This window comes from Mesorhizobium waimense (assembly GCF_003601975.1).
Classification (GTDB): Bacteria; Pseudomonadota; Alphaproteobacteria; order Rhizobiales; family Rhizobiaceae; genus Mesorhizobium; species Mesorhizobium waimense.
The window spans coordinates 115,344-170,912 of record NZ_QZWZ01000002.1 but is presented as its reverse complement, the minus strand read 5'-3'; the positions used below and the strand labels follow the sequence as shown (position 1 = coordinate 170,912).

56 protein-coding genes (2 of these 56 running past the window's edge) are annotated in these 55,569 nt (G+C 63.2%); 21 read left to right on the top strand and 35 right to left on the bottom strand.

Annotation, left to right across the window (positions count from 1 at the left end; genetic code table 11):
- The 3 genes in view from D3227_RS03375 to D3227_RS03365 are tightly spaced (at most 31 nt apart) and all read left to right on the top strand, a layout consistent with a single transcriptional unit that may run on beyond the window.
- Positions 1-3,407, top strand: the 3' portion of a protein-coding gene (locus D3227_RS03375) for a hydantoinase B/oxoprolinase family protein (protein WP_120012517.1). It extends 205 nt beyond the left edge of the window; the window shows 3,407 of its 3,612 coding nt (coding positions 206-3,612); its start codon lies beyond the left edge, outside the window; it ends in the stop codon at positions 3,405-3,407.
- A 31-nt stretch (positions 3,408-3,438) separates the two neighbouring features.
- Positions 3,439-4,737 carry a BtaA family protein gene (locus tag D3227_RS03370; RefSeq protein ID WP_120012515.1) on the top strand — a complete coding sequence of 433 codons (1,299 nt, stop codon included), beginning with the start codon at positions 3,439-3,441 and terminating at the stop codon, positions 4,735-4,737.
- Positions 4,734-5,402 (top strand): class I SAM-dependent methyltransferase, encoded by a 669-nt coding sequence (locus D3227_RS03365; RefSeq protein ID WP_120012514.1) that lies wholly within the window; start codon positions 4,734-4,736, stop codon positions 5,400-5,402. The genes D3227_RS03370 and D3227_RS03365 overlap by 4 nt, the downstream gene beginning before the upstream one ends.
- Here the strand turns inward: D3227_RS03365 and D3227_RS03360 are convergent.
- Positions 5,399-6,778: a serine hydrolase domain-containing protein gene (locus D3227_RS03360; protein ID WP_120012512.1), complete on the bottom strand. Its 1,380-nt coding sequence runs from the start codon at positions 6,776-6,778 to the stop codon at positions 5,399-5,401. The two genes, D3227_RS03365 and D3227_RS03360, sit on opposite strands and share 4 nt — an antisense overlap.
- A 315-nt stretch (positions 6,779-7,093) precedes the next feature.
- On the opposite strand from D3227_RS03360, the gene D3227_RS03355 reads away from it, so the two are divergent.
- Both D3227_RS03355 and D3227_RS03350 read left to right on the top strand, forming a co-directional pair.
- A complete protein-coding gene (locus D3227_RS03355; RefSeq protein WP_120012510.1) occupies positions 7,094-7,894 on the top strand; it encodes a glycoside hydrolase family 25 protein in 801 nt (266 codons plus the stop codon).
- A gap of 130 nt (positions 7,895-8,024) precedes the next feature.
- The gene (locus D3227_RS03350) at positions 8,025-9,203 is read left to right on the top strand and encodes a lytic murein transglycosylase (protein WP_120012508.1); all 1,179 of its coding nucleotides are present in this window, start codon (positions 8,025-8,027) and stop codon (positions 9,201-9,203) included.
- Positions 9,204-9,243: 40 nt separating this feature from the next.
- Here D3227_RS03350 and D3227_RS03345 read toward each other — a convergent pair whose 3' ends face one another.
- Positions 9,244-10,464 carry a type III PLP-dependent enzyme domain-containing protein gene (locus D3227_RS03345; RefSeq protein WP_120012506.1) on the bottom strand — a complete coding sequence of 407 codons (1,221 nt, stop codon included), beginning with the start codon at positions 10,462-10,464 and terminating at the stop codon, positions 9,244-9,246.
- 216 nt (positions 10,465-10,680) lie between these two features.
- Here D3227_RS03345 and D3227_RS03340 point away from each other — a divergent pair, with 216 nt between their 5' ends.
- Positions 10,681-11,598, top strand: a complete 918-nt coding sequence (locus tag D3227_RS03340) for a DMT family transporter (protein WP_120013032.1) — start codon at positions 10,681-10,683, stop codon at positions 11,596-11,598.
- Between the two features lie 497 nt (positions 11,599-12,095).
- Here the strand turns inward: D3227_RS03340 and metF are convergent, their stop codons facing one another.
- On the bottom strand, positions 12,096-13,013 hold the full coding sequence (gene metF / locus D3227_RS03335) for a methylenetetrahydrofolate reductase [NAD(P)H] (protein WP_120012504.1): 918 nt from the start codon (positions 13,011-13,013) through the stop codon (positions 12,096-12,098).
- Positions 13,013-14,035 carry an ArsR/SmtB family transcription factor gene (locus D3227_RS03330; RefSeq protein WP_120012502.1) on the bottom strand — a complete coding sequence of 341 codons (1,023 nt, stop codon included), beginning with the start codon at positions 14,033-14,035 and terminating at the stop codon, positions 13,013-13,015. Before D3227_RS03330 ends, metF begins: the two co-directional genes overlap by 1 nt.
- Positions 14,036-14,181: 146 nt before the next feature.
- On the opposite strand from D3227_RS03330, the gene tsaA reads away from it, so the two are divergent.
- Together tsaA and D3227_RS03320 are read left to right on the top strand one after the other, a co-directional pair.
- Entirely contained in the window at positions 14,182-14,688 is a 507-nt protein-coding gene (tsaA, locus tag D3227_RS03325; protein ID WP_167480600.1) for a tRNA (N6-threonylcarbamoyladenosine(37)-N6)-methyltransferase TrmO, read from the top strand.
- Complete coding sequence (locus tag D3227_RS03320; RefSeq protein ID WP_120012498.1) at positions 14,685-14,999, top strand: DUF2293 domain-containing protein; 315 nt, start codon at positions 14,685-14,687, stop codon at positions 14,997-14,999. The genes tsaA and D3227_RS03320 overlap by 4 nt, the downstream gene beginning before the upstream one ends.
- Before the next feature lie 12 nt (positions 15,000-15,011).
- Here the strand turns inward: D3227_RS03320 and D3227_RS03315 are convergent, their stop codons facing one another.
- Positions 15,012-15,524, bottom strand: a complete 513-nt coding sequence (locus tag D3227_RS03315; protein ID WP_120012496.1) for a hypothetical protein — start codon at positions 15,522-15,524, stop codon at positions 15,012-15,014.
- A 151-nt stretch (positions 15,525-15,675) separates the two neighbouring features.
- Here D3227_RS03315 and D3227_RS03310 point away from each other — a divergent pair, with 151 nt between their 5' ends.
- A complete protein-coding gene (locus tag D3227_RS03310) occupies positions 15,676-16,656 on the top strand; it encodes a D-amino acid aminotransferase (RefSeq protein WP_120012494.1) in 981 nt (326 codons plus the stop codon).
- Positions 16,657-16,728: 72 nt separating this feature from the next.
- On the opposite strand, the gene D3227_RS03305 is transcribed toward D3227_RS03310, so the two are convergent.
- The gene (locus tag D3227_RS03305) at positions 16,729-17,346 is read right to left on the bottom strand and encodes an MOSC domain-containing protein (protein ID WP_120012492.1); all 618 of its coding nucleotides are present in this window, start codon (positions 17,344-17,346) and stop codon (positions 16,729-16,731) included.
- A gap of 211 nt (positions 17,347-17,557) precedes the next feature.
- Between D3227_RS03305 and D3227_RS03300 the strand changes: the two genes are divergently transcribed.
- On the top strand, positions 17,558-18,124 hold the full coding sequence (locus tag D3227_RS03300; RefSeq protein ID WP_120012490.1) for a methyltransferase family protein: 567 nt from the start codon (positions 17,558-17,560) through the stop codon (positions 18,122-18,124).
- 1 nt (position 18,125) lies between these two features.
- Here D3227_RS03300 and D3227_RS03295 read toward each other — a convergent pair whose 3' ends face one another.
- The 4 genes from D3227_RS03295 to D3227_RS03280 all read right to left on the bottom strand — a co-directional run bounded on the left by D3227_RS03295 (position 18,126) and on the right by D3227_RS03280 (position 23,011).
- Entirely contained in the window at positions 18,126-19,247 is a 1,122-nt protein-coding gene (locus D3227_RS03295) for a beta-ketoacyl-ACP synthase III (RefSeq protein WP_120012488.1), read from the bottom strand.
- 142 nt (positions 19,248-19,389) lie between these two features.
- Positions 19,390-20,157 (bottom strand): trans-aconitate 2-methyltransferase, encoded by a 768-nt coding sequence (gene tam / locus D3227_RS03290; protein ID WP_120012486.1) that lies wholly within the window; start codon positions 20,155-20,157, stop codon positions 19,390-19,392.
- Positions 20,158-20,204: 47 nt separating this feature from the next.
- Positions 20,205-21,854, bottom strand: a complete 1,650-nt coding sequence (ettA, locus tag D3227_RS03285; RefSeq protein WP_120012484.1) for an energy-dependent translational throttle protein EttA — start codon at positions 21,852-21,854, stop codon at positions 20,205-20,207.
- A gap of 146 nt (positions 21,855-22,000) precedes the next feature.
- Complete coding sequence (locus tag D3227_RS03280; protein WP_120012482.1) at positions 22,001-23,011, bottom strand: ribonuclease T2 family protein; 1,011 nt, start codon at positions 23,009-23,011, stop codon at positions 22,001-22,003.
- Between the two features lie 187 nt (positions 23,012-23,198).
- On the opposite strand from D3227_RS03280, the gene D3227_RS03275 reads away from it, so the two are divergent.
- From D3227_RS03275 to D3227_RS03265, 3 genes are all read left to right on the top strand, one after another.
- Positions 23,199-24,131, top strand: coding sequence for an alpha/beta fold hydrolase (locus tag D3227_RS03275; RefSeq protein WP_120012480.1), 933 nt, complete (start codon positions 23,199-23,201; stop codon positions 24,129-24,131).
- 80 nt (positions 24,132-24,211) lie between these two features.
- Positions 24,212-25,387, top strand: coding sequence for a CaiB/BaiF CoA transferase family protein (locus D3227_RS03270; protein ID WP_120012478.1), 1,176 nt, complete (start codon positions 24,212-24,214; stop codon positions 25,385-25,387).
- Positions 25,384-27,033, top strand: coding sequence for a thiamine pyrophosphate-binding protein (locus D3227_RS03265; RefSeq protein WP_120012476.1), 1,650 nt, complete (start codon positions 25,384-25,386; stop codon positions 27,031-27,033). The genes D3227_RS03270 and D3227_RS03265 overlap by 4 nt, the downstream gene beginning before the upstream one ends.
- Positions 27,034-27,068: 35 nt before the next feature.
- Here the strand turns inward: D3227_RS03265 and D3227_RS03260 are convergent, their stop codons facing one another.
- Positions 27,069-27,506, bottom strand: coding sequence for a CHRD domain-containing protein (locus D3227_RS03260; RefSeq protein ID WP_120012474.1), 438 nt, complete (start codon positions 27,504-27,506; stop codon positions 27,069-27,071).
- A gap of 166 nt (positions 27,507-27,672) precedes the next feature.
- Entirely contained in the window at positions 27,673-28,956 is a 1,284-nt protein-coding gene (locus tag D3227_RS03255; protein ID WP_120012472.1) for a cystathionine gamma-synthase family protein, read from the bottom strand.
- A gap of 122 nt (positions 28,957-29,078) precedes the next feature.
- On the opposite strand from D3227_RS03255, the gene D3227_RS03250 reads away from it, so the two are divergent.
- Positions 29,079-29,537 carry an Lrp/AsnC family transcriptional regulator gene (locus D3227_RS03250; protein ID WP_120013031.1) on the top strand — a complete coding sequence of 153 codons (459 nt, stop codon included), beginning with the start codon at positions 29,079-29,081 and terminating at the stop codon, positions 29,535-29,537.
- A gap of 51 nt (positions 29,538-29,588) precedes the next feature.
- On the opposite strand, the gene D3227_RS03245 is transcribed toward D3227_RS03250, so the two are convergent.
- From D3227_RS03245 to D3227_RS03230, 4 genes are read right to left on the bottom strand one after another with little or no spacing between them, the layout of a single operon-like run.
- Positions 29,589-30,560 (bottom strand): ABC transporter substrate-binding protein, encoded by a 972-nt coding sequence (locus D3227_RS03245; RefSeq protein WP_120012470.1) that lies wholly within the window; start codon positions 30,558-30,560, stop codon positions 29,589-29,591.
- 41 nt (positions 30,561-30,601) lie between these two features.
- Entirely contained in the window at positions 30,602-31,756 is a 1,155-nt protein-coding gene (locus tag D3227_RS03240) for an ABC transporter permease (RefSeq protein WP_120012468.1), read from the bottom strand.
- Positions 31,753-32,631, bottom strand: coding sequence for an ABC transporter permease (locus D3227_RS03235; protein WP_120012466.1), 879 nt, complete (start codon positions 32,629-32,631; stop codon positions 31,753-31,755). The genes D3227_RS03240 and D3227_RS03235 overlap by 4 nt, the downstream gene beginning before the upstream one ends.
- A gap of 29 nt (positions 32,632-32,660) precedes the next feature.
- Entirely contained in the window at positions 32,661-33,452 is a 792-nt protein-coding gene (locus D3227_RS03230; RefSeq protein ID WP_120012464.1) for an ABC transporter ATP-binding protein, read from the bottom strand.
- A gap of 116 nt (positions 33,453-33,568) precedes the next feature.
- On the opposite strand from D3227_RS03230, the gene D3227_RS03225 reads away from it, so the two are divergent.
- Entirely contained in the window at positions 33,569-33,973 is a 405-nt protein-coding gene (locus tag D3227_RS03225; RefSeq protein ID WP_120012462.1) for a cupin domain-containing protein, read from the top strand.
- A 23-nt stretch (positions 33,974-33,996) separates the two neighbouring features.
- On the opposite strand, the gene D3227_RS03220 is transcribed toward D3227_RS03225, so the two are convergent.
- From D3227_RS03220 to aptA, 6 genes are all read right to left on the bottom strand, one after another.
- Positions 33,997-34,374, bottom strand: coding sequence for a hypothetical protein (locus tag D3227_RS03220; RefSeq protein ID WP_120012460.1), 378 nt, complete (start codon positions 34,372-34,374; stop codon positions 33,997-33,999).
- Between the two features lie 20 nt (positions 34,375-34,394).
- Complete coding sequence (locus D3227_RS03215) at positions 34,395-34,754, bottom strand: hypothetical protein (protein WP_245451631.1); 360 nt, start codon at positions 34,752-34,754, stop codon at positions 34,395-34,397.
- Positions 34,755-34,768: 14 nt separating this feature from the next.
- On the bottom strand, positions 34,769-36,220 hold the full coding sequence (gene hydA / locus D3227_RS03210) for a dihydropyrimidinase (protein WP_120012458.1): 1,452 nt from the start codon (positions 36,218-36,220) through the stop codon (positions 34,769-34,771).
- A 13-nt stretch (positions 36,221-36,233) separates the two neighbouring features.
- Positions 36,234-36,704: a contact-dependent growth inhibition system immunity protein gene (locus D3227_RS03205; protein WP_120012457.1), complete on the bottom strand. Its 471-nt coding sequence runs from the start codon at positions 36,702-36,704 to the stop codon at positions 36,234-36,236.
- On the bottom strand, positions 36,701-37,951 hold the full coding sequence (locus D3227_RS03200; protein WP_120012455.1) for a Zn-dependent hydrolase: 1,251 nt from the start codon (positions 37,949-37,951) through the stop codon (positions 36,701-36,703). Before D3227_RS03200 ends, D3227_RS03205 begins: the two co-directional genes overlap by 4 nt.
- A gap of 71 nt (positions 37,952-38,022) precedes the next feature.
- Complete coding sequence (gene aptA / locus D3227_RS03195) at positions 38,023-39,351, bottom strand: omega-aminotransferase AptA (RefSeq protein ID WP_120012453.1); 1,329 nt, start codon at positions 39,349-39,351, stop codon at positions 38,023-38,025.
- A 254-nt stretch (positions 39,352-39,605) separates the two neighbouring features.
- Here aptA and D3227_RS03190 point away from each other — a divergent pair, with 254 nt between their 5' ends.
- On the top strand, positions 39,606-40,235 hold the full coding sequence (locus tag D3227_RS03190) for a TetR family transcriptional regulator C-terminal domain-containing protein (protein WP_006204157.1): 630 nt from the start codon (positions 39,606-39,608) through the stop codon (positions 40,233-40,235).
- Between the two features lie 13 nt (positions 40,236-40,248).
- On the opposite strand, the gene D3227_RS03185 is transcribed toward D3227_RS03190, so the two are convergent.
- On the bottom strand, positions 40,249-41,121 hold the full coding sequence (locus D3227_RS03185; RefSeq protein WP_120012451.1) for a helix-turn-helix transcriptional regulator: 873 nt from the start codon (positions 41,119-41,121) through the stop codon (positions 40,249-40,251).
- Between the two features lie 101 nt (positions 41,122-41,222).
- Here D3227_RS03185 and D3227_RS03180 point away from each other — a divergent pair, with 101 nt between their 5' ends.
- Complete coding sequence (locus D3227_RS03180; protein WP_120012449.1) at positions 41,223-42,068, top strand: SDR family oxidoreductase; 846 nt, start codon at positions 41,223-41,225, stop codon at positions 42,066-42,068.
- Positions 42,065-42,787 (top strand): SDR family oxidoreductase, encoded by a 723-nt coding sequence (locus D3227_RS03175; protein WP_120012447.1) that lies wholly within the window; start codon positions 42,065-42,067, stop codon positions 42,785-42,787. Before D3227_RS03180 ends, D3227_RS03175 begins: the two co-directional genes overlap by 4 nt.
- A 36-nt stretch (positions 42,788-42,823) precedes the next feature.
- Here the strand turns inward: D3227_RS03175 and D3227_RS03170 are convergent, their stop codons facing one another.
- The 7 genes from D3227_RS03170 to D3227_RS03140 all read right to left on the bottom strand — a co-directional run bounded on the left by D3227_RS03170 (position 42,824) and on the right by D3227_RS03140 (position 48,495).
- Positions 42,824-43,318: a DUF3592 domain-containing protein gene (locus tag D3227_RS03170; RefSeq protein WP_120012445.1), complete on the bottom strand. Its 495-nt coding sequence runs from the start codon at positions 43,316-43,318 to the stop codon at positions 42,824-42,826.
- A gap of 95 nt (positions 43,319-43,413) precedes the next feature.
- Positions 43,414-43,791, bottom strand: coding sequence for a DoxX family protein (locus tag D3227_RS03165; protein ID WP_120012443.1), 378 nt, complete (start codon positions 43,789-43,791; stop codon positions 43,414-43,416).
- A gap of 66 nt (positions 43,792-43,857) precedes the next feature.
- Positions 43,858-44,316, bottom strand: coding sequence for a carboxymuconolactone decarboxylase family protein (locus tag D3227_RS03160; RefSeq protein ID WP_120012441.1), 459 nt, complete (start codon positions 44,314-44,316; stop codon positions 43,858-43,860).
- Between the two features lie 4 nt (positions 44,317-44,320).
- A complete protein-coding gene (locus D3227_RS03155) occupies positions 44,321-44,842 on the bottom strand; it encodes an RrF2 family transcriptional regulator (RefSeq protein ID WP_120012439.1) in 522 nt (173 codons plus the stop codon).
- Between the two features lie 129 nt (positions 44,843-44,971).
- Positions 44,972-46,285, bottom strand: coding sequence for an NAD-dependent dihydropyrimidine dehydrogenase subunit PreA (preA, locus tag D3227_RS03150; RefSeq protein ID WP_120013030.1), 1,314 nt, complete (start codon positions 46,283-46,285; stop codon positions 44,972-44,974).
- A 2-nt stretch (positions 46,286-46,287) separates the two neighbouring features.
- Positions 46,288-47,652, bottom strand: a complete 1,365-nt coding sequence (locus D3227_RS03145) for an NAD(P)-dependent oxidoreductase (protein WP_120012437.1) — start codon at positions 47,650-47,652, stop codon at positions 46,288-46,290.
- A gap of 114 nt (positions 47,653-47,766) precedes the next feature.
- Positions 47,767-48,495, bottom strand: coding sequence for a gamma-glutamylcyclotransferase (locus D3227_RS03140; protein ID WP_120012435.1), 729 nt, complete (start codon positions 48,493-48,495; stop codon positions 47,767-47,769).
- Positions 48,496-48,671: 176 nt separating this feature from the next.
- Here D3227_RS03140 and D3227_RS03135 point away from each other — a divergent pair, with 176 nt between their 5' ends.
- Positions 48,672-49,448 (top strand): VOC family protein, encoded by a 777-nt coding sequence (locus D3227_RS03135; protein ID WP_120012433.1) that lies wholly within the window; start codon positions 48,672-48,674, stop codon positions 49,446-49,448.
- A gap of 116 nt (positions 49,449-49,564) precedes the next feature.
- On the opposite strand, the gene D3227_RS44015 is transcribed toward D3227_RS03135, so the two are convergent.
- Together D3227_RS44015 and D3227_RS03130 are read right to left on the bottom strand one after the other, a co-directional pair.
- On the bottom strand, positions 49,565-49,702 hold the full coding sequence (locus D3227_RS44015) for a hypothetical protein (protein WP_342633989.1): 138 nt from the start codon (positions 49,700-49,702) through the stop codon (positions 49,565-49,567).
- Positions 49,684-50,046, bottom strand: a complete 363-nt coding sequence (locus D3227_RS03130; RefSeq protein WP_342633988.1) for a hypothetical protein — start codon at positions 50,044-50,046, stop codon at positions 49,684-49,686. The genes D3227_RS44015 and D3227_RS03130 overlap by 19 nt, the downstream gene beginning before the upstream one ends.
- A gap of 206 nt (positions 50,047-50,252) precedes the next feature.
- On the opposite strand from D3227_RS03130, the gene D3227_RS03125 reads away from it, so the two are divergent.
- Complete coding sequence (locus D3227_RS03125) at positions 50,253-50,645, top strand: DoxX family protein (protein ID WP_120012431.1); 393 nt, start codon at positions 50,253-50,255, stop codon at positions 50,643-50,645.
- A 27-nt stretch (positions 50,646-50,672) separates the two neighbouring features.
- On the opposite strand, the gene D3227_RS03120 is transcribed toward D3227_RS03125, so the two are convergent.
- Both D3227_RS03120 and D3227_RS03115 read right to left on the bottom strand, forming a co-directional pair.
- Positions 50,673-53,114 (bottom strand): GcvT family protein, encoded by a 2,442-nt coding sequence (locus tag D3227_RS03120; protein WP_120012429.1) that lies wholly within the window; start codon positions 53,112-53,114, stop codon positions 50,673-50,675.
- A gap of 65 nt (positions 53,115-53,179) precedes the next feature.
- Complete coding sequence (locus tag D3227_RS03115) at positions 53,180-54,718, bottom strand: trimethylamine methyltransferase family protein (protein WP_120012427.1); 1,539 nt, start codon at positions 54,716-54,718, stop codon at positions 53,180-53,182.
- Positions 54,719-54,933: 215 nt separating this feature from the next.
- Between D3227_RS03115 and D3227_RS03110 the strand changes: the two genes are divergently transcribed.
- The gene (locus D3227_RS03110; protein ID WP_120012425.1) at positions 54,934-55,524 is read left to right on the top strand and encodes a transglycosylase SLT domain-containing protein; all 591 of its coding nucleotides are present in this window, start codon (positions 54,934-54,936) and stop codon (positions 55,522-55,524) included.
- Positions 55,525-55,550: 26 nt separating this feature from the next.
- Here D3227_RS03110 and D3227_RS03105 read toward each other — a convergent pair whose 3' ends face one another.
- Positions 55,551-55,569, bottom strand: the end of a protein-coding gene (locus tag D3227_RS03105; protein ID WP_120012423.1) for a dipeptide ABC transporter ATP-binding protein. It continues 2,186 nt past the right edge of the window; only the last 19 of its 2,205 coding nucleotides appear in the window; the start codon falls outside the window, past its right edge; the stop codon is at positions 55,551-55,553.

The following is a 55,569-nucleotide window of genomic DNA, read 5'->3' as shown; positions in this document are numbered from 1 at the left end:
AGATGGGCACCACCGTCGCCACCAATGCGCTTCTGGAGCGCAAGGGCGACCGTGTTCTGCTGCTCATCACCAAGGGCTTTCGCGACGCGCTGAGGATCGCCTACCAGGCGCGGCCGGACATCTTCGCCAAGGAGATCATCCTGCCCGAACAGCTCTACGAGCGGGTCATCGAGATCGACGAGCGCGTGCGTGCCGATGGCCGCGTCGAACGCCTGCTCGATATTGCTGCTTGCCGCCCGGCCGTCGAGCAGGCGAAGGCCGATGGCATCGACGCGGTGGCCATCGTCTTCATGCATGCCTGGAAGTACCCCGACCACGAGAAGGCGGTGGCAAAAGTCTGCCGCAAGCTCGGCTTCGGCCAGGTCTCGGTCAGCCATGAGGTGTCGCCGCTGATCAAGCTGGTCGGCCGCGGCGACACCACCGTCGTCGACGCCTATCTGTCGCCGATCCTGTCGAGGTATGTGCAAAGGGTGGCCGGGGAGCTTGGCGACGGCCCTCGCCTTATGTTCATGATGTCCTCTGGCGGCCTTACCGCCGCCGATATGTTCCAAGGCAAGGACGCGCTTCTCTCCGGTCCGGCCGGCGGTGTGGTCGGCATGGTCGAAACGGCGAAGCTCGCCGGCTTTGAAAAAGTCATCGGCTTCGACATGGGTGGCACCTCGACTGACGTCGCCCATTATGACGGCGAATACGAGCGTGCTTTCGACACCGAGGTAGCCGGCGTGCGCATCCGCGCCCCGATGATGCGCATCCACACCGTCGCCGCCGGCGGCGGCTCGATCCTGCACTATGAGACCGGCCGTTTCCGCGCCGGACCGGATTCGGCCGGCGCCAATCCCGGTCCTGCCGCCTACCGGCGTGGCGGCCCGCTCGCCGTCACCGACGCCAATGTCATGCTGGGCAAGCTGCAGCCCGACTTCTTCCCCGCCATTTTTGGCCCGGGCCAGAACGAGCCGCTCGATGTCAAGACCGTGCGTGAAAAATTCATGGCGCTCGCCACCGAAATCGGAGATGGCCGCCCGCCGGAAGCCGTCGCCGAAGGCTTCGTCACCATCGCCGTCGAGAACATGGCCAACGCCATCAAGAAGATCTCGGTGCAGCGCGGCTACGATGTCACCGAATATCTGCTGAACTGCTTCGGCGGTGCCGGCGGCCAGCACGCCTGCCTCGTCGCCGACGCGCTCGGTATGGAGGCAGTGCTCATGCATCCCTTCTCCGGACTGCTCTCGGCCTACGGCATCGGCCTGTCGTCGGTCTTCGCCTCGCGCCAGCAGGCGCTGCTGCAGCCCCTGGCGGAAGGATCCCTGCCGGCGATCGACGACCTCATCGCGACATTGCGAAAAGCCGTCATCGAAGAGCTCGCCGCGCAAGGCATTGGTGAAGACGCCGTCGCCTCGAAGCCGGTACTGCAGATCCGGTATGACGGCACCGACACGGCATTGCCGGTAAACTTCGAACATGGCTCGATTTCGCGAGCCAGAAGCGATTTCGAGGCGGCCCACAAGGGTCAGTTCGGCTTCGTCTATGACGACAAGCCGATGATCGTCGAATCTGTTGGCGTCGAGGGCACCGATACTGGCGGTGGCCGCCGCGATGAAGGTGAATCACCAACCGAAGATCTTGTCGTAGGTTCTTCCGAGACCCGCAAAATCTTTGCCGAAGGCGAATGGCGCGACACCGGCGTCTTCCGGCGTGAGGCGCTCAAACCGGGCAACAGGGTTTTCGGCCCGGCCTTGGTCATCGAGCCTAACCAGACCATTGTCATCGAGCCCGGCTGGCAGGCCGAAATCACCGCCAGGAACCATGTGCTGCTGCGCCGCATCGAGAAGAAGCGCCGCCAGGCGGCGCTCGGCACCGCCGCCGATCCGGTGATGCTGGAGGTCTTCAACAACCTGTTCATGTCGATCGCCGAGCAGATGGGCGTGACGCTGCAGAACACTGCCTATTCCGTCAACATCAAGGAACGGCTGGATTTCTCCTGCGCCGTCTTCGACCGCCATGGTGCGCTGGTCGCCAACGCCCCGCATATGCCGGTGCATCTGGGCTCGATGGACCGCTCGGTCGAAACCATCATCAGGCTGAACTCGGGCGACATCCACCCCGGCGACGTCTTCGCCCTCAACGCGCCCTACAATGGCGGCACGCATCTGCCTGACATCACGGTGGTTACACCGGTGTTTGATGACGCAAAGGAGAAGATCCTTTTCTGGGCGGCCTCGCGCGGCCACCACGCCGACGTCGGCGGCACCGCGCCAGGGTCGATGACGCCGCTCGCCACCACGGTCGACGAGGAAGGCGTGCTGTTCGACAATTTCCGCATCGTCGATCGTGGAAAATTCCGCGAGCCCGAGCTGGAAACGCTGCTCACCGACCACCCCTACCCGGCCCGCAATCCGCACCAGAACATCGCCGACCTCAAGGCGCAGATCGCCGCCAACGAGAAGGGCGTGGCCGAACTGCGCAAGATGGTTGCGCATTTCGGCCTCGATGTCGTCGAGGCCTATATGGGCCATGTCCAGGACAATGCCGCCGAGAGTGTGCGCCGCGTGCTGGAGCGCCTGCCCGACAGTTCCGAATACGAATATCCGACCGACACCGGCCAGATGATCAAGGTGAAGATCACGGTCGACCGGCAAAAGCGCGAGGCGACCGTCGATTTCACCGGCACCTCGCCGGTAATGAAGAACAATTTCAACGCGCCTGAACCGGTCGCCCGTGCCGCCGTTCTCTATGCCTTCCGCGTCATGGTCGAGGACATGATCCCGATGAATGCCGGGTGTCTGCGTCCCATCAACATAATTATCCCGGACGGCTGCATGCTCAAACCGTCCTATCCTGCCGCCGTCGTCGCCGGCAATGTCGAGACCTCGCAGCATGTCACCAACGCGCTGTTCGGCGCCATGGGGGCGATGGCCAATGCGCAAGGCACGATGAACAACCTCACCTTCGGCAACAAGCAGTATCAGTACTACGAGACGATCTGCTCCGGCTCGCCGGCCGGCCAGATGAATACCGGCCGCGGTTTTGCCGGCACTTCAGGCGTCCACACACATATGACCAATTCTCGTCTCACCGACCCGGAGGTGCTGGAACTGCGCTTTCCCGTCCTGCTTGAGGATTTCCATATCCGCGAGGGTTCCGGCGGCAAGGGCAAATGGGGTGCCGGCGACGGCACCAAGCGCACGATCCGCTTCCTCGAGAAGATGGAATGCGCAATCCTGTCCTCGCACCGCAACCGCCCGCCACAGGGCTTGGACGGTGGCGGCGACGGCGAGGCCGGCTCGACCAAGGTCCGCCGCAACAGCGGTTCGGTCGAGGTGCTGAAGGCCTGCGACCAGACCGTGCTCGACGCCGGCGAGGCCGTCATCCTGACAACGCCGACCCCGGGCGGGTTCGGCAAGGCCTGATTTGGCGTCAACAGCCTGTCACGGGGCTGTCATGACGCTGCGCTACCCGCTTGCGCCAACGCAAACGGGGAATCACCTTGCCATGACGGACGTTTCCGGAGATCTGGTTTTTCGCCGCGGCAAGGAAGTTGGAAAAGCCGTCTACCAGAACCGGCCGCTGTCGAAGGCCGGTCTTTCCGAGCGGCTTTTCGCCTTCCTCTTCTCCGGCCTCGTCTACCCGCAAATCTGGGAAGATCCCGATGTCGACATGGAGGCCATGCAGCTTGGCCACGGCCATCGTGTCGTCACCATCGCGTCGGGCGGATGCAACATCCTGGCCTACCTCACGCGCTCGCCGGAGCGGATCGATGCCGTCGACCTCAACGCCGCCCACATTGCGTTGAACCGCATGAAGCTCGAGGCGGTGCGGCATTTGCCGTCGCAAGGCGACCTGTTCCGCTTCTTCGGCGCTGCCGACACCAGTCACAATTCGGAAGCCTACGACCGTTTCATCGCGCCGCATCTCGATCCGGTCAGCCGACATTACTGGGAGCACCGCAACTGGCGCGGACGCCGTCGCATTGCCGTCTTCGACCGCAATTTCTACCAGACCGGCCTGCTCGGCCTGTTCATTGCCATGGGCCACCGCGTCGGCAAATTCTTCGGCGTCGACCCGGCCGGCATTATGCAGGCCAGGAACATCGGAGAGCAGCGCCGCTTCTTCAACGAGGAACTGGCGCCGGTCTTCGAAAAGCCCCTGCTGAAATGGGCGACGTCGCGAAAAGCCTCGCTGTTCGGCCTGGGCATTCCGCCGGCGCAATACGATTCGCTGATCACCTCCGGTGACGGCACCATGGCGAGCGTCCTGAAAGCCCGGCTCGAGAAGCTCGCCTGCGATTTTCCGCTGAACACCAACTATTTCGCCTGGCAGGCCTTTGCCCGCCGCTATCCCGAGCCCGGCGTGGCCGCCCTGCCCGCCTATCTCGAAAAGCGCAACTACAAGACCATCCGCGACAATGTCGACCGGGTCGCCATCCATCATGCCAATCTGATCGAGTTCCTTGCCGGCAAGGATGCCGGCACGGTCGACCGCTTTGTGCTGCTTGACGCGCAGGACTGGATGACCGACGACCAGCTCAATGCGCTGTGGGCCGAGATCACCCGCACGGCATCGGCCGGCGCCCGCGTCATATTCCGCACCGCCGCCGAGCCCAGCCTGCTGCCCGGCCGCGTCTCCAATTCGCTGCTCGATCAGTGGAACTATGAGGACGAGCCTTCGCACGAGTTCTCGGCCCGTGACCGATCGGCCATCTATGGCGGCTTCCACCTCTATGTGAAGCGGCCCGCATGAGCGCGAGCGAGCTGCCGGCCAGGCATGCCGAACTGATGGACGGCGTCTATCGCTGGCAGCGCCATATCTACGACCTGACCCGCAAATATTACCTGCTCGGCCGCGACCAGATGATCGCCGGCCTGGACGTGCCGGCGAAAGGTACGGTGCTCGAACTCGGCTGCGGCACCGGCCGCAACATTGTGCTTGCCGCCCGCCGCTATCGCGACGCCCGCTTCTTCGGCCTCGATATTTCGGCCGAGATGCTGGAAACGGCCACAGCCGCCATTGCGCGCGAAGGCCTGTCCGACCGCGTCGCACTGGCGCGTGGCGACGCTACCGATTTCGACGCCAGGGCGCTGTTCGGCATCGAGAGTTTCGACCGCATCTTCGTGTCCTATTCGCTGTCGATGATCCCCGGTTGGGAGAAGACAGTTTCGGCCGCACTCGCCGCCCTTGCGCCTGGCGGTTCGCTGCATGTCGTCGATTTCGGTCAGCAGGAAGGCCTGCCAGGCTGGTTCCGGACCTTGCTGCGCGGCTGGCTGAGAAAATTCCATGTCGCGCCGCGTGAATCCCTGCGCGACGTCCTGGAATCGGAATCTCGGCGAAGCGGCGCAACCTTCCGTTTTCGCACGCTTTATCGCGGTTATGCATGGCTCGCCGTGATCCGGCAGTCAAAAGGCTAATGCAGCGCCTTCACCAGCGCCCCCAGCATCGTCTGCGGTCGATAGCCTAGCGTGGCCGGCGTCAGCCCGAGCCGAACCACCACCAACTGCTCTGACGGAACGATGGCAACGGTCTGCCCGTCATGTCCCTCCATCCAGTAGGTATCCTTGGGCAGGCCCGCCGCGACGCCGGCGCCGGGGTTTTCCTCGTCGCCCGGTGCCTCGATCCACACCTGGCCCTTGCCATAGACTTTCGAAGCCGGCGCCGGCTCGCGCATCCAGTCGACGAAGCCGGCCGGCAGGATGTCCTTGCCGTTCCAGACCCCACCTTGCAGCAGGAACTGACCGAAACGCGCCCAGTCATGCGCCGTCGCGTAGAGATAGGACGAGCCGACGAACGTGCCCTGCTCGTCGGTTTCGAGCACTGCGCTGTGCATGCCGAGCGGCTCGAACAGCGCCGTCCGCGGCCAGGTCAGCGCCTTGTCCTTGTCGCCGATGGCGTCCTGCCAAAGCCGCGACAGCATCACCGCCGTGCCGCTCGAATAGGAGAAAACCTTGCCCACCTCGCCGGTCAGCGGCTTGGATTCGGCAAAGCCCGCCATATCAGGCTCGAGATAGAGCATGCGCGTGACGTCGGCGACGTCGCCATAGTCTTCGTTGAACTCCAGCCCGCTCGACATCGCCATCAAGTCGGCAAGGCTGATAGTGGCGCGGCCGTCGGCTTTCCATGGCCCGAAAAGGCCCTGGCTGGTCACCGCCATCTTGCCGTCCTTGACCAGCGTGCCGACGATCGCAGCGTTGACCGTCTTGGTCATCGACCAGCCGAGCAGCGGTGTCTTATGCGAAAAGCCTTCGCCATAACGCTCGGCGACGATGCGGCCGTTCTTCACCACCACCACCGCCCGCATGCCGGTGCCGGCCATGGCCGCGTCGTCGAGGATCTTGGCGATCTCCGGTGCCTGCGAGGCGTCGACCCGTTCGCCTTCCGGCCACAGCGCATCCTGCCTGGTGTCGGCGGGTTCGGCGTAGGTCACCGTCTTCCTCGCCTTGCCGGTGTTGCCATCCGGAACCGAAGCGCAGCCCAGCCCGTCACGCGCGACGGCGACACTTCTGCCGAGCATACCGAGCAAGCCTGCCGAAACCATCCCGCGTTCCTTGTCGACCTGCACCTTCATCAGCCTGAGCAGCGGATGGCCCGGCGCCTGCACGTCGACAGCGAGCACTTCATTGGCGTCGCGCCCGGCAATGAAGACGTTCGAGCAGACGATCTTGGCCGAATAGCCCGAACCGACTCGGATCAATTCCGGCGGCGCGATATAGAGCCAGGCAAACAGGGCAGCTATCGCCAGCACGATCAGGCCGAGCAGCCATTTGACGATCTTCACGACGATCCGCATCTTTTCCCCCCGGTGTTTTTCGCGCTCGATTTATGTCATCGATTTGCATTGCTTCGGCAAAATCTCTGTTCTTGTCGAGCGCCGTCAACCTGATATCAACCATGTTCGGCGATCACCTGATGCATGTCGCCCAAAAGTGCTCGGCGGTTTTGGGATAACGACATGCATGAAACGAGAGTCTAAAATGCGTCGCACCGACGCGTTTTAGGAAGGCGGGCGATCCTGTGGGGTGATCGTCCGGCGGGGCCAGATCGAAGGGGCACCAGCAGAAACGACCCATCAGTGGCCGGCTGAACCCGGCTCAGGAGTAGAGAGATGCGCCGTCTCCCGGCTCTCATCATGCTGACGCTGTTGGGCGCCTGCTCGACCGTGGACGATCTCTCGCCGCTGTCGCCATCCTCGTCCAACAACCCGACAATCGCGGTGCGTGCACCGCGTTTCGAGGATTCCAAGCCGCATGAATGGGACAGCGGCGCGCCGTGGAACTATGCCGTCCACGGCACCGATGTCTCCAAATACCAGACATCGGTCGACTGGCCGGCCGCCAAGGCCAGCGGCATCTCCTTCGCCTTCATCAAGGCGACCGAGGGCGGCGACCGCTTCGACGAGTATTTCAACGAGCACTGGGCACGCACCAGGGCCGTGGGCATACCCCGCGCGGCCTACCATTTCTTCTATTTCTGCACGCCCGCCGCCACCCAGGCGCGCTGGTTCATCGCCAACGTGCCCGTCGACCGTTCGGCCATGCCGCCGGTGCTGGACATGGAATGGAACCCGAAATCGCCGACCTGCAGACTGCGCCCGAACGCCGCGACGGTGCGCTCGGAGATGAGCACTTTCCTTGAAATCGTCGAGCGGCACTACGGCAAGAAGCCGATCATCTACACCTCGGTCGACTTCTTCGACGACAACGGTCTGTCGACCTTCCGCGGCTATCCCTATTGGCTGCGCTCGGTCGCCGGCCATCCGCGTCAGAAGTACGGCAGCCATCCGTTCACCTTCTGGCAGTACACCGGCACCGGTATCGTTCCCGGCATGACCGGCAAATCCGATATCAACGTCTTCAACGGCTCCGAAGCCGCCTGGAACAAGTGGCTGCGGCAGAACACCCGTTGACACCGGGGCCCGCGCCTGCTTTTCGACACAGCCGGCGGCGAACATTTGCAATCGCCGACAATCCAGAGCGCCGCGCGTTCGAAATCGACGCGCAAAGGATGCTCTAGCACTTGGTTTCGGAAGGAAGCTGATGCGATTGCGTTCCAAGGCCCTCGCGGCGCTCATCCTGTTCGCCACGGCGTTGCCGGCGGCAGCCCAGGAATGCGGCGGCGATTTCGAGGCATGGAAGCAGGGCGTGGCGACCGAAGCCAAGGCGGCTGGCGTCGGCACTCACGGCCTCGATGCGCTGGAAGCTGCCAGCATCGACGACAAGGTGCTGGCGCGCGATCGCGCCCAGGGTGTGTTTTCCCAGACCTTCATCCAGTTCTCGAACCGCATGATCTCGGCCTATCGGCTGAAGCAAGGCGCCGCCAACCTCAAGAAATACGCCGACGTGTTTGCCCGCGCCGACCAGCAGTTCGGCGTCCAGGCGCCTGTCATCGCCGCCTTCTGGGCGCTGGAGACCGATTTCGGTGCCGTGCAGGGCGACTTCCACACGTTGAGCGCGCTGGTCACGCTCGCGCACGACTGCCGCAGGCCGCAATTGTTCCGGCCCCAACTGGTGCCGCTGCTGACGCTGATCGACCGCGGGGTCGTGCCGGCCGACGTCACCGGCGCCTGGGCCGGCGAGATCGGCCAGACGCAGATCCTGCCCTCCGACTATCTCACGCGTGGCGTCGACGGCGACGGTGACGGCGTGGTCGATTTGCGCGGCAGCGTGCCGGACGTGATCATGACCACGGCCAACAAGATCCTGTCGCGCGGCTGGAAACGCGACCAGCCCTGGATTGAGGAAGTGCGCGTGCCTAACGACATGCCGTGGGACCAGACCGGCCGCACCAACAAGCTGCCGCTATCGCAATGGGCCGCCTGGGGCGTCACCAACCCGAACGGCACGCCACTCATCGACAACGGCCTGAAGGCTGGTCTGGCGCTGCCGATGGGCCGCAAGGGGCCGGCCTTCCTCGCCTACGACAATTTCGACGTCTATCTCGAATGGAACCAGTCCTTCACCTATGCGCTGACCGCGGCAAGCCTCGCAGCGCGGCTCGCCGGCGCGCCGCAATTCGACCCGCGCACCCCTGAATCCGGGCTCAGCGGCGACCAGATGAAGGCGCTGCAGACCAAGCTCGAAGCCAGAGGCTACGACGTCGGCACGGTCGACGGCATCCTCGGCACGAACACCCGCGAAGCCATCCGCAAGGAACAGATGCGGCTTGGGTTGCCGGTGGACGGCTGGCCGACGCCGGATCTGCTGGCGCGGCTTTAGCTCCCTCTTCCTTCTCCCCCCCTGGGTGAGAAGGAAGAACTCAATCCGCCATCGTCTCCAAACTCGCAAATCCCTCCGGCGCATCGCCTTCGTCGAACGGCGTCGTCACCTCGACGAAGGTGTCGGGGTAGAAGCCGTTGAAGCGGGTCCTCAGCGACAGCGAATAGGCGCCGATATGGCCGATTTCGATCCAGTCGCCGGTGTCGACGGTTTCCGGCAGCCAGAACGGCCGCGACAGGATGTCGACGGAATCGCAGGTTGCACCGCACACTTTGAACGGCACGATTTTCTTTTCCTCGCCATTGCGCGAGCGGATCGCCGGGTCGGGAATGAAGCGCGCCGGCAGCGTGATCTTGCCGGTCCATGAATCCGACAGCGACGCCCAGATGCCGTCATTAATGTAGAGCCGCTTGCCCTTGCGCAGCAGCACGCGCACGATCAGCGACAGGCACCGCGCCACGATCACCCGGCCGGGCTCCGCCACCAGCGGGATCTGGTCGAACTGATATTCCTTCAGGTCGCCCGAAAGCCGCGACATGATCTGGCCGAGCGACGGCATCTCGATCTGCTTGCGGTTGGGGTCGTGGCCGTACTCGGCCGGAAAACCACCGCCGACATCGAGCCCGGCAATGTCGAAGGAGACGCGGTTGCGCACCCAGTCGGCCGAGGCCAGCGCCCGCTCATAGGTATCGGGATCCTCGATCTGGCTGCCGACATGGAAGCAGAGGCCGACCTTGTAGCCGGTGCGGTTCAGCCGTTCGGCGAGTTCCACCGCGTAGGCCGGCCCGGCGCCGAACTTCTTCGACAGTTCGTAGGCCGCCGACCCCTTCGTCTGCATGCGCACGAACACGGTGATTGCGCCGGGGTCGATGTCGAGCGCCCGCACCACCCGTGTCAGCTTGGTGATCTCGTCCTCATGATCGAGCGAGATGACGCGGATGCCGTATTTCTCCAGCGCCAGCTTGATGTCCGACTGCGCCTTGATCGGATGCATGTAGAGCATCTCGGCGTCGGGTGAGACGGCGCGCACGGCGGCGAATTCGCCGGGCGAAGCGACATCGAAGGCGATGACGCCGGCCTCGACCAGCGCCTTCAATACGATCTGCTCGCCATTGGTCTTGACCGCATAGGCAGTCTTGCCGGGGAACATGCCCATGAACTGTCTGGCGTCGGCCTTCAAAACCTCCGGCCGGAAGCAATAGACCGGATCGTCCGGACGAAGCGCCAGCGCCGCCTCGCGGGCATTTTCGAATCGCTGCATGGACGAATCCCCTGAACCTTGGCTGCGCACAATTAATCCAAGCTAACGGCTAAAGAAAACAATTCTGTGTCTCGCGCCTCTGGCGGCACGGCGCTACGGCAATTCCAAGCAATGCTACGCCATCGATCGGGTTTCGGGTGGCCCTTGCCGCGGGAGCGGATATGGCTTGATCACATGCCCACAGGTTTGGCATTCGGCGTCTGGGAGGACATTCACATGGCGACAGCCGCAACCGTCACGGCGCGCGGACCGATGGTGCTCAAGGACTGGGGGCAGCTTCTGTTGCTCGGCGCCATCTGGGGCGGCTCGTTCTTCTTCGCCCGCATCGCCGTGTCGGAATTGGCCCCGCTGGTGCTGGTGCTGTTTCGCGTCGCCATCGCGGCGGCAGCACTCCAGCTTTATCTCGGCTGGCGCGGCCCCTCCTTCCGCCTCGCCTTCCCGCATGCCGGCCTGTTCTTCCTGCTGGCGCTTGCCAACAATGTCGTTCCCTTCTCGCTGATCTTCGCCGGCCAGACCGAGCTTGGCGCCGGCCTAGCCTCGGTGCTCAACTCAACGACGCCGTTCTGGACACTGATCCTCGCCAACGCGCTGACATCAGACGAAAAGCTATCCTGGAACAAGCTTGCCGGCATAGCGCTCGGCATCGCCGGCACGGCGGTGATGATCGGTCCGGGCCTGCTTGCCGGGCTGGGCGGTCCGGTCTGGGCGAAGTTCGCGCTGATCGGCGCCTCGTTGTCCTATGCCGTCGCGCTGATGATCGCCCGCCGCTTCAAGGGCGTGCCCTCGCCGATCGTCGCCACGGGACAATTGACGGCCTCGACCGTCATCATGATCCCGGTCGTGCTCATCGCCTATGGTCCCGCCGGCCTGTTCTCGGCTTCGCCGCCGGTCTGGGCGGCGGTGCTGGCGCTGGCACTGCTTTCCACCGCCTTCGCCTACATCCTCTATTTCAACCTCGTCGCCTCGGCCGGCGCCACCAACGCTTCGCTGGTCACCCTGATCGTGCCGGCAAGCGCCATGCTGCTCGGCTTCCTGTTCCTCGGCGAACGGCTTGAACTGTTCGAAATGGGCGGCATGGCGCTGATCGCGTTCGGCCTGGTGACGATAGATGGACGCCTGTTCGGGCGACGTTGATGCTGCCCTCATTGGATGCGGAAGGGGACGATCTAAACACTTTGATTGACCCTCGCACCCTGCGAAGCCCGCACAGCAAAGGTCGAATTTCATTTTCGGGCGGACGCGGTAGCGCTGCCATGCCTCGCTTCCGCCGCCGGCGCGCCACAATTTATTCACAACCCTTGAGCCGGCTTTTGCCGAAGAGTTTCAATGCCTAACGCCGAAAGCCAGGTCGCAAACCCACAATCATGTCGCATTGCAGCACGTTTTCCGCTTGCCTGTGGCACAAATGACCCTAGACTCCAGACATAGCTCTTTAAGAGGAGGCTATGACATGGGACTGACGAGGCCAATCAACGCATTGATGATTTGTGCAGCGTTCGCATTCATCGGCGCCCTTATCATAGGTGTTCTTCCGTAACCGCCAGAGCGGAAGAAAATAGCAGCTGATATCAGACCAATTTCGAAAGGCCGGGTTTTTACCCGGCCTTTTGCATTTTCATGCCGCGACAAATTCAGGCTGCAGCCGATCCCGCAGCTTCCGCCTCATGCGAGCGAATGCCGATCATGTGGCAGATGGCAAAGACCAGGTCGGCGCGGTTCATGGTGTAGAAGTGGAAATCGCTGACGCCGCGTTCGACCAGGTCGAGCACCTGCTCGGCCGCCACGGCGGACGCGACCAGCGCATGTGTCTGCGGGTCGTTCTGCAGCCCCTCGAAGCGCTCGGCCAGCCATGCCGGCACCAGCGCTCCGCAACGCGTCGAGAAATTGGCGACCTGGGTGAAATTGTGCACCGGCAGAATGCCCGGCACGATCGGGATGTAGATGCCGGCGCGCCGCGCCCGCTCGACATAGCGCTCGTAGAGATCGTTGTCGAAGAAGAACTGCGTGATCGCCCGTGTCGCGCCATTGTCAGCCTTGCGCTTCAGCATGTCGAAATCGGTGGCGAAGTCCGGGCTTTCCGGATGCTTTTCCGGATAGGCCGAGACCGAAATGTCGAAATCGCCGGCCCCCTTCAGCGCCCCGACCAGTTCGGCGCCATTGGCGTAACCATCGGGATGCGGCCTGTAGGCAGTGCCGACGCCTGCCGCCGGATCGCCGCGCAGGGCGACGAAGCGGGTGACGCCCATATCGGCGAATTCCCGGACAACGGCGTCGACCTGATCGCGGGCCGCATCGACGCAGGTCATATGCGCCGCCGGCGTCAGCGTCGTTTCGTTGAGGATGCGCTTGACCGTGCGGGCCGTGCGCTCACGGGTCGAGCCGCCGGCGCCGTAGGTCACCGAGACGAATCTCGGCTTGAGCGGCTCCAGCCGGGTAACCGTGTCCCACAGCCTCGCTTCCATCTCGTCGGTCTTCGGCGGGAAGAACTCGAACGAAACCCGGACCTTGTCGCCGATGTCGGGGCGGCGGGAAAAGCGGAACTGGTTCATCAGGCTATTTCCCCCATCGGGTATGCTTGGCTGGGTTGGCTGTCGTTGGACGGGTCGGCGATCAGCATGCGGCGGTCGCGGCCGAGCCACAGCTTGACCGTGAGCCTGGCCTCGTTGGCGCCGCGCGGTTCGAACTCCTGGCTGTCCTCGAGCGCGAGCCCTGCCTCGGCGAACCACTCGGCGATCTGCCGGTCGGAAAAGCCAAGCCTGACATGCGCATGCTGATCACGCAGGAATTCCAGCGTATGCGGCGCGAAATCGACGATCACCAGCCGGCCCGCCGGGCGCAGCAGCCTTGCCGCCTCGCGGATGGCGCGGGCGGGATCGTCGAGATAGTGCAGCACCTGATGGATGGTGACGAGATCGAAGGCATCGCGCTCGACCGGCGGCGCGAAGATGTCGCCCTGCCGCACCTGCGCATTCGAAACGCCGGCCTTGTCGAGATTGGCGCGCGCCACGGTCAGCATCTCGCGCGACATGTCGATGCCGACGCCGCGCCGATAGAGCGGCGAAAAGATTTCGAGCAGCCGCCCGGTGCCGGTGCCAAGGTCGAGCATCGACTGAAACGGCCGCTTGCCGACAAGCTTGAGCAAGGCTGATTCCACGGCGCGATCCGGCACATGCAGCGAGCGGATATGATCCCAGCTCGCGGCATTCTCGGAAAAGTACTCGGCGGCGCGGTCCTGGCGCTTGCGTTTGACCGACGCCAGCCGCTCGAGGTCGCGCTCGACCTGCGGATCGGCGCCGCGGATACCTGAGATCAGCCTGATCACGAAATCACGGGCCGAATCCGTATCCGAAAGCCGAAAGAAGGCCCAGGAGCCCTCCTGGTAACGGCCGATCAGCCCGGCCTCCAAAAGCAGCTTGAGGTGGCGCGACACGCGCGGCTGCGACTGACCGAGGATTTCGGTAAGATCAGAAACGGTAAGGTCGCCGCGCGACAAGAGTGCCAGAATGCGGAGCCGGCTCGATTCGGCCGCCGCCTTCAACGTATCCACCATTGTGTCGAGCGAGACATGCATGAGCGCTTCTCTTTTGAAAAAGATATAAACATATGTTTATGTCGAATTTGATAACCATGCAAGACCCATGTCGCTTCCGGACAAGAAAATGACGCATGCATGATCCACAGGCGGAAAGCGGTTTTCGGATGAACGAGGCGAAAACCATGTTCGAGGCGCGCAGCGGCGAAAGGCTGCTGGAAACCGATCCGGCCGATATGCCGGGGGATGGCCACGTCGTCTTCATCGGCCGCATCGCCTCGCCATGGACGAGCCGGGAGACCTGTCCGAAGAACATGAGGGCCGCCCGGGAGGCAGGCCGCGGTGCCACACTGCTGGTCGACCCACCCTATCGCGACGGCCTGGCGGGACTGGAACGCGCCAGCCACGTCATCATCCTTTCCTGGCTCCATCATGCGCCGCGGAATCTGATCGTGCAGAAACCCCGCCATGCCGCTGAACCGAAAGGCGTTTTCTCGCTGCGCTCGCCTGCCCGGCCGAACCCAGTCGGGTTGCATGTGGCGAAGCTCGTCGGGGTCGACATCGGCAATGGCTGCATTGAACTCGATGCCATCGACGTGCTCGACGGCACGCCGGTCATCGACCTGAAACCCTATTTCGCCTCGATCGACGCTTTTGCCGATGCGACCATTGCTGGGCGGGACGAGCCATGAAAGCGCCGACCAACCGCCGTCGCGCCATCGCCAAGGCGCTGACCACGCTTTTGCCGCTGGCGCCCTATGCCGACATCGAAAAAATCCGTGCCGACGCCGGCAGGGCGCATTTGCACAATCTGCCGCCGTCTATCTCCGTCTGGCTGGCGACCACCGCCCATATCCGCCATGTCCACACCGATTACGAAAAGCTTCTTGCCGAAGGCTATGACCGAGACTCCGCGCGTTTCTTCGTCATCGAACAGACCAACATCGTGCTGACCCGCTGGCGCGCCACGCGGCTGCTCGATTCCGACGACGAGGAAGAATGAGGCGGGCAGCCGCTACTGCCGGGTCAGCACGGCGACGGCGTTGTAGGGCTGGCCATCTGCCTGGCCGACCCAGACCCAGGACAGGTTTCCCTTGAAGAACCTGACGGTGATCGTGCCGCCATCGACGCACTTGTCCTGGCCAAAGGTAATGCTCTCCCGGAACTCCGCCGAGCTGTCGTCCCTCGAAAGCTGAGTGAGAGACCCGCCACAACTGAGCGACGGATAGTCGATCGACGCGCCGCTGTCGTTGATGGTCATGGCAATCGACCAGTCGGCGCCGGCAGCACCGGCCGGGCTTTGATGGCCATTGCCGACCCAGGTACCGGTCAAGGACGGCACATTCACCACGCAAGGGACGTTCTGGAAGATCGGCGTCAACTCGCTGCCCGTCTTCTCGCAGCGATATGTCTGGCCGCTTTGACATAGCTCCTCGCCTTCGCGCGCGCATTGAGCGAAGGCTTCGCCGCTGCCGACGAAAACGACCATCGCAAAGATGATTGCACCAAGCCCCGTATGCCTGTCCATGTCCCCCTCCGGCCGGACATTCCCGCCGCCAACCGTAAGGGAAAACCAGCATTCCACCTAGAACAAAGAGGAGCGCATAGGTGGCTCTATGTAACCCGCTGAGCGCCGCTAGCCTGACCATGGATCGAGCGATGGACAGGGAGAGTTTGCGATGAGCCGAGACACTGCAACGGAGCGAGCCATACCGCTGCCGCCTCTTTCCGAGCTCCATATCGATCCGCACTCTTATCCGGACGGCGTTGCCTTCCTGGACGGCCAGTACCTGCCGATGTCGCAGGCCAAGATCTCGGTGTTGGATTGGGGCTTTCTGCATTCCGACGCCACCTACGACACGGTGCATGTCTGGGACGGTCGCTTCTTTCGGCTCGACCTGCATCTCGACCGCTTCTTCGGCGGGTTGGAGAAGCTGCGCATGGCGATCCCGTTCGACCGCGACAGCGTCGCCGAGATCCTGCACGATTGCGTCGCGCTATCCGGCCATCGCGCCGCCTATGTCGAGATGCTGTGCACGCGTGGCGCGTCGCCGACCTTCAGCCGCGACCCGCGCCAGGCGATCAATCGCTTCATGGCCTTCGCCGTGCCCTTCGGCTCGGTCGCCAATGCCGAGCAGTTGCGGCGCGGCCTCAATGTCGCGATCAGCGACAAGGTGCGCATCCCGCCGGCCTCAGTTGATCCGGCGATCAAGAACTACCACTGGCTCGACCTCGTGCGCGGCCTCTACGACGCCTATGACCGCGGCGCCGAGACCGCGCTGATCCTCGATTTCAACGGCAATGTCGCTGAAGGTCCCGGCTTCAACGTCTTCTGCGTGAAGGACGGCAAATTGTCGACGCCGGCCGTCGGCGTCCTGCCCGGCATCACGCGCCGCACCGTCTTCGACCTCTGCGCCGAGGCAGGGCTGTCTGCAACAGCGGCCGACGTCAGTGTCGCCGCGCTGAAGGCAGCCGATGAAGTCTTTATCACTTCGACCGCCGGCGGCATCATGCCGGTGACCGTGATCGACGGCATCCCGGTCGCCGACCGCAAGGTCGGCGCTATCACCAGCCGGCTGATGGCGCTCTATTGGCAAAGGCACGCGGACCCGGCCTGGTCGAGCCCGGTGTCCTACAGCAATTCCAGGAAAAGTGCGTAGCGGTTTTCCGTCCGGAATTGCGTAAAAACAAATACTTAGAGCGGTCAGCGATTCTATTAAAGCTGAACCGCTCTAAGCCCGATAAATCCATTGCTCGGGCACGCGCACCGAGATCTCCTCGCCGGCAACAATCGTGCCCGGCTTCTCCACCCAGGCGACAAGGCCGCGCAGCCGCTTCGCCGCCTTCGGAAAGGCCAGCGCGCCGGCCTCGTGGTCGGCCATCCCGGCATTCTCCGCGACCGAGCGCCCGGCAATGCGGCAGGGTCCGTTCTGCGCGTCGACCTTGATCGTCACGCCGCCCCTGAAAAACAGCAGCGTACCCGAGGGCAGCATGGAAAGTTGCGGCACGCCCTCGATCAGCAGATTGGCGCCGATCCATTCCGGCTTGACCTCATTGAGGCTCATCCGCTCGGCGACAATGGCGAGCTCGTCCGCCGCCACGATCGACAATTGCCGCTCGTTGCGCATCTCGGTGCCGCGCGGATACCAGGGCTCGCGCCCGCCGGAACGCCGCGTGGCGCCGGCGTGGAAATCGCCATCGATGCCGTCGAAACCGAGCCGCAATTCTTGCACCGGTCGTGTTTCGAAGTGATCGAGGGGCGCGACATAAAGCGCCGCGACTTTCGCCGCGAGCTTTCGCGCCGGCAGGATTTCGACCGGATTTTCGGTCCCGGCAAAGAGATCCGCCATGGCTTCATTCCTTCTGCAACACGAACCGCAATTAGCCCGCGGCCATGGACCGGGTCCAGTCCAAAGCGCTGATGATCCCGATCAAGCCGGCTGGTGGGATGCTTCACCGATCACGATCTTCTTACCGCCAACCGCGCATCCTCTGGCCGGGCGCCGTATTGCCGCCGTGCTGCGTCGACTTGATACTGGCGTCAGGAGGAGACGTGTCATCATGCATCCCGCACCCGCAATCGCGGCGCTCTGGCAAATATGGGTCGTCTCCTGGCTCGCGGCCGCCTTCTGGGCCGACCCCGTGCAGAAGCGCGCAGGCTTCCAGGCCGAGTTTCGCTATCGCGCCCTGTGGATGGTCGGAGTGGTCCTGCTGTTCGTTCCGGCGCACGGCTATGTCGGCCGGCTGCGGCTCTGGATGCCGAACCTCACCGAAGCGTGGATCTGCGTCGCGCTGATCGCGATTGGCCTCGTCTTCTCCTGGTGGGCCAGGTTGCATCTCGGCCGGCTGTGGTCGGGTACCATCACCGCTAAGGCGGATCACCACGTGGTCGACACCGGACCCTATGGCTTGGTCCGGCATCCGATCTACACCGGCCTGCTGCTGGCGGTCTTCGCCACCATGGCCGCAAAGGGAACGGTATGGGGCGTTGCCGGTGCCGCCCTGCTCACCATCGGCGCCGTCATCAAGGCAAGGTTGGAGGAGCAGTTCCTGCGCGGCGAACTGGGCACCGCCTATGACGATTACGCCAGGCGCGTTGCCATGCTGGTGCCGTTCGCGCCCGCCTAAATCAAAGCATGCGCAGCAGTGCGCCGCCGATCGAGTATCCCGCCCCGAAGGCGCAGAGCAGGCCGTAGTCGCCCGGTTTCATATCAGCGTGGTTCTCGGACAGCGCGATGATGGCGCCGGCGCCGGCGGTGTTGCCGAGGCGCTCCAGCACCATTGGCGCGCGATCATGGTCGACCTCGTGGCCGAAGGCGAGTTTCAGGATCATGGCGTTCATGCGCGCATTGGCCTGATGCAGCCAGAAGCGGCGGATGCCTTGCGGCGTCAGCCCGTGCTCGGCCAGGAACTCGACGATGAATTTGTGGCCGGCGACGGTAACTTCCTTGAACACCTTGTTGCCGACCTGCTTGATCAGATTGCCTTCCAGGTTGATCATGTAGGGATCATCCTGGGCGGTGCGCGTGTGGTAGCCGAGATTGGTGCGGATGTTGTTCGACATCTGCGTCCAGGTGCGGGTATCGAGCACCTGGAAACGCCCCGGCCGCTTCTCGCCCTGGTCGAGCCCTTCGACCACCATCGACACCGAAGCATCGCCGAAGATGAAATGCGTCTGCCGGTCGCGGAAATTGAGATGGCCGGTGATGATCTCCGGCGTCGTCACCAGCACGCGTTTGTGCGCTCCGGCCCGCACCAGATTGACCGCGATATGCAGCGCCGCCGCGGCCGACGAGCAGCCAAGCCCCATATCGAAGCCGGCACCCTTCGTGCCCAACGCCTGCTGCATCTCGATAGCGATCGCCGGATAGGGCCGCTGGTGGTGCGAGGCCGAGCAGATCACCAGGTCGATATCGGACGGCTGCAACCCGGCATGGTCGAGCGCCTTCCTGGCCGAGGCGACGCCGAACTCGGCCTGCAGCGACAGCGCATCGTCGGGCCGCGCCGGAATGCGCGGCGCCATCCGCGTCGGGTCAAGAATGCCTTCTCGCTCGATCACATGGCGGGTCTGGACGCCGGAGGCATGGACGATGAAGGCGCTGTCCGACTTCTGCAGCAGCGTCTCGCCCGAGACCGAGCGGCGCACGTTCTCCATGTCGACCCAGGCGTTGAAGCTGGCGACCAATTCTTCATTGGTGATCTTGGGTCCAGGGATTTCGACGCCGATGCCGCTGATGATGACGCGATGCATTTCCAACCCGTCCCATGCACAGGCGTTGAGGGCTTGATGTGGGCGTAGACGGCCCGGTGCAACCCTTGTCGCATTTGGCCGGTTTATGCCAGCTTAAACCGCCATTTCCCGTTGCTATCGCGGCGAGTTGACCGACACGCGGTCAGGCTCTCTTGGCGACGATGAAGATGCGGGGGAAGCGCAGCAGGACCTTGCCGTCCGCCGTCCTGGGATAGGCCTCTGCGATTTTGGCCGTGTAGTGGTTGAGGAACATAGTCTTCTCGTCCGCGGCAAGCGGATCGAGGAAAGGCTTCAAGCCCGTCGACTTCACCCATTCGACGATCGCTTCAGCGTCGGCCAGCGGGTGGTTGTAGATGGTGTGCCAGATATCGAGCCGGTTGGACAGGGGCGACAGCAGGTCGTAGTAGAATGAAACCGGCGGCAGCCGCCCGCGCGCCGCTCCTTTCATCTTTGCGGCAAACGGCATCTCGGCGGCCGTCTCCCGCATCAGGCGATGCGAGTCCTCGCCAAGATTGTCCGGCATCTGAATGGCAAGCGCGCCGCCTGGCGCCAAGAACCCCATCAGCCGCTGGAAGACGGCCGGGTGCTCTGGCAGCCACTGGAAGACGGCATTGGCGAAGATCACGTCGACGTGCTTCTCCGGCTGCCATGTTGCCGCGTCCGACAGTTCGAAGGTGACATCGGGCAGGCGCGCCCTCGCCTTCTCGATCATGTCGGGCGAAGTGTCGAAGCCGCTGACTTGCGCGTCCGGCCAGCGCTCGACCAGAAGCTCGGTCGAATTGCCCGGCCCGCAGCCAATATCGACGACCCGGCGCGGGAAGTCGACCGGCACCTGCTGGACGAGATCGCGCGCTGGGCGCGTGCGCTCATCCTCGAACTTCAGATATTGGGCGGCGGACCAGTCAGCCATGTCAGCTCCTCAGATCATCTTGAGAATTCGCCGCCCCGACAAATATCCTATCGCGTCAGCCTCTTATACGTCATCCGGTGCGGGTTGACGGCATCCGGCCCGAGGCGGCGAATCTTGTCCTGCTCGTAGTCCTCGAAATTGCCCTCGAACCATTCGACATGGCTGTCGCCCTCGAAGGCGAGGATGTGCGTCGCCAGCCGGTCGAGGAACATACGATCATGCGAGATGATGACGGCGCAGCCGGCGAAGCTTTCCAGCGCATCTTCAAGTGCTGCCAGCGTTTCCGTATCGAGATCGTTGGTCGGTTCGTCGAGCAGTAGCACATTGCCGCCAGTCTTCAGCATCTTGGCCAGATGCACGCGGTTGCGCTGGCCACCGGACAGATTGCCGACCTTCTGCTGCTGGTCCTGGCCGCGGAAGTTGAACGACGAGCAGTAGGCGCGGGTGTTGGCCTCGTATTTGCCGAGCTTGACCACTTCGGCGCCGCCCGAAATCTCTTCCCATACGGTCTTCGACGGATCGAGTGCGTCGCGGCTCTGGTCGACATAGCCGAGCTTGACCGTCTCGCCGACGCGGATGGTGCCGCCGTCCGGCTTTTCCTGACCGGTGATCATCTTGAACAGCGTCGTCTTGCCGGCGCCGTTGGGGCCGATGACGCCGACGATGCCGCCCGGTGGCAGCTTGAATTCCAGGCCTTCGATCAACAGCGTGTCACCAAAGCCCTTCGACAACTCGGCGACCTCGATCACCACGTTGCCGAGGCGCTCGCCATGCGGGATGACGATCTGGGTGTCGGTCGGGCGGCGGCTGTCGGCGGCGACCAGCAGATCCTCGAACGCCTTGATACGCGCCTTGGACTTGGTCTGGCGGGCCTTCGGGCTGGACTGGATCCACTCGCGCTCGCGGCCGATGGCGCGCTGGCGAGCGTCATCCTCGCGGCCTTCCTGCTTGAGCCGCTTGGCCTTGGCTTCGAGATACTTGGTGTAGTTGCCCTCATAGGGAATGCCCCGGCCGCGGTCGAGCTCGAGGATCCATCCGGTGACATTGTCGAGGAAGTAGCGGTCGTGGGTGATGATCATCACCGCGCCCGGATAGGCGCGCAGATGCTTTTCCAGCCACGCCGTGGTTTCGGCGTCGAGATGGTTGGTCGGTTCGTCGAGCAGCAGAAGATCGGGCTGGCGCAGCAGCAGCTGGCAGAGCGCGACGCGGCGGCGCTCGCCGCCCGACAGTTTGGTGACTTCGGAATCCTTGGGCGGACAGCCCAGCGCTTCCATCGCCATCTCGACCTGCTGCTCGAGGTCCCAGAGGTTCAGCCGGTCCATCTCGTCCTGGAGCTTGGCGGACTCGTCCGCCGTCTCGTCGGAATAGTTCATCATCAGTTCGTTGTAGCGCTCGATGATGGCGGTCTTGGCGGCCACGCCTTCCATGACGTTCTCGAACACCGTCTTTTTTGCATCGAGCGCCGGCTCCTGCGCCAGATAGCCGACGGTGGCACCCTCGGCCAGCCACGCCTCGCCGTTCCAGTCCTTGTCGATGCCGGCCATGATCTTGAGGATCGTCGACTTGCCGGCGCCGTTGGGGCCGAGGATGCCGATCTTGGCGTCGGGATAGAAGGACAGATGGATATTCTCGAGCACCTTCTTGGTGCCGTAGGCCTTGTTGAGGCCGGCCATGTGATAGATGAACTGGCGTGCCACGCGCGCTTTCCCTGATAATTGACCGAAAATGTCGGATTGAATGGAGGTTGGGCGCTATGTAGGCGATGCCGGGCCGAACGGCAATCGCTTTCGGAGATCATCGGCGAGCAGGGCGACGCCTTGGGTGGTACGACAGCTCAACCCGCCTACTGGAAACCGATCGGGTCGACGGTACCCTTCGGACAACCCGCCTTGGTCGTCGGTGCCGAAGCCTGCATCAGCTCGCCGAGCGAGCTGGTTGGGCCGATCGGACCGGCCAAGCCGAGCGTCAGTTCACCAATCAGGCGCCTGCCGCTCGACGGGTCGACCAGGCAAGACACCCGGACCCTGTCGCCTGCTCCAGCGCCGAAGGCGCTGTCGAAAGCGCGGCGGATCTGGTCCGAAGTCACCTGCTTGCCAGTATTCTTGGTGAACAGCTCCCGCACTGGCGACGCATTCACCGCTCGCATCAGGTTCAGCGCATCGGTAAAATACTCCTGCTGGCTCTTGCCATAGCAGGTGCCGTGCTTGATCCATTCATGTCTTTCGAGATCGGATTTGGTGCCCGGCATCACCTGATCGAGCTCCGCTCGCGTGTCCGGGTCGAGGTTGACCGGCGGCAGGTCCCGCCAATGGGCCGGGTTGTCATTGGCCTTGTCGCTGGCCGCGGCCTGACAATAGAAATTGCCGTTCGGCTGCGGCCACAACCCATGCAAGGTGAAATGCGTCGCCTCGAACCCGGCCGGGGCCTGCGCCTGGCATTCGGTCTTGTTGGACTTGGTTTCGCAGAAGGCCGGCTGCCAGCTTAGCGCGAAGACATATTCCGGCTTTCCCGAGGCAGGCTGCGACGGCTTGGGCTGATCGGCCGGTGCGGGCGTGGTGCCAGCGCTGCCGCCGGTGACGTGGCCGCAGCTGATCTTCACCCAGCGGCGTTCCGGATCGGCGCCCGGCACCAGGATGAGATAGTGCGTAGGGGCCTCCTTGTTGCCGGCAAGCAGCTGATAGCTTTGTCCGGCCTCGGTCGAGACGTTGCCGGGGTTCTTGCCGCTCTTGATCGCCTGCGTCGCCGGACAGGCGGCCTCGGCCACGAAGGCGCCGCTCATCTTCACGTCAGCATGCGCGACACCGGCCAGCGAGGCAACCAAGAGGGCCAAAACGAAAGCAAATCCTGTCCGCATACCCTTGCCCCGGCTAGAAGATACTGCGCCACACACTGCCTTTGTCTCCGTGTCAGAATTGCGATAGGGCGCCACAAGATCAAGAAACATTCACAACTCGCAATCGCCGTGCCGGATTGACGCAAAACCGGCGTCGGCGCAAACAAAACTCTTGTGAGCGCGATACAGCGCGGGGGACCAAGAGATAATGCCATTCAGCCAACAGCGCGTGGTCAAATCGCCCACCGGCGCGGAGCTCAACCTTTATGTGAAGCACGCCGGTGGCCAGCCGCGTGCGGTCATCCAGATCAACCATGGGCTGGCCGAGCATGCGGCGCGCTACGCCCGCTTCGCCGATTTCCTCAGCGAGCGCGGCTTCCAAACCTACGTCCACGACCATCGCGGCCATGGCGCCACCAGGGCGCCGGACGCGCCGCTAGGCAGATTCGCCGCTGCCGACGGTGTTGCCAAAGTGATCGCCGATGTCGACGCCGTCCACGACCTCATCGCCGCGGAACAGCCCGGCCTGCCGGTCATTGTCTTCGGCCATTCGATGGGCGCCTCGGTGGCGCTCAATTTTGTCTTGGCGCACTCAGCGCGCATCCACGCCGCCGCGATCTGGAACGGCAATTTCTCGCAAGGCCTGCTCGGTCAGCTGGCGCTCGCCATCCTAGCTTGGGAACGGTTCCGGCTCGGTTCCGACCTGCCGTCGCGCCTATTGCCGAGGCTGACCTTCCAGGCCTGGGGCAAGGCCGTACCCAATCACAAAACACTGTTCGACTGGCTGTCGCGCGACGAGGCCGAAGTGGCGAAATACATCGCCGACCCGCTATGCGGCTGGGACGCCTCGGTGTCGATGTGGCGCGACGTGGTCAACATGGCGCAGCACGGCGGCAAGGACTCGAGCTTTGCCGGCGTGCGCCGCGACCTCTTTGTAAACCTGGTCGGCGGCGAGAAAGACCCTGCATCCGACTACGGCAAAGCGGTCGGTCACCTCGCGAAACGCATGCGCGCGATGGGCTTTTCGAATCTGGTTTCAAAGGTTTACGCCGAGACCCGCCACGAAAGCCTGAACGAGGTGAATCGGGACGTCGTCATGAACGACTTCGCCGCATGGGCCGAAACCGTCCTGAAGCTATGAAGGCTTGGCCCAGCGCAAGGCTCGTGACAGTCGCGGCGCGTGTTGATAGAGGCTGCGGTTCCGACCAATTCTGGTGATCCATGACTGAGCCTCCCCTGAAAGGCATCCGCGTAATCGAACTAGCACGCATCCTTGCCGGGCCGTGGGCCGGGCAACTGCTCGCCGATCTCGGCGCTGACGTCATCAAGGTCGAGAGCCCCGATGGCGGCGACGATACCCGCAAATGGGGGCCGCCCTTCGTCATGAGCCATGACGGCGAGAACCTGTCAGCGGCCTATTATCATTCCTGCAATCGCGGCAAACGCTCCATCGCCGTCGACTTCTCCACGCTCGAAGGCGCCGAGACGGTGCGCCGGCTGGTCGCGACCGCGGACGTGATGATCGAGAATTTCAAGCTCGGCGGCCTCAGGAAATACGGGCTCGACTATGACAGCCTGCGCAAGATCAATCCCCGCCTGGTCTATTGCTCGATCACAGGGTTTGGCCAGGACGGGCCTTACGCGCCACGTGCCGGCTACGACTTCATCATCCAGGCCATGGCCGGCATGATGTCGATCACCGGCGAGGTTGGCCGCGAGCCGCAGAAGGCCGGCGTCGCTATCTCGGATCTCTTCACCGGACTTTATTCGGTGATCGCCATCCAGGCAGCGCTTCGCCATGCCGAAAAAACCGGCGAAGGCCAGCACATCGACATGGCGCTCTTTGACAGCCAGATCTCGGCGCTCGGCAACCAGAACCTCAACTATCTGGTATCCGGCAAATCGCCGGTGCATATGGGCAATGCGCATATGAACATCGCGCCTTATGAGGTGGTGCCGGTCAGGGATGGCCATATCATCCTGGCAGTCGGCAATGACGGCCAGTTCGCCAAGTTCTGCGCTGCCGTCGGCCTCGACGATTTGCCGTCGAATCCCGATTTCGCCACCAACCCCGCCCGTGTCGCCAACCGGGCGAATTTGCGTGAGCGCATGATCGAGACGCTGAAAACCTGGGATCGCGAGCCGCTGCTGGCGAAGCTGGAAGCAGCGAGCGTGCCGGCCAGCCCGATCAACACGATCGGCCAGATGTTTGCCGACCCGCAGACCATCGCGCGCGGCATGCGCCTCGACCTCGACGACGGCCACGGCAATCTTCTGCCCTCGGTGCGCGCGCCGATGGTCATGTCCGGTACGCCGCTCATCTATGAACGCCCCTCGCCGCGTCTTGGCGAGCACACCGAAGAGATCCTTGCCGAACTGGAGACGTCGGGACAATGAAGACAGGCGGACAACTGATCGTCGACGCGCTGGAAGCTAACGGCACCGACCGCATATATTGCGTGCCGGGCGAATCCTATCTGGCGGTGCTCGACGCGCTGCACGACTCAGCGATCCGCACCATCGTCTGCCGCCAGGAAGGCGGTGCCGCGATGATGGCCGACTGCCATGGCCGGCTGACCGGGAAGCCCGGCATCTGCTTCGTCACCCGCGGCCCCGGCGCCACCAATGCGTCTGCCGGCATCCACATCGCCATGCAGGATTCTGTTCCCATCATCCTGTTCATCGGCCAAGTCGCTAGCCACGCCAAGGAGCGCGAGGCCTTCCAGGAGGTGGATTACAAGCGCTTCTTCGGCGACATCGCCAAATGGGTGGTCGAGATCGACGATGCCGCACGCATCCCCGAATTCGTCACCCGCGCCTTTGCCGTGGCAACGTCAGGCCGTCCTGGTCCGGTCGTCATCTCGCTGCCCGAGGACATGCTGACCAGCCTGGTCGAAGCCCCCGCCGCCATCGCGCATACCCCCGTCGAAACGCGCCCCGGCGATACTGAACTCTTCGCGCTGGAAACGCTTCTGGCCAAGGCCAAGCGCCCCTTCGTCATCCTCGGCGGCACGCGCTGGGATGCTGACTCAGTGGCGCAGATGCGCGCGATCGCCGAAGCCTGGTCGCTGCCGGTCGGCTGCTCGTTCCGCCGCCAGATGCTGTTCGATCACCTGCATCCGAACTATGCCGGCGACGTCGGTATCGGCATCAACCCCAAGCTGGCCACCGCGATCAAGCAGGCCGATCTCTTGCTGCTCATCGGCGGGCGCATGGGCGAAATGCCCTCCTCCGACTACACGCTGCTCAAAAGCCCCTATCCCGATCAGACGCTGGTCCATGTTCATGCCGACGCCAGCGAACTCGGCCGCGTCTACCGGCCGGCGCTGGCGATCAACGCCTCGCCGTCCGCCTTCGTTGAAGCCTTCGCCAAACGCAAGCCGTCTGCGACGCCAACCTGGGCAGACGAGGCGCCGAAGCTGCACGCCGCCTATCTCGACTGGTCGACGCCGCCGGAAAGCGGTCCCGGTTCCGTCCAGATGGGGCCGATCATGAACTATCTGGAAAAGATGCTGCCCGACGACGCCATCCTCACCAATGGCGCCGGCAACTACGCCACCTGGGTGCATCGCTTCCACCGTTTCCGCCGCTTTGCCACGCAGGCGGCACCGACCTCCGGTTCGATGGGCTACGGCACGCCGGCGGCGGTCGCCGCCAAGGAACTTTATCCGGATCGCACCGTGGTCGCCTTCGCCGGCGATGGCTGCTTCCTGATGAACGGGCAGGAATTCGCCACCGCCGTGCAAAACGACCTTCCGATCGTCGTCGTGGTCGTCAACAACGGTATCTACGGCACCATCCGCATGCACCAGGAACGCGAATATCCGGGCCGGGTCGTCGCCACCGATCTGAAGAACCCGGACTTCGCCGCGTTGGCCCGCGCCTATGGCGGCCATGGCGAGACGGTCGAGAAGACCGCCGATTTCGCCCCGGCCTTCGAGCGCGCCCGCGCCAGCGGCAAGCCGGCGATCGTCGAGATCAGGCTCGACCCCGAGGCGATCACCCCGACCCGCACGATGACGCAGATCCGCGACAAGAGCTAAGGCAGAAGGGCGCCATCGCCCTTCCGCCAATCCGGCTACATCGCCTTCTCGATCTGGCCGCGGATCTCGCCGTCCTTGTTGGCTGCCGTATGGACGTTGACGTAGTATTTCCCGGCTTCCAGGTCAGCCGCCTGCGCGTCGGTCAGCGTCGCCGATCCCTTGATCGGGCTCTTGAACTTCTTGAACGGGATTACGGGTGGCGCGTTTTCACCCGCCTCAGCCGGGCCATGAATGTGGGCCGCCGTCGCCGGTCCGCTGAGGCCGGAATATTTGACGTTCCAACTGAGCTTCTTCTTGGCGGTGTCGAAGCTGAATGTGGCAGTTCCCTTGCCCTTGGTGGTGACCGGCGGGCTCTGCTGGCTGCCATCGAGCGTCGCCGTGTACTTCACAATATCGGCCATGGCCGGCGATGCGAACAGCAGAGCTGTCGAGACAGCGAACGCCGAAAGCACCGGCAAGGATTGGATGCGCATAAAGGATCTCCGTTTGGCTGACGCATCCGCCGCGGCTCCCCGGCGCGCGGATGCTTCACCTGCAACGGCTGAACGACGCGATGTATCCCGGCACACGCAGATGTTACCGCGGCAAAGAAAAAGGGGCGGTCACCCGCCCCTTTTGTGATTTCCGTGAAGCCAAGAATCAGACGGCCGCCAGCGCCTGCGTCAGGTCGGCAATCAGGTCGTCGGGGTGCTCGACACCGATGGACAGCCTGACCGTGGTCTCCAGCACGCCGATGCGCTGGCGCACGTCGAAGGGAATGCCCGAATGGGTCATGGCCGCCGGGTGGCTGGCCAGCGATTCCGTTCCGCCGAGGCTTACCGCCAGCTTGAAGATCTGCAGGCCGTTCAGAAAAGCGAAGGCCGCCTTCTGGCCGCCGAGAATGTCGAAGGAGAATGTCGAGCCGGCACCGCTGCATTGCACCCGGTAAACACGGCCCGCAGGCGTAGCCTCGCCCAGGAACGGCAGATAATGCACCTTCTCGACCTTGGCATGGTCGCGAAGGAATTCGGCGACCAGGCGCGCATTGTCGTTGGCCCGCTCCATGCGGATCGACAGCGTTTCCAGCGACCGCCCAAGCATCCAACAGGAATGCGGGTCAAGCTGCGTGCCGATCGCGCCGCGCAGCGCCTTGATCGGCTTGGTGACCGCCTTGCTGCCCATGGCGGCCCCCGCGATCAGGTCGGAATGGCCGCCGACATATTTGGTCAGCGAATAGACGGAAACATCGGCGCCGTGCTCGATCGGCCGCTGGAACACCGGGCCGAGCAGCGTGTTGTCGCAGACGATGATCGGCGTCGGACCTTGGCCCGCGCCGATCTCATCGGCGATCGTCCGCATCAAGGCGATATCGACCAGGCTGTTGGTCGGATTTGACGGCGTCTCGATCAGGATGACCGAGACGCGGCCTTTGCCTACTGCTGCAACGGCAGCCGCGCGCACCGCCGCCTCGTCGACGCCGTCCGCGAAGCCGACGGCGTCGATGCCGAAGCCGGCAAGCGTGCGGGTCAAAAGCGTCTCGGTGCCGCCATAGAGCGGCTGCGAATGCAGGATGACGTCGCCCGGACGAGCATAGGCCAGCAATGTCGTCGCGATCGCCGACATGCCGGACGAGAACAGGATGCAGGCCTCCGTCCCCTCATAGACCGCCAGCCTGTCCTCTACGATCTCGCTGTTGGGATGGTTGAAGCGCGAATAGACCAGACCGGAAGCCGTGCCGCTCGGCGGTTCCTTGCGGCCGGAGGTGTAATCGAAGAAGTCGCGCCCCTCTTCCGCCGACTTGAACACGAAGGTCGAGGTCAGGAACACCGGCGGCTTGACGGCGCCTTCCGAAAGCTGCGGATCGAAGCCATAGCTCAGCATCAGCGTCTCCGGGTGGAGCTTGTGGTTGCCGATGTGGGTTTTCGAAGGGCGTGGCGCGGTCATGGCTTTTCCTGCTTTTCGAGAAGTATCGCTCGGCAATTTATGCCATCCCGATCGTGCAGTCCTTGCTATTTTTGAGCTCGCATGGCTGCATTCGCGCAATGAACTGCTTGGAGAGACCAAAAGTGCAGCAGAAGATAGCCAACGCTTTCGACCGCAAGATTCTGCGTGAGTTGCAAGCCGACGCCCGCATCACCAACAACGAACTCGCCGAGCGGATCGGCCTGTCGCCGTCGCCCTGCCTGAGGCGCGTGCGGCGGCTGGAGGAAGCCGGAATTATCAGAGGCTACACCACACTGGTCGATCCGGCCGCTTTCGGCTGGACCATGGTTGCCATCGCCACCGTCCGGCTCAGCCGTCAGAACGAGGACGAGATCGTCATGTTCGAGGACGCAATCCGCGGCTGGGAAGAGGTGCTGGAATGCCACCTCGTGACCGGTTCGCGCGACTATGTGCTGAAGGTGGTGACAGGAAGCCTCGACCAGTACGAGCGCTTCATCAAGGAAAAGATCGCGCGGCTGAAATGCGTCGCCTCGATCGAGACCAGCTTCGTCATGAACACGATAAAGGAACGGCGCCTCTGACACTTGGCCAGAGGCGCCGCTTTGAAAAGCAATATCGTTGCTTAGCCGGACCTATTTGATCGCCTTGTCGGTGATCGCGGTCGTGTAGGCGCCGCTAGGCTCCTTGGTGATGATCTTCTGGTCGAGCAGCGCCTTGGCAGTGCGCTCGTAGGTCGCCGGATCGAGCTTGCCGTCGGCATTGTCGATCAGCTTGGCGACTTCGCCCATCATGCGCTTCTGGTGGTTTTCGTCCTGGCCGCCATTGTCCATGACGATACCGGCGGCCTCGTCGGAATTGTCGACGGCGTATTTCCAGCCCTTCATCGAGGCGCGCACGAAACGCACCATCTTGTCTTCGAAGGCCGGATCCTTGAGCTTGTCCTCGGAGGCGTATAGCCCGTCCTCGAGCAGGTCGTTGCCCATGGCCGAGTAGTTGAACACGGTCAGCTCTTCCGGCTTGTAGCCGGCATCGATGAGCTGCCAGTACTCGTTGTAAGTCATGACCGAGATGCAATCCGCCTGCTTCTGGATCAGCGGCTGCACGTCAAAGCTCTGCTTGAGCACGGTGACGCCATCCGGGCCGCCTTCGGTCTTCAGGCCGAGCTTGTTCATCCAGGCATAGAACGGATACTCGTTGCCGAAGAACCAGACGCCGAGCGTGTGGCCCTTGAAGTCGGCTTCGGTCTTGATCGGGCCGTCCTTCGGGCAGACCAGTTCCATGCCGGCCTTCTTGAACGGCTGGGCGATGTTGACCAGCGGCACGCCCTTCTCACGTGCGGCCAGTGCGCCGCCCATCCAGTCGACGATGACGTCGGCGCCGCCGCCGGCGATAACCTGCTCGGGCGCAATATCGGGGCCGCCCGGCTTGATGTCGACGTCGAGGCCTTCGGCCTCATAGAAGCCCTTGGCCTTGGCGACGTAGTAGCCGGCGAACTGGGCCTGCGTGACCCATTTCAGCTGCAGCGTCACCTTGTCGGCGGCCATCGCCTGGAAAGCGGCCAGCGACATCGCGCCAGCCAGAACAGGAATAATCAGTCTTTTCATGTTTTTACCCTCTGAAGTTAGTGCCCTTAAACCCACCGCCCCTATCCACCACGGACAGAGGGATGCCAAAACGTGACGGCTCTCTCGAAAAGAGCGACCACGCCATAAAAGACCGAACCCGCAAGTGCTGCAACTGCGATTTCGGCCCACACCATGTCGATGTTCATCCGCCCGACCTCGGTCGAAATGCGAAATCCCATGCCGACAACAGGCGTGCCGAAGAACTCGGCGACGATGGCGCCGATCAGCGCCAGCGTCGAATTGATCTTCAGCGCATTGAAGATGAAGGGCGCGGCCGCCGGCAGCCGCAGCTTGAACAGCGTCTGCCAGTAGCCCGACGCATAGGTGCGCATCAGGTCGCGCTCCATATGACCGGAGGCGGCAAGCCCGGCGACCGTGTTCACCAGCATCGGGAAGAAGGTCATGATGATGACCACCGCCGCCTTGGACTGCCAGTCGAAGCCGAACCACATCACCATGATAGGGGCGACGCCGATGATCGGCAGCGCCGAGACCATATTGCCGATCGGCAACAGACCGCGGCGCAGGAACGGCACGCGGTCGGCCGCGATCGCGGCGAGGAAGCCGGCACCGCTGCCCACGACATAGCCAAAGATCACCGCCTTGAAGATGGTCTGCCGCACGTCAGCACCCAGCACCGGCAGCGAACCGGCGATGCGTGCACCGATGGCGCTTGGCGGCGGCAACAGGATGAAGGGGATGCCGGCGCCACGCGTGATCGCTTCCCAGAGGATCAGGATCCAGGCGCCGAAGATGGCGGGGATGATCAGGCGAAGTGCCGTCTTCGCCCAATTCGCGACAGGGCGCAGGGAAGACAGCACCGCAACGCAGCGCCAGCCCAGCAGCCAGGCGGTGGCGAGAACGAGGAAATACGGTGCCAATGCCGTGCCTTCGAACCCGTTTATGCCCGTGATCAACAGCCAGGCGGTAAGATGCGCGCCGACGAACAGCACCAGAGCTTCAACGATGGCCGGCAGCTTGGTCATCGAGACTAAAGCTGCGATCAAAAGCAGGCCGAACATCAGACCCTTCGTCACAAGGTAGGGATAGTCCAAAGACGCTTCGGGCTGCGCCATCGCCGCCGCTTCCGGCTTCGTTATCGCGCCGAGTGCGACCGCGATCAGGCACAGCGCGACCGCCAGAACCGCTTGCCAGGAGGGTTTCAGCCAGTTCATGCCGGCCTCCCGCCCATGGCGCGGTCGACGAGGCGTCCGGCGATGCCGACCACCATGACCAGGAGTGCGGCCACGACCGAGCCGGCGACCAGCGCCGACCAGATGTCGATGGTCTGGCTGTAATAGGCGCCGGCGAGCAGCTTGGCGCCGATGCCGGCGACCGCGCCCGTCGGCAATTCGCCGACAATGGCGCCGACCAGGCTCGCCGCCACCGCTACCTTCATCGAGGTGAACAGGAACGGCACCGAGGCCGGCACGCGCAGCTTCCAGAAGGTCTGCGAGCGGCTGGCATTGTAGGTATGCATGAGGTCGAGATGCATGATCTCGGGCGAACGCAGCCCCTTGACCATGCCGACAGCGACGGGGAAGAACGACAGGTAGGTCGATATCAGCGCCTTGGGGATCAGCCCGGTGATGCCGATCGCCGCCAGCACGACGATGATCATCGGCGCCACCGCCAGGATCGGAATGGTCTGCGATGCGATGATCCACGGCATCAGGCTGCGCTCGAGCGTTGCCACATGCACGATGCCGACGGCAATCACGATGCCGAGCGCGGTGCCGAAGGCAAAGCCGAGCAGCGTCGACGACAGCGTCACCCAGGCATTGTAGACCAGGCTGCGGTTTGAAGTGACGCTGCGCAGGAACGTGTTTTCGAAGAAATTCGTCGCCACCTGGTGCGGCGCCGGCAGCGTCGGCTTCGGTTGCGAAAGCGTCTTGCCAAGGAATTCCACAGCGCCAGGCGCTTCGTTGGCGCGGCGGTCGAGATCGCGCTGGAACGGCGTGTTGAGGATAACTGCCATGACGTACCAGACGACGACCACACCCAAGAGGATCGAGGTCACTGGAACGATCTTGTCGCGAAAGCTATCCATTGAGCAGCCCCCGCGCGGTTGGCACCGCCTCAATCATCATAGCTGTGCCCTGCCCTCAGGCCGTCGCGCACGCGGGCTGCGATCGCCAGGAATTCCGGCGTCTCGCGGATATCGAGCGGCCGCTTCTTCGGCAGTGTCGATTCGATGATATCGCTGACGCGGCCAGGGCGCGGTGACATGACGACGATGCGCGTCGAGAGATAAACCGCCTCGGGAATGGAGTGGGTGACGAAACAAATCGTCTTGTTGGTCCGCTCCCACAATTCCAGCAATTGTTCGTTGAGATGGTCGCGCACGATCTCGTCCAGCGCACCGAACGGCTCGTCCATCAAAAGCAGATCGGCATCGAAGGCGAGCGCGCGTGCAATCGAGGCGCGCTGCTGCATGCCGCCGGAGAGCTGCCAGGGATATTTCTTCTCGAAGCCGGACAGGTTGACCAATTCCAGAGTACGCTTGATGCGCTCGGCCTGCTCCGCCTTGGAGAGACCGATGATCTCCAGCGGCAGCCCCACATTGCGCTCGATCGTGCGCCACGGGAACAGCGCCGCCGCCTGGAAGACATAGCCATAAGCACGGCTTTCGCGCGCCTGCTCTGGCGTCATGCCGTTGACCGAGATGGTTCCGGCGGTCGGCTTCTCCAGATCGGCAATTACACGCAGCAAGGTCGTCTTGCCGCAACCGGATGGCCCGATGAAGGAGACGAATTCGCCCTTGCCGATGGTCAGGTCGACATTTGACAGCGCCTGCACCGGCCCGTCATTGGTCTGGAAGGTCAGTCCGAGTTTGCTTGCCGAAACGACGGCTGGCGAATTCCTTGTCATAGGCTGCAACCTGCCTCGCCGCATCGCTGCTGCGCTGGCTGGAATCCGGTTGATTTTGTCCTAGCGTTGTTTTCCACTCGTCCTGTCCCATCAGATCGACGCCCGGAGTTTCCCCGATGTCGCCTAAACCCACTTGTCATCTTATCCGCCCTGAAAGCTCTTATGAAGGCAAGCAGGGACTGAGCTACTTCGCCGGCATCGCTGCCGAGACCGTCGGCTCTTCCGGCATCTGCATGCATCTTCTCTCCATGCCGCCCGGCGCCCGCGCCAAGGCGCACATGCATGAAAGCCACGAGACGGCGATCTACGTGCTCTCCGGCGAGGTCCACACCTGGTATGGCGACCGGCTCGAGCAGCAGATCCTGGTCAAGGCCGGCGATCTCTTCTACATCCCCGCCGGTGTCGCGCACCTGCCGGCCAATCTGAGCAGCAGCCCGGCCTCGGCGGTCATTGCCCGCACCGATCCCAACGAACAGGAAAGCGTCGTCCTGCTGCCGGAACTGGATGCGCTGGTCGCCTGACAAAGTCGTAAGGGATCTCGCCGTCATCGGCACCGGGACACTTCCCCGTAGACGGTGCCGTCCTCGTCGGCGATCACCAGCTTTTTGGCATTCTTGGGGCTGCGCTTGATGGTGAACTGTATCGGCGACTGACCTTCCTCGCCCTCCGCCGCGCACATGGATTTGACCACCAGCGAACCGTCGGCCCGTACCTGCTTTTCGGTGAAGGTGCAGGCGCTGGCTGCGGTAACGAATGCCTCGTCGGTCAGGAGCAACATGTCCTCGGCATAGACCTCCTGGCCGTTTTTGTTGATGCAGCCGGACTTGTTGCCGTAGGGTTTCGACAGGTCGATCGCAGCGGCCGAAGCCTGCCCGGCGGCCAGAACGACAGCCGTGCCAAGAGCCAGACCAAAACCGCGCATGCTCAACCCCCAACCCAACATCACGAACACGACTGCAGCGGCCCCAGCTCTTCAAGGCCGGGAATGGTCACGAAGAACCCGTCCGCCCCCTTGTTCGTGACCTTGACGGTTTCGACAGTCGTCCCATCCTCGCCCTCGGCGGAACAGGTCGAGCTGAGCGACTGCGTGCCGGGCGCCGAGATCAACTGCTGCGCGAACCGGCAGCCGCTGCCATAGGTTTCGATCCCTTCGGCGGTCAGCACGATATAGTCGTCGCCGTCTTGATAACCGGCCTTAACGCCGGCACAGCCGGCATCATTGCCCCAGGAGCCAGCCAGCACGCCGGCCGCTGTTGCCGGACCAGAGATGACGATCGCCACGAGTAACGAAATGAGCGCCACCGGACTCGCCAAGTTCAAACTCCGGTCGCCGGAATGCCGGTGCGCTCCACCTTGCGCGGCGCAGAAATTTCCTTCCAGGTCGACAGAGCCCGGTTGACTGCCGCGTTCGGCTCGCGCGCGACGAACTCGCCATGGCCGGGCTTTGCCTTGACGTCCGACTCCTCGATCGACAACTCGCCTCGCGAGAAGACAAAGCGCGGCAGGCCGGTCACCTCGAAACCTTCGAAGACATTGTAGTCGATCACCGACTGCTGCTTCTTCGAGGTGATCTTCTTCTTGCGCTTCGGGTCCCAGACGACGATGTCGGCATCCGCGCCTTCGACGATGGCGCCCTTCTTTGGATACATGTTGAGGATCTTGGCGATATTGGTCGAGGTCACCGCGACGAACTCGTTCATCGTCAGCCGTCCGGTGTTGACGCCTGTGGTCCAGAGCATCGGCATGCGATCCTCGAGCCCACCGGTGCCGTTCGGGATCTTGGTGAAATCGCCGACGCCGTTGCGCTTTTGGCTAGTGGTGAAGGCGCAATGGTCGGTCGCCACCACTTGCAGCGATCCGGCCTGCAGGCCGGCCCACAGCGAATCCTGATGCAGCTTGTTGCGGAAGGGCGGGCTCATCACGCGGCGCGCCGCATGGTCCCAATCCTTGTTGAAATATTCGCTCTCATCCAGCGTCAGATGCTGGATCAACGGCTCGCCGAACACGCGCATGCCTTTCTGGCGCGCCCGGCGGATCGCCTCATGCGCCTGTTCGCAGGAGACATGCACGACATAGAGCGGCACGCCGGCCATGTCGGCGATCATGATGGCGCGGTTGGTCGCTTCGCCCTCCACCTCCGGCGGACGCGAATAGGCGTGCCCCTCCGGGCCGTTGTTGCCGGCCGCGAGCAGCTTTTGCGAAAGCGCCGCGACCACGTCGCCGTTCTCGGCATGGACCAGCGGCAGCGCGCCGAGATCGGCGCAGCGCTGGAACGACGCATACATCTCGTCGTCATCGACCATCAGCGCGCCCTTGTAGGCCATGAAATGCTTGAACGAGGTGATGCCCTTGTCGACGACGGTGGCCATCTCGTCGAACACCTGCTTGCCCCACCAGGTGATCGCCATGTGGAAGGAATAATCGCAGGACGCCTTCGAGGTCTTGTTGTCCCACATCTGCAAGGCTTCGAGCAGCGACTGCTTCGGCGACGGCAGGCAGAAATCGACCACCATCGTCGTGCCGCCCGACAAGGCCGCGCGGGTGCCGGATTCGAAATCGTCAGCCGAATAGGTGCCCATGAACGGCATTTCGAGATGCGTGTGCGGATCGACGCCGCCCGGCATGACGTAGCAGCCAGCGGCGTCGAACTCATGATCGCCGTGAAGGTTCGAGCCGATGGCGGCGATCTTGCCGTGCTGCATCAGCACGTCGGCCTTCCAGGTGCGGTCGGCGGTGACGATAGTGCCGTTCCTGATGACTTTGGTCATTTTTGTTGTTCCCCTATATGCCCGCGTTGGCAGGCCTAAGCTTTCTTCGACTTATGGTGCTCGTGTCCTGTCTGCTCCAAGCCTCCCAAGCGGACTCGAAATGCGCGCGATGCTTGCCGATGTCTGACATGGTCTGATCCAGCGACCGCAAAATCCCGTCAAGCTCGATCCACAGATCGTGATGTTCCATCCAGAACTCCGCAGAAACCTTCAGGCAACTTTCAAGCAGATCGCCGTCGTAGAACGTCACCCCTATCAAGGGATTTTCAGCGAGGATGGATATCGCTTTGGGAACCACATATTCCAGTCCGAACCCTTGGCTGACCAGGAGAAGTATCTGCTCATTGGTCAGATTGCGCAGCGGCGTTGCCAAGGCGATGCTGCCCCGTTCGACAAGAGAAGTCGGATAAGGCGGCTGATCCGCCTTCCAGCCCAGCAGCACGTTGAGCGTCCGGTCCTCGTCAAAGGTGCGCCGAGGCTTCAAGCCACGATCTCCGCTGTCTCCACCACCGCGTGGAACAGCACGTCGGCGCCGGCCGCTGCCCATTCCTTGGAGATGTCCTCGGCTTCGTTGTGGCTGAGCCCGTCGACGCAGGGGCACATCACCATTGCCGTCGGCGCGACGCGGTTGATCCAACAGGCATCATGCCCGGCGCCGGAGACGATGTTGCGATGCGAGTAGCCGAGCCGGTCGGCGGCATCGCGGATCGCCTTGACGCAGTCCTTGTCGAAGGTGACCGGGTCGAAATGGCCGACCTGCTCGATTTGATATTTGATGTCGAGCGCATCGCAGATCGTGTCGATGCCTTCGCGGACGCGGGCATCCATCGTATCCAGCACTTCCTTTTGCGGCGAGCGGATGTCGATGGTGAACACGGTGCGTCCGGCAATGATGTTGCGCGAGTTCGGATAGACCTGCATATGGCCGACCGCGCCGACGGCGTCCGGCTGGTAGTCCATGGCGACCTCGTGCACCAGTTCGATCACCCGGGCCATGCCGAGCCCAGCATTGCGGCGCTTCGGCATCGGCGTCGAGCCGGTATGCGCCTCCTTGCCGGTCAGCGTCACCTGAAGCCATTTCAGCCCCTGGCCGTGGGTGACGACACCGATGTCGATGCCTTCGTCCTCGAGGATCGGCCCTTGCTCGATATGCAGCTCGAAGAAGGCGTGGATCTTGCGCTCTCCGACCTTTTCGGTGCCTTTCCAGCCGATGCGCTCGAGCTCCTCGCCGAATTTCTTGCCGTCCTTGTCGACATGCTCGTAGACCTCGGCCTGGTCGAGCACACCGGCGAAAACGCCGGATGCCATCATCGCCGGCGCAAAGCGCGCGCCCTCCTCGTTCGTCCAGTTGGTGACAACGATTGGATGTTTAGTCTTGATGCCGAGATCGTTGAGCGAGCGCACGACTTCGAGCCCGCCGAGCACGCCGAGCACGCCGTCATACTTGCCGCCGGTCGGCTGCGTGTCGAGATGGCTGCCGACATAGACCGGCGGCAGGCTGGGGTCGGTGCCTTCGCGGCGGGCAAACATGGTGCCCATCTCGTCGAGGCCCATTTCGAGCCCGGCGGCCTCGCACCAGCGCTTGAACAGATGCCGGCCCTCGCCGTCCTCGTCGGTCACGGTCTGGCGGTTGTTGCCGCCGGCAATGCCGGGGCCAATCTTCGCCATCTCCATTATCGAATCCCACAAACGGTCTGAATTCACTCGCAGATTCTCGCCGGGGGCGGCCATTCAAAGTCCTCTCATTTCATTCCATAGAGGGCGGCGGTTCCCGACGCCGCCCTGACTGTGGTTCTAAGCTATCAATCTATCGACCTCAGCACATCACGCACATGGTCGATCAATTCGTTGATCTGGCCCTTGGTGATGATCAGCGGCGGCGACAGCGCGATGATGTCGCCGGTGGTGCGGATCAGCGCGCCGCGCTCGAACGCCTTGACGAAGGCCGAGAAGGCCCGCTTGGTCGGCTGGCCGGCGATCGGCGCCAGTTCGATAGCGCCGATCAGGCCGATGTTTCTGATATCGATGACATTCGGCTCGCCCTTCAGTGAATGCAGCGCGTCTTCCCAATAGGGCGCCAGTTCCTCGCCGCGGGTGAGCAAGCCCTCTTCCTTGTAGGTGTCGAGCGTGCCGAGTGCGGCCGCGCAGGCGATCGGGTTGCCCGAATAGGTGTAGCCGTGGAAGAACTCGATCATGTGCTCGGGGCCGGTCATGAAGGCGTCGTGGATTTCCTTCTTCACGAACACCGCGCCCATAGGGATGACGCCGTTGGAGACGCCCTTGGCCGTCGTCATGATGTCGGGCGTCACGCCGAAATAGTCGGCGGCGAACGGCGCGCCGAGGCGGCCGAAACCGGTGATGACCTCATCGAAGATCAGCAGGATGCCGTGCTTGGTGCAGATCTCGCGCAGCTTCTGGAGATAGCCCTTGGGCGGCAGGATGACGCCTGTGGAACCGGCAACCGGCTCGACGATGACGGCGGCGATCGTCGAGGCGTCATGCAGCGCGACGATGCGCTCCAGCTCGTTGGCGAGTTCCGCACCGTGCTCCGGCACGCCCTTGGAGAAAGCGTTCTTCTCCGGCAGGTGCGTGTGCGGCATGTGATCGACACCGCCGAGCAGCGTGCCGAACATCTTGCGGTTGGAGACGATGCCGCCGACCGAGATGCCGCCGAAATTGACGCCGTGATAGCCGCGCTCGCGACCGATCAGGCGGGTGCGCGCGCCCTCGCCCTTGGCGCGGTGATAGGCGATCGCCATCTTCAGCGCCGTGTCGACCGATTCCGAACCGGAATTGGTGAAGAAGACATGGTCCATGCCCTTCGGCGCGATGTCGACCAGGCGGTTCGCCAGTTCGAACACGATCGGGTGCCCCATCTGGAAGGCCGGCGCATAGTCGAGCTCGGCCGCCTGGTGCTGGATCGCCTCCGTAATCTTCGGACGGCAATGGCCGGCATTGACGCACCAGAGGCCGGCGGTGCCGTCGAGCACCTTGCGTCCGTCGCTGGTTGTGTAGTGCATGTCCTTGGCGGACACGAACATGCGTGGCGCCTGCTTGAACTGGCGGTTTGCCGTGAACGGCATCCAGAATGCGCTGAGATCGTTCGGCGTGACTTTCAGCCGGTTGGACATGACCAGGACTTCCCCTTGTAACCTGTTTCGGTGCGGCTAACGCTTGGTCTTCCCAACACTTGGTCTTCGCGACGTTTTCGTGCTACGCAAATTTTGACCGATTGGACAAACGTTAGCACCGCCCTGTCGGCGGTCAAGGGACTACTAGCGGAAATGCGGTATCGGAAGCGCGCTCCACAGGCCGGGGAAAAACTGGTCCAGAGAATTGGTCCAGAGAGCCCGCGCGGCCGCGGCCGGCAAGGATGACGGAGACGATGGAAGGCTCCGCCCCTCGCCGCACCCGCATCCAGCAGGAAAAGCGTGAGCTGATCCTGGAAGCGGCGCTCGAAGTCTTCTCCGCCAACGGGTTCCGCGGCTCGACCATCGACCAGATCGCCGAAGCCGCCGGCATGTCGAAGCCGAACCTGCTCTACTACTTCCGCCGCAAGGAAGACATTCACGAAACGCTGATGGAGCGGCTGCTCGCGACCTGGCTGGCGCCGCTGCGCGAACTCGACGACATCGGCGATCCCTTGACCGAACTGCGCAGCTACATTCGGCGCAAGCTCGAAATGGCGCGCGATTTCCCGCGCGAGAGCCGGCTGTTCGCCAACGAGATCCTGCAAGGCGCGCCGCGCATCATGCCGCTGCTGGAAGGCGAGCTGAAGACGCTGGTCGACGAGAAGGCCGCCATCATCAAAGGCTGGATGCGCGCCGGCAAGATTGTGCGCACAGATCCCTGGCACCTGATCTTCTCGATCTGGGCGACGACGCAGCACTATGCCGATTTCGATGTCCAGGTCCGCGCCGTGCTCGGCGCCGACCGCGGCGGCGACGGCCGCTTCGAGGATGCCGCGAGGTTCCTGGAACAGCTGTTCATCGAAGGGCTGAAGCCGAAAGGCTAGCCTCGGGCAGAAATCAGGCGCTGCGCCGCTCGGCCGGCAGCGCCTCCAGCAGCAGCTGCAGCTTGGCGATCGAATTCTGCTCGGCGAGCGGCGTGTAGACGATCAGCCGCATATCCGAGCCGTCGTCGATCGAAAGGCTCATATGCTCGAAAGTCATCGCGCCGGCGATCGGGTGCCGGATGTGCTTCACACCCGACAATCTGCGCGCCACATCCCGCTGCGGCCACCACGCCCGGAATTCTGGACTTGAGCGTGTCATCAACTCGATCAGCCGTTCGAAATCCGGATCGCCGACATATTTCGCGCTCTCGGCCCGAAACGAGGCAAGCACTGAGCGCGCCAGTTGCTCCCAGTCGACAAGCAGGCGGCGATGGTGCGGGTTGGTGAAGACCATGTGGACGATGTTGCGGGCGTCACCTTCCAGCAGGCCATAATCATCGAAAACGGCTACGGCTGCCGGATTCCAGGCCAGCACGTCCCAGCGCCGCCCGACGACATAGGCCGGTTGCAAGACAAGGCTCTGCAGCATGTGCAGCAAAGGCCCGTCCACTTTTTCCGGCGTCACGGCACGACGCTCAGGCTGCTGGCGGCCGGCAAGCGTGAACAAATGCCGCTTCTCGGCGGCATCGAGCCGTAGCGCCCCGCAAAGCGCCGTCAGCACCTCGACCGAGGGCCGCACGTCCCTGCCCTGTTCCAGCCAGGTGTACCAGGTCGTGCCGACGCGGGCGATCATCGCCACCTCCTCGCGGCGCAGGCCAGGCGTGCGCCGCCTCTGGCCCGCAGCGATTCCGGTGGCCGACGGCGAAAGTCGTTCGCGGCGCGAACGCAGGAAGGCACCAAGCTCGCGCCGGCGGCTGTCTTCGGGAGAGTGTGTGGGAGCATCCATAAATCCAGCATAGCAGTATCGATACCAGGATAAAGTTTAAACTGTTTGCGCCATGCCAGGTGCCCCATCTTGCGTTCAGAGCAAACACGGAGGCTCCAGGCATGGATCTGAAAGACAAGACCGTCCTCATCACCGGATCGACCGACGGCGTCGGTCGCGTTGTCGTGCAAAGGCTCGGCGCCCGTGGCGCCCGCGTTCTGGTGCATGGCCGCGATGCGGAGCGCGGCAAGGCGGTGGTCGCCGAAATCGAAGCCGCCGGCGGCAAGGCCGAGTTGATGGACGCCGACCTCGCCTCGCTCGCCGAAGTCCGTCGCCTCGCAGAGGCCGTGCGCGCCAGGACCGACCGGCTCGATATCCTCATCAACAATGCCGGCATCGGCACCGCCGGCCAGGGCGCGAAGCGGCAGGTCAGCGCCGACGGTTACGAACTGCGCTTCGCCGTCAATTATCTCGCCGGCTTCCTGCTGACAGCAGAACTTCTGCCGATGCTCAAGGCGAGCGCGCCTTCGCGCATCGTCAACGTCGCCTCGGCCGGCCAGCAGGCGATCGACTTCGGCGACGTCATGCTGACCCGCGCCTATGACGGCGTTCGTGCCTACTGCCAGAGCAAGCTGGCGCAGATCCTGTTCACCGTCGACCTGGCAGAACGGCTGAAGGGCACCGGCGTCACCGTCAACGCTCTGCATCCGGCGAGCTACATGAACACCACCATGGTCCGGCAGGCGGGCATCACACCATGGAGTTCGGTCGAGCAAGGCGCGGAAGCCATCCTCAACCTCGCGACATCGCCCGATCTCGAAGGCCGCAGCGGCCTCTATTTCGACGGCCTGCGGGAATCCCGCGCCGATGCGCAAGCCTATGACGCGAAGGCAAGACAGCAATTGCGGGAACTGAGCCTCGACCTCGTCGGCCTCGCTCCCACCGCATCCAAGGAAAAGCATTCATGAGCAATAAGATCGAACATACCGTCATCATCGGCGGCTCCTCCGGCATCGGCCTTGCCACGGCGCGAAAACTGCTTGGCCCAGGCATGAAGGTGACCATCACCGGTCGCAGTCGGGAGAAGCTCGACGCCGCGTGGCAAAGCCTTGGCGGCGCCGTCGACAAGGCTGCCTTCGATGCCGCCAAGCCGGACGAGGTCCGTCAATTCTTCGATCGTACCGGTCCGTTCGATCATCTTGTCCTGGCCGCCAGCGGCGGCAAGGCAATTGGTCCGTTCGAAACGCTCGACCTTGCCGACATCGGCGGCGGCGTCGACGAGAAAGTCCTGCCGCAGCTGTCATGCCTGCAGGCGGCCTTGCCGACCCTGAACAAGAACGGCTCGGTCACCTTCATCTCGGCGGTGTCGGCGCAATTGTCGGCGCCGGGCGTCGCCGGCATCGCCGCCGTCAACGGCATGTTGCTGACGGTGGTGCCGATCCTGGCCGTGGAGCTCAAGCCGCGGCGCGTCAACGTCGTGGCGCCGGGCGTCATCGATACGCCCTGGTGGCATTTCCTGCCTGATGAGCAGCGGCGGGCCGTGTTCACCGAGTATGCCGGCAAGACACCAGTCGGCCGCATCGGCCGCGCCGAAGATGTCGCCGACGCCATCGCCTTCCTCGTCTCCAACGGCTTCGTCACCGGCCAGGTCCTGACCTGCGACGGAGGCCTGCGCTATGCCGCGTGAGCGGCACGGCGAGGATGCTTTCCTGAGAGCGAGGGCTCAGTTGGACGTTAGGCCCGGCCAGAAGGCCAGCGCCATCAGGCCTGCCACGATCGTATACCAGAGCGCCGTGTGAGCCGCCTTCATGACCGGCCGCCCGGCTTCGCGCGCACGGTTCGGACGCTGGGGATCATACATCACCTCGACCGCCGCCCCGACCGAACCGGTCGCATCATTGACCGGCAGGTTCGAGTCGAAGCGCCAGATGTGCCCCTGGCGATCGGTGAACTCTATGGTCGGGGTGTTGGGCGCGTCGTCCGACATGTCGATCTTCACCACCTTGCCGGTCGCATAGGCACGGCGGCGGCGCAGCACCAGATCGCCATAGGTGTGGGGGACGACGAGCACGAGGACAAAGACGCCGCACAGGAAGCACCATATCTGCATGTCGGTGGGGAAATAGCCGAGCGCTTCGGCGATCGCCCGAAACGGCAACAGCGCATGGTGGAAGGCCTGCGAAACGCTCCCCCAGAAGCTGTTCCAGCTTTGCTCCATAAAGGCTCCGACAGCGAAACTGCGCCAATCCTATCAGGCATTCGCGACGAAGCGATTAATCGGGCGGCGATTGATCCGGCTGCGCCGCCAACTGGTCAAAGCGGCTGCGCCATCAGCGACAGGAAGCCGCCGGTCAGAGCGACATTGGCGACAAAGCCGTTGATGCTAGCCGCTCGTTCGGGTCCCTGATGATCCCAGAAATTGTCGAACATGATCGTCGCGACGACCAGGAACAGGATCAGGCCTGTGGCAGCAAGTGCGGTCCAGATGCCCACTATGACAAGTCCGCCGGCACCGATCTGCAGGGCGATGCCGAGCCACAGCGCCAGCCCCGCCTGCGGCACGCCGCGTGCTGTCATCAATTGGATCAGGAAGGCCGCGTTCGCGATGTTGCGCAGGCCGGCAAAGACGAAGGCGCCGCCAAGCAGCAGGCGGGCGACAACCAGAATCTCATTCTGAAAATTTGCGAGCATGGTGCTGATCCTCAAACGAAAAAGGCGCGCGGGCCTTGCATATGCGGCCCGCGCGATAGCTCGGCCTCAGGCAGCCTTCGCCGCCGGCATCGGATGAATGGCCTGGAACGGCACGCAAAGCCGGTTCCAGGTGTTGATCATGCCGATCGCGACAGACAGCTTGACCAGTTCCTCTTCCGAGAAATGCTCGAGCGTCCGTGCATAGAGGTCGTCCGAGACACCGTTTTCGGCGATCTTGGTCACCGCTTCGGTCCAGACGAAGGCGGCGCGTTCGCGCTCGGAAAACAGCGGCGATTCCTTCCAGGCCGAAGCCAGGTAGAGCCGCTGCTCTGTCTCGCCGTCGCGCCTGGCCTCGCGGCTGTGCATCTCGACGCAGTAGGAACAGCCATTGATCTGCGATGCCCTTAGCTTGATCAGGTGCAGAAGGCTTACCTCGAGCCCGCATTCGTCGACCGCCTTGTTGAGCACCGACACCGCCTTCATGATCTCCGGCGCCTTGGCGAAAAACTGAAGCCTCTGTTTCATCCTCTTACCTTTCACTCTTGCTTGGTTGAACTTTCTGCGGCCTCTGGTGGCGCACAACGAAGGCACAGTTCGCGGCAAACGATCGCGGATCGGCATCGCTCTGGTAGGCAGCGACGATGTCGGACAGCCGGGCCTCGGCGAGCGCGGTCCGATAAGCACGCTCGGCCTTGAGCATCGCGGCATTGATGCCGCACGGTTTCACATAGGCGGAGGCATCGAGCCTGACCGGGCCGCGCTGGCGGATCTCGCCACAGCGGAAGGCCGGCTCGCGACCCTCCACTGCCAGCACGATGTCGAGCAGCGTGATCCGTTCCGCCGGCCGCGCCAGCCGGTAGCCGCCCGCCGGCCCCGGCACCGATTCCAGGACGCCCGACGCCGCGAGCTGGTTGAGATGCTTCAGAAGATAGCTCGGCGACAGGCCGAATGCCTCGGCCATCGCGGCGCCCGGCATGGTCGCCGCCCCATCCACGCCGGCGAGCATCGCAGCGCAGTGGATCGCCGCCTCAACGCCCTCACCAAGCTTCATCGTGCCGATCTCCTATTCGTGGATATTTTATATCATGGATAATATTTATCTGCAATAGCTATCGAAAAAGCAGCGGCGCCCGCAAGCGCCGCTGCCTAATTGCCATCGCCCTATGACGTTGAGGCGATTTTACTCCGCGGCCACCTTGGCCATCGGGTTGTTGGGATGCGTCGTCCAATTGGCATAGACCGGCGATACCGGTTTGCCGGTGCGCTGGTCCATCGCACCAGCGGCCAGCGGCTCCATGGTGATGCAATTTTCGACCGGGCAGACGTTGACGCACAGATTGCAGCCGACGCATTCGGCCTCGATCACCTCGAAGTGCCTCTTGCCGTCGACCATACTGGTGATCGCCTGGTGCGAGGTGTCCTCGCAGGCGATGTGGCAGCGACCGCATTTGATGCAGGCGTCCTGGTCGATATGCGCCTTGGCGACATAGTTGAGATTGAGATACTGCCAGTCGGTGACATTGGGCGTGGCGCGGCCGACAATATCGTCGAGCGAGGCATGGCCCTTCTCGTCCATCCAGTTTTCGAGGCCCGCGATCATCTCCTGCACGATCTTGAAGCCGTAGGTCATCGCCGCCGTGCAGACCTGCACGTTGCCGGCGCCGAGCGCCATGAATTCGGCCGCGTCGCGCCAGGTGGTGATGCCGCCAATGCCGGAGATCGGCAAGCCATGCGTTTCGGGATCGCGCGCGATCTCGGCCACCATATTCATGGCGATCGGCTTCACAGCCGGGCCGCAATAGCCGCCATGCGAACCCTTGCCGTCGATGGTCGGCTGCGGCGCGAAGCTGTCGAGGTCGACACCGGTGATCGAATTGATGGTGTTGATCAGCGACACCGCATCGGTGCCGCCGGAGTGCGCCGCGCGCGCCGGCTTGCGCACATCGGTGATGTTGGGCGTCAGCTTGGTGATGACTGGCATGCGGGTGTTTTGCTTGCACCAGCGCACCACCATTTCGATGTATTCCGGCACCTGGCCGACGGCAGCACCCATGCCGCGCTCCGACATGCCGTGCGGACAACCGAAATTGAGCTCGATGCCGTCGGCCTCCGTCTCCTCGACCACCGGCAGGATCGCCTTCCAGGCATCCTCGACGCACGGCACCATCAGCGAGACGACGATGGCGCGGTCGGGCCAGTCCTTCTTGACCTGTTTGATCTCGCGCAAATTGACCTGCAGGTCGCGGTCGGTGATCAGCTCAATGTTGTTGAGGCCGAGCAGGCGGCGGTCCGCACCCCAGATCGCGCCATAGCGCGGACCATTGACGTTGACGACCGGCGGACCTTCCTCGCCGAGCGTCTTCCAGACCACCCCGCCCCAGCCCGCCTTGAAGGCGCGGATGACGTTGTAGGCCTTGTCGGTAGGCGGCGCCGAGGCCAGCCAGAACGGATTTGGCGATTTGATGCCGACGAAATTGTTTCTGATATCTGCCATGCTCATGCCCTCCCGTTCGAGGTCAGTGCCCGGTTGATCGATTCCGCCGCGTCGCGGCCTTGCGCCACGGCCGAGACGGTCAGGTCGTCACCGCCGAAAATGCAGTCGCCACCGGCCCAGACCTTCGCAAGCGACGTCCGGCCTTCGGCATCGACCTTGATGCGGCCGGCTTCGAGTTCGATCGATGCCCCGCTGCCGTTGAGCGCGGCAGGGACAAAACTCTGGCCGATTGCCTTGAACACCTGGTCTGCGACAAGCGTCAGCGTCTCGCCGGTGCCGGCGAGCTTGTCGCCGTTCATTGCCGTGTATTCGAGTTCGATGCCCGACACCTTGCCGCCCTCGGCAATCACGCGCTTCGGCTGCAGCCAGTGGCGGATGGTGACGCCGTTGGCAGCGGCCAGATCCTGCTCGAAGCCGGAGGCATTCATATGCTCCTGGCCGCGCCGGTAGCAGATCGTCACTTCCTCGGCACCGAGCAGCTTCGACTGCACCGCGGCGTCGATCGCCGTCATACCGCCGCCGATGACGACGACACGCCGGCCGACCGGCAGGCCGGAAAGATCGCTGGCCTGGCGAAGCTCGGCGATGAACTCGACCGCATTGGTCACGCCGTCCGCGTCCTCGCCATCGGCACGCAGCGCGTTGACGCCGCCAAGCCCCATGCCGAGGAACACGGCGTCGTAATTGCGGATCAGATCCGACAGCTGATAGTCGCGGCCGAGCGCCTTGCCGTTCTGGATGTCGATGCCGCCGATCGAGGTCACATAATCGACCTCGGCCTGGGCGAAATTGTCGACGCTCTTGTAGGCGGCGATGCCATATTCATTGAGCCCGCCAGCCTTCGGCCGCGCTTCCAAAATGGTCACGTCGTGGCCATGGCGGGCGAGCCGGTGTGCGGCCGCCAGACCCGCCGGCCCAGCGCCGACCACGGCAACCGTTCTTCCGGTCGGCTCCGGGCGCGGATAAAATTGCTTGTTCTCGCTCATGGCGACATCGGTGGCGTAGCGCTGCAGGCGGCCGATCTGCACCGGCTTGCCTTCCGCCACCTCGCGCACGCAGACCTCTTCGCAGAGCGTCTCGGTCGGGCAGACGCGAGCGCACATGCCGCCCAGGATGTTCTGGTCGAAGATCGTCTTGGCCGAGCCGATCGGATTGCCGGTCGATATCTGGCGGATGAACAGCGGGATGTCGATCGAAGTCGGGCATGCGTTCATGCACGGCGCATCGTAGCAGAAGTAGCAGCGATCGGATTCGACCAGCGCCTCGTGATGATCGAGCGGCGGGTGCAGATCGGAAAAATTGTCGGCATATTGCTCGGATGACAGCCGGCCGCCGGCGATGCCTTCCTTGAAATGACCAGTCGCCATTCCGGTTCCCCTTGTTTTCGTTTTGGGGAAGGCTAGCACGTTTTATTTTTTTATCAATTGGTCAATTTTCGGCCAAGCTGCTGAAATCTTTCGATAAAAACATGATAATTATAGTCATGTTATTGGAACTGCCGACGCGGAGTGAGCACCGGTCTCAACGTGGCCATGGATCGACCTGATCTCGTCCGCGACCAGTCGCTGCAGTCGCCAAAGATTGCGGTCCTGGATGCCGAATTCTTCGAGGTGGCTGACGGTGTTGTAGAGATACTCCGCTCCGGAGCCGACATGCCCGCAGGCGCGCGCCAGCACCTTTGCCACCGTCTCCAGCGGCTGGTTGAGCGAGGTGCCCCTGCCGGTCACCCCGACCCAGAAGCCCAGCGCCCGCAACGTCCTTTGCGCCGTGCGCACCGGAACCCATCGCACCGAGCCGATGCTCTCGTGATCATCGATCTCACGTCGCAGCAGCCTTTCGATCTGCGCAGGCTTCTCACCGTCGGGCAGACGGTAGATCACGCCATCGCATCGCCCGCCCCGTTCGAGCGCCATCATCAGGCCCGGCTGCGCCACGCTGCCGCGCCAACGGACCATGTCGAGGCAGAAGGAGCGATGCCAGCCAAAGGCGGTGGCACGCTGTCGCTCGACGGATTCGAATGCCGGCTTCCAGATCAGCGAGCCATAGGCGAAAACCCACAATGGCCCCTCGTCGGCTTCGCCGGACAGACGCAAGGCCAGAGTCCGGAAATCGTCATCGTTCAACTGAGTCCAACTGCCATCAGGGCCAGGATCGACCTCCTCCCGATGGCACAGTGCGACAAGGTCCGGCGTGAGCGACATCTGGCGCATGGATCGACAACCCCTCGTTGGGACAAGGAAAGGCGAAAACCGCAAAGGAGGCAAGACTGGAACAACGGCGCCCTTGCCGTCCTCGATTTCTGGCCCAGATGTCGGATTTCTGTCGCGAGGATCGTCCTAGGATGGATCGACCGCGATCGATGCATGAAACGGTGAGGAGACCGACAATGCCCAAATCCCCGATGCCCTTCTTCTGGTATGAATTGATGACCACCGACCTCGACGCCGCCGAGGCCTTCTACACTGCTGTCGTTGGCTGGACCGCACAGCCGTTCGACATGGCGCCCGGCATGCCGCGTTACATCGTCATGAATGTCGGCGAGCGCGGCGTCGGCGGGCTGATGACCTTGCCGGAGGACGCGGCCAAGATGGGCATGCCGCCGGCCTGGCTCGGCTATGTTCACACCAAGGACGTCGATGCCGCGACGCAATCGCTGAAGGACGCCGGCGGCAAGCTTCACCGCGCTCCCGATGACATTCCGGGCGTCGGCCGCTTTGCCGTCGTCGCCGACCCGCAGGGTGCTACCTTCATGCTCCTGCAGCCGAACGGCCCCGACCAGCCGCCGGTGCAGGCCAACACGCCCGGCCATATAGGCTGGCACGAACTCTATACGTCGGACTGGAAGGCCGCCTTCGATTTCTATTCCGGTCAGTTCGGCTGGGAAAAGGGCGATGCCATGGATATGGGGCCGATGGGCATCTACCAGACTTTTGCGGCCGGCCCCGAATCCGGCGGCGGCATGATGAACAAGCCCGAGCAGATCCCCGTGCCGGTGTGGCAGTTCTATTTCAACGTGCCAGCCATCGATGCGGCGGCCAAGCGCGTCACCGACAATGGCGGCAAGATCTTGATGGGCCCGATGGAGGTTCCCGGCGGCAGCTGGATCGTGCAGTGCCAGGATCCGCAAGGCGCGCATTTCGCGCTGATGGCGCCGGTTCGGTAGCAGCGTCGCGCCGAGAATGGCGAAACCAGCAGCAACTGCCAGTCTCCCCCAAGCGGGGGAGATGTCCGGCAGGACAGAGGGGGGGCGCCGTCCCGCCGGCCCTATGCCCTTTGAGATTACTCCGGCGACAACACCGCGACCTTGAGGTTCGCCTGCTTGGCACCGCTGAGCTGGATTGTGGCCGGGCCGGCGGACAGCTTGAAGCGCATGCTCTTGCGGATGCCCGTGCAGGTCTTTACGCCGCTGAAGCCCAAATGGCATGGCCGTCCTGAATGACATCGATCCAGGCCTCGTCGGACAGGGTTATCCTGATTGTCCCTTCGGGCGGTACAACCAGGCTGGCGGTCGCGCCAAAGGTGCCAAACGCCAGAGGCCGTTCAGGCGCAACCTCGAAGGTAGCAGTGTCGATCGGTTCCAGAGAAAGGTCGGCGGCCGCTTCGGTCTCCAGCGTCGCGCCTGGCCGTGCCGCCGGCGCTGCAGCAAACAGCGCCTGCTCGCCCGTCACCGGCCACTTGAAGGCTGCACAGCCGGCGTCGTCGGCTATGGCGACGCTGGTGCCTGCAAGGATGGCGAATAGGCTGATGGCGACTTTTTTCATGGCAAAGGGGACCCACTTGGTTTGGAATATCTACATATCAATACAACCATAGCGATAATAATGCAACCATAGAGAGAGCAATACGAGGTCAGATTGGGGAACATTTCCAATCACCGATTGTTGATGGCAGGCCGTGGGAAGTGAATGGTCCATTAACGGGCGATAATCTATGGCCGGGCTGGATGGGTCGAAAAATGGAGTTTTAGATGAAGCTTTTTGAAGGTCTCGCCAGATTTCAACCACAGGCTCTGGCCGTGCTGCGCGTCATGACGGCGTTGCAGTTCATCGAGCATGGCTCGCAAAAACTGTTCAATTTCCCGGTCGGCGAGCATGCGGGCACCTTGACCGGGCTGACGCTCACCGCCGCCATCCTCGAATTCGTCGGCGGCATCCTGCTGGCGCTTGGGCTTTTCACCCGGCCGGTGGCGTTCCTGCTCTGCGGCGAGATGGCGATCGCCTATTTTATGGCGCACATGCCGCGCGACTTCTTCCCGGTCAACAATGGCGGCGATGCGGCGATCTCCTTCTGCTTCATCTTCCTCTACCTGGTGTTTGCCGGCGCCGGCGCCTTCGCGCTGGACAACCGCCGCAGCGCCTGAGCAGGCCGAGAAGATGCGCGTCTTGGATCAGGCGCGCATCCGCTCGAAGTTGGCATCGAACAGCGGCACAGGCTGCATGCGTGCGGCATGGCGCTTGCCCAGCAATTCAATCTCGAAGCCGTCGCTCTCGTCGGCAATCTCCTTGGCCACATAACCGATGGCGACGGACTTTTTCGAATGATGCGCATAGCCGCCCGAAGTGACCCAACCACGCACGGCGCCGTCGAACCAGATCGGCTCGTCGCCGATGACATCGGCATCGTCGGCCTCGACGATGAAGGTTCGCAAACGCAGCCTGCCGCCTTGCTTGCGCTCGGCAAGCGCCGCCTGCTTGCCGATGAAATCGGCCTCCTTGCCATAGGCGACGAAGCGATCGAGCCCGGCCTCCAGCGGTCCGTAGATCGGCCGGTATTCGCGCGCCCATGAGCCGTAATTCTTCTCCAGCCTGAGCGCATTGAGCGCACGCGAGCCGAACAGGCCGATGCCGAATTCCTCGCCGGCCGCCATCAGTGCCTGGAACGCGGCGCGCTGATATTCCGGCGCCACCCACATCTCGTAGCCGAGATCGCCGGTATAGCTGACACGGCCCACCAGGCATGGCGCCATGCCGATATCCATTTTCGCGACTGCCATGAAGGGAAAAACAGAATTGGAGACATCCGCGCGGGTGACTTTCGCCAGCATCTCTCGGACCTTCGGTCCGGCGATTGCGAGACCCGTGAGTTTTTGCCCCAGCGCCTCGATGCGAACCGAGCCGTCGGCAGGAAGATGCGCCTCGAACCAGCGCATGTGGTACTGCTCGGCGAGGCCGGAGCCGGCGATGAACCATTCGCCCCTATTGGAATTGGGGGCACCGAGGTTGGCGAGCGTGAAATCGCCAATCAGCCTGCCGTCCTCCTTCAGCATCGGCGCCAGCGTCATGCGGCCGGGTTTCGGCAGCTTGCAGGCAAGGATACGGTCGAGCCACGTTGCCGCCCCCTCGCCCGTGACCTTGTATTTGGCAAAGTTCGAAATCTCCGCCAGGCCGACGCTCCCACGAACCGACGCGACCTCGCGGGCGACGTGGGAAAAATCGCTCGAACGCCGCCACGAGAACTCATCCTTGACGCCTTCAGGCGCATACCAGAGCGGCACCTCTAGCCCATAGGAGACACCCCACTGCGCGCCCCTGGCTGACAAAAGGTCGTAGACCGGCGTCGTCTTCAGCGGCCGCCCGGCCGGCAATTCCTCATTGGGGAAGCGGATCGAGAAGCGCCGCGAATAATTCTCGCGCACCTTGGCATTGGTATAGGCCATCGTCGCCCAGTCGCCATAGCGCGAAACATCCATCGCCCAGATGTCGGCGCCGGGATCGCCCTCGATCATCCAGTTCGACAAAGCCAGGCCGACGCCGCCGCCCTGCGAGAATCCCGCCATGACGCCGCAGGCGACCCAAAAACCCGGCAGGCCGCGTACCGGCCCGACCAGCGGATTGCCGTCAGGTGCAAAGGTGAACGGCCCGTTGATGATCTGCTTGATGCCGGTGTTCTGGAAGGCGGGGAAATGGCGGAAACCGACCTCCAGCGACGGCGCGATGCGGTCGATGTCCGGCTCCAGCAGTTCATGGCCGAAATTCCACGGCGTCTGGAACTCGGACCACGGCTTGTTGGCCTTTTCATAAGTGCCCATCAGCATGCCGCCGCGCTCCTGGCGCAGATACAGTTCGCCATCGAAATCGACCGCGTGGATGATCTCGGTTCCGGTCTTGGCGTTCCAGGCGGCGACCTCCGGCATGTCCTCGGTGATGAGGTACATGTGCTCCATGGCGAGCACCGGCAGTTCGAGCCCGACCATGCGGCCGACCTCGCGCGCCCACAGACCGCCGGCATTGACGACATGCTCGGCCACCACCTCGCCCTTGTTGGTGATGACACGCCACATCCCGTCGGGGCGCCGCACGATGTCCTCGACTTTGGTGAATCGTTCGACATCGGCGCCGAGCTTGCGCGCGGCCTTGGCATAGGCATGGGTGACGCCGGACGGGTCGAGATGGCCGTCCTCCTTGTTTCTGACAGCACCTACGAACTGCTTGGGATCGAGCAGCGGCATCAGTTCAGCCGCCTCGTTGGGAGAGATCTCCTCGAGGTCGATGCCGAGATAGCGGCCCTTGGCAACGACGCCGCGCAGCCAGTCAAGCCGCGCCTCGGTGGCTGCCAGAAGCACGCCGCCGGTCAGGTGCACGCCGGTCGCCTGCCCCGACAGCTCCTCGATCTCCTTGTAGAGCGAGATCGTGTATTTCTGCAGCTTGGCGACGTTGGGATCGCCATTGATCGTGTGCATGCCGCCCGCCGCATGCCAGGTCGAGCCGGACGTCAGCTCGTCGCGCTCCAGAAGCACGACATCGGTCCAGCCATGGCGGGCCAGGTGGAACAGCACGGAACATCCGACGACACCGCCGCCAATGACCACGACCTTTGCATGCGACTTCATGAGTTCTTCTCGTTATTTCATTGAGTTGGACGGATGATATGAATCGAGATGGGAGGAGCGGTGCATCACGGCTCGCCCTGCCCAATCGCTTCCTTGCGCTTGGCCACATAGGTCTCCAGCGCTTCGCGCACGGCAACATCCATCACCGGTTCGACATAATCTTCCAATGCCTTCTTCCACAGTCGCGTCGCACGCGCCGTGGCGTCGAGCCCGCCGGCCTCCTGCCAGGCCTCGTAGTTCTGCCAGTTGGACAGCATCGGCTGGTAGAAGGCGGTGGCGTAGCGCTCCAGCGTGTGCGGCTCGCCGAAGAAATGGCCGCCGGTCGGCACCGCACCCAGCGCCTCGACTGCCAATTCGGCTTCATCGACCACGATCGGGCGTAGAAACTCCATCATGTGCTGGATCATTTCGACATCGATGATGAGCTTTTCGAACGATGCCGTCAGCCCGCCCTCCTGCCAGCCAGCAGCGTGGTAGACGAGATTGCCGTGGCCGAGCACCGCGCCCCACAGGGCCATCAGCGTCTCATAGGCACCTTGCGCGTCGGCGGCGTTAGAGGCTGAGCCCGGCGTCGTGCGGTAAGGCAGATTGTAGCGTCGCGCCAGTTGTCCGGACGCGATGTTGGCCTTGGTGTTCTCCGGCGTGCCGAAAGCCGGTGCGCCCGACTTCATGTCGACATTGGAAGTGAAGGCGCCGTACATCACCGGTGCGCCGGCACGCACAAGCTGCGTCAGCACCACGCCGAACAGCGCCTCGGCATTCTGCTGCGCCAGCGCGCCGGCCAGCGTGACCGGGCTCATTGCCCCCATCAGCGTGAACGGGGTCACCGCGACAGACTGGCCGAACTCGGCCATCGTCATCAGCCCTTCGGCCATCATCTCGTCGAAGCGGCGCGGCGAGTTGACCGAGATGATGGTGGTGATGCCCGGGTCGTCGCGCATCTGGTCAAGGCTCAAGCCCCGCGCGATCGCCATCATCTCGATGCCGTCCAGCGCCCTGCCCCGCCCGATCGCCGAGACATGGAAGCTCTTGTCGGTCAGCGTCAGATTGGTGAAGTAGGTGTCGAGGTGGCGGGAATTTGCCGGCAGCTCCACCGGCGCGCAGACCTGGTTGCCAAGCATGTGGATGCAGTTGAAATGCTGCGCCAGCCGGGTGAGGTCGGAATAATCGCGCAAATTGCCGGCGCGGCGGCCGCGTTCCATATCGTGCACATTGGGCGGCCCGGCGACCAGCGTGAAATTGATGGTGTTGCCGCCGAGATGGACGGCGTTGGCCGGGTTGCGTGGCGTCAGCGTATAACTCGAGCGCGTCGTTTTCAGCGCTTCCTCGACCATACCGCGATCGATGCGGACATTCGCCGTCGCGTGATCGACCTTGGCCCCAGCCCTCTCGAACAACGACAACGCCCGCGGGCTCATTACCTCGATGCCGAAATTTTCCAGAATGTGCATCGCAGCTTCATGTATCGCCTCGATCTGGTCGGCCGAGAGCATGGCCATCGGCGGATAGGGATTGGTCACCCGTCTCAGCGGCAGTTGCGGGATGGCGGCCGGGCCCCTGTTGCTGGTTCGCTCGGCGCCGCGTTTGCGTCTTGGTTCGGTCATGGCCCATCAAAGCGCCGGCGCGGCGACAGCGATGTCAGAAATCCGCCGTTTACAGGCGAGATTTTAGCCAAGGCGGCATTTCCGAAATTCCATAGAAACAAAAGCGACAGAACAGGTCGAAATATCGATTCTGATCTGCACGGGTGAACGCGAGCAGCGGGCCGTTAAGAAACGCTGCAAGAATCCCTTTATGTTTTCAGCCTATTCGTCTGCCAATGCGTAGGTCGAGTTTTAGTAAAATTGTAGCTGTCACCGTGCTGCTGGCGCTTTCCGCCTGCGCGACGCCTCCGAACCATATCAACGATGTCTGCGCCGTCTTCGACCAGAACGACGGCTGGTTCGACAACTGGCAATCGGCTGCCGAGCGCGCCGAGCAGAAATACGGCATCCCGGTCCCCGTACTGATGGCGACGGTGCGCAAGGAATCCGGCTTCAAGAGCAATGCCAGACCCCCGCGCACCAAGCTCCTCGGCTTCATCCCATGGAAGCGCGTCTCATCGGCTACGGGTTACTCGCAGGCGCTGGACGGCACCTGGTCGCAATATCAGAGCGAGACCGGCAACTGGGCAGCGCGGCGGACAAAATTTGCCGACGCCGTCGATTTCGTCGGCTGGTATCATTCCAAGACATCGGACACGCTCGGCGTCGCTCGTAACGACACCTACAATCTCTACCTGGCCTACTATCTCGGCTGGACCGCCTACGGCCGCGGCAATCGCGGCGATGCCGGCGTGCAGGGCTATGCGCGGGCGACCGAAAAGATGGCGCAGGACTACGCCGCGCAGCTCCGCCAATGCGGCAACTGACGAAGTCGCGATCTTACCTCGATCCGTCAGTTCGGCTTCTTGCCA

Bases quoted from the DNA above. Each gene is read 5' to 3' on its own strand.
- D3227_RS03370 (WP_120012515.1), top strand. From the start codon at position 3,439: ATGACGCTGCGCTACCCGCTTGCGCCAACGCAAACGGGGAATCACCTT.
- D3227_RS03365 (WP_120012514.1), top strand. From the start codon at position 4,734: ATGAGCGCGAGCGAGCTGCCGGCCAGGCATGCCGAACTGATGGACGGC.
- D3227_RS03360 (WP_120012512.1), bottom strand. From the start codon at position 6,778: ATGCGGATCGTCGTGAAGATCGTCAAATGGCTGCTCGGCCTGATCGTG.
- D3227_RS03355 (WP_120012510.1), top strand. From the start codon at position 7,094: ATGCGCCGTCTCCCGGCTCTCATCATGCTGACGCTGTTGGGCGCCTGC.
- D3227_RS03350 (WP_120012508.1), top strand. From the start codon at position 8,025: ATGCGATTGCGTTCCAAGGCCCTCGCGGCGCTCATCCTGTTCGCCACG.
- D3227_RS03345 (WP_120012506.1), bottom strand. From the start codon at position 10,464: ATGCAGCGATTCGAAAATGCCCGCGAGGCGGCGCTGGCGCTTCGTCCG.
- D3227_RS03340 (WP_120013032.1), top strand. From the start codon at position 10,681: ATGGCGACAGCCGCAACCGTCACGGCGCGCGGACCGATGGTGCTCAAG.
- metF (WP_120012504.1), bottom strand. From the start codon at position 13,013: ATGAACCAGTTCCGCTTTTCCCGCCGCCCCGACATCGGCGACAAGGTC.
- D3227_RS03330 (WP_120012502.1), bottom strand. From the start codon at position 14,035: ATGCATGTCTCGCTCGACACAATGGTGGATACGTTGAAGGCGGCGGCC.
- tsaA (WP_167480600.1), top strand. From the start codon at position 14,182: ATGTTCGAGGCGCGCAGCGGCGAAAGGCTGCTGGAAACCGATCCGGCC.
- D3227_RS03320 (WP_120012498.1), top strand. From the start codon at position 14,685: ATGAAAGCGCCGACCAACCGCCGTCGCGCCATCGCCAAGGCGCTGACC.
- D3227_RS03315 (WP_120012496.1), bottom strand. From the start codon at position 15,524: ATGGACAGGCATACGGGGCTTGGTGCAATCATCTTTGCGATGGTCGTT.
- D3227_RS03310 (WP_120012494.1), top strand. From the start codon at position 15,676: ATGAGCCGAGACACTGCAACGGAGCGAGCCATACCGCTGCCGCCTCTT.
- D3227_RS03305 (WP_120012492.1), bottom strand. From the start codon at position 17,346: ATGGCGGATCTCTTTGCCGGGACCGAAAATCCGGTCGAAATCCTGCCG.
- D3227_RS03300 (WP_120012490.1), top strand. From the start codon at position 17,558: ATGCATCCCGCACCCGCAATCGCGGCGCTCTGGCAAATATGGGTCGTC.
- D3227_RS03295 (WP_120012488.1), bottom strand. From the start codon at position 19,247: ATGCATCGCGTCATCATCAGCGGCATCGGCGTCGAAATCCCTGGACCC.
- tam (WP_120012486.1), bottom strand. From the start codon at position 20,157: ATGGCTGACTGGTCCGCCGCCCAATATCTGAAGTTCGAGGATGAGCGC.
- D3227_RS03280 (WP_120012482.1), bottom strand. From the start codon at position 23,011: ATGCGGACAGGATTTGCTTTCGTTTTGGCCCTCTTGGTTGCCTCGCTG.
- D3227_RS03275 (WP_120012480.1), top strand. From the start codon at position 23,199: ATGCCATTCAGCCAACAGCGCGTGGTCAAATCGCCCACCGGCGCGGAG.
- D3227_RS03270 (WP_120012478.1), top strand. From the start codon at position 24,212: ATGACTGAGCCTCCCCTGAAAGGCATCCGCGTAATCGAACTAGCACGC.
- D3227_RS03265 (WP_120012476.1), top strand. From the start codon at position 25,384: ATGAAGACAGGCGGACAACTGATCGTCGACGCGCTGGAAGCTAACGGC.
- D3227_RS03260 (WP_120012474.1), bottom strand. From the start codon at position 27,506: ATGCGCATCCAATCCTTGCCGGTGCTTTCGGCGTTCGCTGTCTCGACA.
- D3227_RS03255 (WP_120012472.1), bottom strand. From the start codon at position 28,956: ATGACCGCGCCACGCCCTTCGAAAACCCACATCGGCAACCACAAGCTC.
- D3227_RS03245 (WP_120012470.1), bottom strand. From the start codon at position 30,560: ATGAAAAGACTGATTATTCCTGTTCTGGCTGGCGCGATGTCGCTGGCC.
- D3227_RS03240 (WP_120012468.1), bottom strand. From the start codon at position 31,756: ATGAACTGGCTGAAACCCTCCTGGCAAGCGGTTCTGGCGGTCGCGCTG.
- D3227_RS03235 (WP_120012466.1), bottom strand. From the start codon at position 32,631: ATGGATAGCTTTCGCGACAAGATCGTTCCAGTGACCTCGATCCTCTTG.
- D3227_RS03230 (WP_120012464.1), bottom strand. From the start codon at position 33,452: ATGACAAGGAATTCGCCAGCCGTCGTTTCGGCAAGCAAACTCGGACTG.
- D3227_RS03225 (WP_120012462.1), top strand. From the start codon at position 33,569: ATGTCGCCTAAACCCACTTGTCATCTTATCCGCCCTGAAAGCTCTTAT.
- D3227_RS03220 (WP_120012460.1), bottom strand. From the start codon at position 34,374: ATGCGCGGTTTTGGTCTGGCTCTTGGCACGGCTGTCGTTCTGGCCGCC.
- hydA (WP_120012458.1), bottom strand. From the start codon at position 36,220: ATGACCAAAGTCATCAGGAACGGCACTATCGTCACCGCCGACCGCACC.
- D3227_RS03200 (WP_120012455.1), bottom strand. From the start codon at position 37,951: ATGGCCGCCCCCGGCGAGAATCTGCGAGTGAATTCAGACCGTTTGTGG.
- aptA (WP_120012453.1), bottom strand. From the start codon at position 39,351: ATGTCCAACCGGCTGAAAGTCACGCCGAACGATCTCAGCGCATTCTGG.
- D3227_RS03190 (WP_006204157.1), top strand. From the start codon at position 39,606: ATGGAAGGCTCCGCCCCTCGCCGCACCCGCATCCAGCAGGAAAAGCGT.
- D3227_RS03185 (WP_120012451.1), bottom strand. From the start codon at position 41,121: ATGGATGCTCCCACACACTCTCCCGAAGACAGCCGCCGGCGCGAGCTT.
- D3227_RS03180 (WP_120012449.1), top strand. From the start codon at position 41,223: ATGGATCTGAAAGACAAGACCGTCCTCATCACCGGATCGACCGACGGC.
- D3227_RS03175 (WP_120012447.1), top strand. From the start codon at position 42,065: ATGAGCAATAAGATCGAACATACCGTCATCATCGGCGGCTCCTCCGGC.
- D3227_RS03170 (WP_120012445.1), bottom strand. From the start codon at position 43,318: ATGGAGCAAAGCTGGAACAGCTTCTGGGGGAGCGTTTCGCAGGCCTTC.
- D3227_RS03165 (WP_120012443.1), bottom strand. From the start codon at position 43,791: ATGCTCGCAAATTTTCAGAATGAGATTCTGGTTGTCGCCCGCCTGCTG.
- D3227_RS03160 (WP_120012441.1), bottom strand. From the start codon at position 44,316: ATGAAACAGAGGCTTCAGTTTTTCGCCAAGGCGCCGGAGATCATGAAG.
- D3227_RS03155 (WP_120012439.1), bottom strand. From the start codon at position 44,842: ATGAAGCTTGGTGAGGGCGTTGAGGCGGCGATCCACTGCGCTGCGATG.
- preA (WP_120013030.1), bottom strand. From the start codon at position 46,285: ATGGCAGATATCAGAAACAATTTCGTCGGCATCAAATCGCCAAATCCG.
- D3227_RS03145 (WP_120012437.1), bottom strand. From the start codon at position 47,652: ATGGCGACTGGTCATTTCAAGGAAGGCATCGCCGGCGGCCGGCTGTCA.
- D3227_RS03140 (WP_120012435.1), bottom strand. From the start codon at position 48,495: ATGCGCCAGATGTCGCTCACGCCGGACCTTGTCGCACTGTGCCATCGG.
- D3227_RS03135 (WP_120012433.1), top strand. From the start codon at position 48,672: ATGCCCAAATCCCCGATGCCCTTCTTCTGGTATGAATTGATGACCACC.
- D3227_RS03130 (WP_342633988.1), bottom strand. From the start codon at position 50,046: ATGAAAAAAGTCGCCATCAGCCTATTCGCCATCCTTGCAGGCACCAGC.
- D3227_RS03125 (WP_120012431.1), top strand. From the start codon at position 50,253: ATGAAGCTTTTTGAAGGTCTCGCCAGATTTCAACCACAGGCTCTGGCC.
- D3227_RS03120 (WP_120012429.1), bottom strand. From the start codon at position 53,114: ATGAAGTCGCATGCAAAGGTCGTGGTCATTGGCGGCGGTGTCGTCGGA.
- D3227_RS03115 (WP_120012427.1), bottom strand. From the start codon at position 54,718: ATGACCGAACCAAGACGCAAACGCGGCGCCGAGCGAACCAGCAACAGG.
- D3227_RS03110 (WP_120012425.1), top strand. From the start codon at position 54,934: ATGCGTAGGTCGAGTTTTAGTAAAATTGTAGCTGTCACCGTGCTGCTG.